Genomic DNA, 56,538 nt, shown 5'->3' on the forward strand with positions numbered 1-56,538 from the left:
CAGCGGAACGTCGGCGCCCAGCAGCTCGCCGAGACGAGCGGCCACGGGAGCGAGCGAGTACTTCGCGTCCGGCTCACCCTTCGGCCTGCCGAGGTGGGCGGTCACGACGACCCTCGCGCCTGCCTCGGCAAGTCTCCTGATCGTCGGAAGCGCGGCACGGACCCTGCCGTCATCGGTGATGGTGGAACCGTCGAGCGGGACGTTGAGGTCGGAGCGCACCAGCACGATGCGCCCCGGCACGCCCTCGCCGAGCAGGTCGTCGAGAGTCTTCGTCGCCATGGATCAGGACAGCTTGGTTCCGACGAGCTTCACCAGGTCGGCGAGGCGGTTGGAGTAACCCCACTCGTTGTCGTACCAGCCGACGACCTTGACCTGGTTGCCGATGACCTTCGTCAGCGGCGCGTCGTAGATGCACGACGCCGGGTCGGTCACGATGTCGGAGGAGACGATCGGCTCGTCGCTGTAGCGCAGGACGCCCTTCAGCGGTCCGTCGGCGGCGGCGCGGTAGGCGGTGTTGATCTCCTCGAGCGAGGCGCTCTTGGCCAGCTGCACGGTCAGGTCCGTGGTCGAACCGGTCGGCACCGGCACCCGCAGCGCGTAGCCGTCCAGCTTGCCGTTGAGCTCGGGCAGCACGAGGCCGATGGCCTTGGCGGCACCGGTGCCGGTGGGCACGATGTTCAGCGCGGCGGCACGGGCACGGCGCAGGTCCTTGTGTGGTCCGTCCTGCAGGTTCTGGTCCGCGGTGTAGGCGTGGATCGTGGTCATCAGACCCTGCTCGATGCCGAAGCTGTCGTTCAGCACCTTGGCGAGCGGGCCGAGGCAGTTGGTGGTGCAGGACGCGTTGGAGATGATCGTCTGCGAACCGTCGTAGGCGTTGTCGTTCACACCCAGCACGACGGTGAGGTCCTCGCCCTTGGCCGGCGCGGACACGACGACCTTCTTCGCTCCGGCCTCGACGTGCTTGCGGGCGTCGTCGGCGTTGGTGAAGAAGCCGGTGGACTCCACGACGACGTCCACCCCGAGGTCGCCCCAGGGCAGCTTCGCCGGGTCGCGCTCGGCGAACGCCTTGATGGTCTTGCCGCCGACGACGATGCCCTCGTCGTTGGTGCCGACCTCCTCAGGGAGACGGCCGAGCACGCTGTCGTACTTGAGCAGGTGCGCGAGGGCGGAGTTGTCGGTCAGGTCGTTCACCGCCACGATCTCGATGTCGTGACCGCTGGCCTTTACGGCGCGGAAGAAGTTTCGACCGATCCGGCCGAAGCCGTTGACGCCTACGCGAACCGTCACTGCTCTTCTCTCCTCGGGGCTCGACCCGGCTGCACCGGGTAACACGTCTGCGGGACGCTTTCACCTGTCAGGTAGTGCACGTTGTTCACCTGTCGGGTAACGCACGTTCAGCCGTAACCCTAGCGTGCTCACCTGCGGCTACCTGAACGCCCCAGCGGAGACGTGGGCCACTTCGCCCTCACCAGGAGAATCGATCAAGAAACCAGCTCCCGCTCGAACGCTAAGCTCGACCGATGGTGTCCTTCAGCCAGCTCGCCGCCTTCGCCGCGCTGACGTTCGTGATGATCGTGATTCCCGGCCCGAGCGTGCTGTTCGCGATCAGCCGTGCGCTGACGGTCGGCAGGCGCGACGCGCTGATCACCGTGGCCGGCAACGCGGCCGGCGTCTACGTCCAGGTGGTGGCGGTGGCGTTCGGCCTCGGCGCGCTGGTCGAGCGTTCCGCGACCGTCTTCACCGTGATCAAACTGCTCGGCGCGGGCTACCTCGTCTACCTCGGCGTACAGGCGATCCGGCACCGGCGGTCGTTGCACGGTGCCCTGCACGCGGGCGGCGAGGTCCGCAGGACGCGGGCACTCCGGGTGCTGTGGGACGGGTTCGTCGTCGGGTTCGCGAACCCGAAGTCGATCGTGTTCCTCGCCGCGGTACTGCCGCAGTTCGTCGATCCGGCCGCGGGCGCCGTGCCGCCACAGATCCTGATTCTCGGCATCGCGCTGCCCGTCATCGCCCTGCTGTCGGACAGCGCGTGGGCGCTCGTCGCGGGAACCGCCCGCACGTGGTTCGCCCACTCCCCCCGGCGGCTCGAACTGGTCGGCGGCTCCGGTGGCCTGATGATGATCGGCCTCGGCGCGGGCCTCGCCGTCAGCCGTCCACAGTAGACGACTCGGTTCGGCCACCCGGGTTCGTGAACACGCGGGTCGCGGAGATCCGCGCGGTTCCGTCGGGCTCGGCCAGGTCGTCCAGCTGTCCGCGGATGGTGGCGTCCACCGAGAGGTACTTGCGTCCCGCCCGCAGATCGGCGTCGTTGCGCAGTCGGATGATCAGCGGGAACTCGCTCAGCGCGCCCGCGTCGAACAGGCCGGTGGTGTAGATCAGCTGCACGCCGAGCGCGCTCGCCACCACCCGCTGCAGTTCCAGCAGGTAGCCCGCCGAGGCGCGGCCGATGGGGTTGTCCAGGAACAACACCCCCGAGTGCCGGTTGCGCATCTTGCCGCGGTTGTTCGCCCGGAGCGCGGCCAGCGTGCAGTACAGGATGATGGCGGCCGTGAGCTGCTGCCCGCCGGAGAACACGTCCCGGATCTCCGAGACACGCTGCCGCTCGGTGCGCAGTACCGAGTCCGGCTTGAGCATGTCCACCCGGAACCCCTTCGGCACCGCCGCCTGGACCCCGCGCAGTACCAGCGACATCCCGTCCCGCTTCACCTCGCGGCCGTCGCTCGTCCGGCCGACCGCGGCCTCGTCGACCACCTCGCCGAGCGCCTCCGCGAGCACGTTCTCCTCGGGGTCGGCGAAGCGGATCCGCAGGAACTCCTGCCCGGACCAGTCACCGAGCCCCTCCGGCAGGCGCGACAGCCGCTGGGCCGAGCGCAGCATGCGCAGCGCACCCTCGACCATTCCCTGCAGCCTGGCCACGATCCCGGAGCGGTGCCGGTCGATCTGGGCGAGGTCGTCGGTCAGTGTGCGCAGCCGCGGCCGCAGTGCCGTAGTCCACTCTCCGGCGCTGCCCGGCAGGCTGTCCCGCTTCACCGAGATGATCTGCTGGCGCACCGGGCTGGTTAGCTGCTCGAACCGCTTCTCGGTGGCGTACTGCGCCAGCGCGTCGGCGGCGGCCCGGACACGTGCCTGCGCCTGGTCCACCGCGGCCTCGGCGGTCTTCAGCGCCTCGTTCAGCGAGCTGTGGCGCGATCGCGCGGTGTCGAGGTCGCCGTCGAAGACGTCGCTCTGCTCGCTGCCACCGGCCAGGTGAGAGACAGCCTCGGCGAGCATCGCGAAGCCCGCGGCGGAGGACGTGGCGACCTCCAGCACGTACTCCGCTTCGCTGCGCTGGGTCTGCGCACGTTCCAGTGCCCTCGCCGCGGCGGTGACGTCCTCGGTTGCCGCCTCGATGAGCTCCAAACCGTGCTCGACGTCCCGCGGCCGGGGGTGCCCTTCCAGCGAGGCGGGCTGTTTCGGCAGCTGCTCCAGCTCGGCCCTCCTGGTCGCGACCACGCCGATCGCCTCACTGTGCTCGGCCTCCAGCGCGGCCACCGCGCGGCCCGCCCTGGCCTGGGCCGCCGCTCTGGTCGCCGCATCCGAACCGTCCGGCGTGTCCAGCATCCTGGTCGCCTGTTCGCGAACCTCCGCGTCGAGCGCCTCCAGCGCCGCACGCGCGGCGGACTCGGCGCTCTCCGCCTGCTCCAGCTCCGCCCGGAGGTCGCTGCCGACCTCCACCTTGGCGTAGGCGTCCCCGGCGGCGTGGAACGCGCGCCGCAGAGCGTCCACCGGTTCGGCCGGTACCGGATCGCCGACGGACACACCGCCGCCACCGGGCACCTCGGCGAGTTCGGCGTTGGCGCTGCTGACCGTGCGCCGGTGCCCGTCGGCGGTGCGCTGCTCCTCGGCGGCCTCCGCACGCAGCCGGTCCGCGTGCGCGGCGGCCGCCTCCGCCTCCGCCTCGGCGCGGGCGAGCACCTCACGCGCCCGTTCCGCCGCGTCGGTCCACTCCGGAACGCGGGCCACCTTGGCGGCCAGTTCGTCCAGGGAACGGGCCCGGTCCTCGGCGCCGCGCAACATCGCGCGCCGCTCCGGCACGCCCTCGCGCAGCCGCAGGCGCCGGGCGGAGAGCTCGTCCACCCTGGTTTCCACCGCGGTCAGCGCGGACCTGGCCTCGGCCAGGTCACTCGCGGCGTTCTCCGCGTCCTCCGCGAGGCCCGCGACGGCACCGGCCGGGTAATCCTCCCGCCAGGCGGCGAGCTTCCACTCCAGGCCCGCGTCGACCTCCACCGCCGCGGCGAGGGCCTCGAGCTGCTTCTGCCGCCGCGAGTGCCGGGCGGCGATCGCCTCCCGCTCTGCGTCGGCGGCGTCCTCGTCGTACATGGCGGGATTCGGCGGAACCAGGAAGTCGATTCCGGCCGGCCCCTCCTCCGGCCCCGCGCCGAGGACGGCCGAGGTGGTCCCGACCGCGAGCAGCACGCCAGGCAGCAGTTTGGCCGCGCGCAGCGCCGACTCCGCGCGGGGCACCTGCGCCGCGTCGTTGAGCAGGACCCCGCCGACGAGATACGGATACCGGCGCAGCGCCCGTTCCCGCGCCTTGGAGTCCAGGGTGGACAAATAGCGCCAGCCGGACCAGGCCGTGACACCCGCGTCCTCCAGCACGTCGAGCGCGGCCTGCACCTCCGCGGGCGCGGGCAGCAGCCCGCCACTGCCGAGCGCGGCGAGTGCCCGCTCGTCCACCTGCTCCTCCATGCGCAGGGTCGTCTGCTCCCGCTCTGCCTCGCCACGGGCCTGCCGCAGCCGCTTCAGCAACGCCGGCGCGTCGGTCTCCAGGCGCACGCCGTCCCCGCCGAGCAGTTCGGCGAGGCGGGGGTGGGCGGCGAGGGCATCGGTCCGCCGGTACGCCCTGTCCAGTTCGGCTGCGGCCTGACGCTCCGTACCGTCGGCCGCGCTGACCCGCTGCCGCGCGGCATAGAGCTCCGACTGGACCTCGGTCAGCTCGTCCTCGACGGTCTCCAGTGCCGCCTCCGCGGCGGCCAGCTCCGAGGCCGCGGTCGACACCTCGGTGCGGGCGCGCTGGGCGGCCTCGGCGACCCCGCTGACCTCCGTCCCACTCGAAGGGGCAGGCAGCAGGTCCGCGCGGACGGACCTACGCACCTCGGCGGTCACCTCGTCGATCCGCTCGGCGAACTGGGCGGCCTCGGCGCGATGGCGTGCCGCGGTGCCGGTGGCCTGGTCGCGGTCCGCCTGCCGGGCAGCGGCCTCGGCGTGCAGGGCCTGCGCGCGCCGGTCGGCGGCGTCGGCCTGCTCCCGCGCCTGCTCCGCGAGCGCGAGCAGTCCCCTGGCCAGCGCCGCCGCCGCGGCGTTCTTGGCCTCCAGCGCGGGCTTCGCGGTCTGTTCCCGCTCGCCGACGAGTCGGCGGATGCCCTCGGCCTTGCGCACGGCGTTGACGTGGGCGAGCACGGTGCCGGTCTCCCGCCACGCCTGTGCCGTGGTCCTGGCCCGCGCGAGTTCGGTGTCGCACGCCTCCTTCGCGGTGACGGCGTCGGCGAGGCGCAGATCGGCGACGATCCTACGGAGTTCGGTCACCACGGCGGTGAGCCTGCGGTGATCACCCTCGGCCAGTTTCTCGGCGTCCCGGGTCTCCTCGACGTGTGCGCGCAGGCCGTCCAGTCGCTCCGACTCGATGCGGTGCCGTGCGGTCACCGCGTCGGCGAAGGAAGTCGCCTGCGCGCGGGCGTCGTCGGCCAGCGATCTCGATGCGGCGGCCATCGACTCCTCGTCGGACAACGGCGCCAGCAGTTCCAGCGCGCCCTCGACGAAGTCGCGCTCGGCGACCAGTTCGCCGCGCTGCCCGAGATTGTGCGCGTAGGTGCGGACGACCTCGGCCAGGTCTCGCGGATCGTCCTCGGAGATCACGGCCTTCAGCAGGAACTCGACGAACGCCCCGTCGGTGTTGAAGTTGAAGGCGTCGGCGGCCTCCCCCTCGCCCGCGTTCATCGCGCGCTGGTACCGGAACAGTTCGGTGTCCAGCCCAAGCTGGTCGAGCCGTTCGGTCCACTCGTGATGCCTGCGGGTCCAGAACAGTTCCAGCTCGGGTTCCGCGCGGTGGCTGTGGTCCAGCTTCTCCGCGAAGCCCGACATAGTGAGCAGCCTGCCGTCCTCGGTCAGTGGCAGCGAGTCGAGACCGAGGGTCGAACTGGGCCGGAAGCAGAACCACGAGTCGACGAGGTTCGCCGGGTCGGCGGACGTGACGTGCCCGCGCCACTCGGAGACCTTGCCGGTGATGAGCCTGCGGCCGGTGTCGGTGTGCTGCCACTCCAGCACCACGTGCGAGACGTCCTTGGCGCCGACGAACTTCTCCAGCACCCGCGTGCTGGTCGTGCCGACCACCTGCCTCCTGCCGGGCAGCATGACCGAGAAGATCAGCTTGATCAGCACGGACTTGCCGCCGCCGTTCTCCAGGAACAGCACGCTGGCGGGTGCGGGTCGGCGGGGCAGCCCCTGGTCCACCGAGTGGATCCCCGCGGAGAACAGCGCGTCCTGCGTGGGCGCCTGCACGACCGGGCCGACACCGCTGAGGTCGAGGACGACGTCCTGATAGCGGGCGCCCGCGGGCCCGACCGAGTGCAGCCGTACCCGTGCCAACTCGTACATCTACCGGTCCCCCTGGCTCGTGCTCATCACAGCGTGTCCGAGAACGCGCGACACGATCGACTCGGCGGGGTTCGGGCTCGGGCCGCGAACATCACCACAACAGGCCATGCGCACCGCCTCCCCGCTCGTGGGCTTCCGCCGAACGCGCGTGCTTGCACTCACCGTCACAGGTGAGCCCAATCCTCAGATGGTTCATCACAGCGTGTCCGAGATCGTCGGCCGCAGCGACCCGGCGCTGTCGGACACGGCGACGACGTTCAGTTCCAGCAGTTCCGCGAACGCGCTGTCGGCGGCCAGCTCACGCACCTGCACCTGATAGCGCGGAGTGGTCCGGTACGTCCCGCCCTGCTCGCCGCTGACCTGCACGAGGAACCCCTGCTCGGCGAGGAAGCGCAACGCCCGCGACACCATGCCCCGCGTGGTGTCCGACGACATCCGCCCGTCCTTGGTCGCCGCGGCGGCCGGTCGCCGCGCGTAGGCGCGCCACGCCTGCTCCAGCTCGGGGGCGTCGGACAGCGGATCGTTGTTCTGCTCGGCCTTCGCGGCGCGCTCGTCGAGAATCCGGCACGCCTCACGCACGACGCTGTCCACCTGCTCGACGCTGACCCTGCCCACATAGGTGTCGTTGGCCAGGTCGTCCGGCCGCGGGTAGCCGAGCGCGGCGGTGGCGAGGTGCACGAGACCGTGCAGCACCTTCTCGGTCTCCCTGCGCTCGCGGATCTTGCTCTGCCGCGCGTAGCTGTCCATCTTGATCTCGAACACCGACTCGTCGGTGGCCGCCAGCACGGCACCCGCCTGGAAGCTGACGTCCAGCACCATCAGACCGAGGCCTGCGGCGACGGAGTTCGTCAGCTGCTTGAAGGCGCTGTCCTCGCCGTAGCGGCGGACCAGATCGGCGTACACCACGTCGCGGGCGGGCAACTGCTTCGGCCGCATGCCGAAGGAGATCAGCCGCGCGGCCGATTCCACGTCGACGTTCTTCACGCCGGTTCTCCCTCCTCGTCCGCCCTGGTGGACGGATCGCCACCCCGGTCGATCAGTGCCGAGGTGAGCAGCAGGTCGGCCCCGCCGAACTGCTCATCCTGCAGGACCGTGCCGTCGTCCACCGCGAGCAGGGCACGCTCGTCCCCCTGCCGGATGGCGGCCCCCACCTCCGGGCTGTAGGAGTGCACCGCCCGCAGCGCCACCAGCTGGGCGACGTCGGGGGCGATCTCCCGGGCCTCGGCGAGCAGGCCGGACAGCCGCCGCGGCACATCCGGCAGGTGCAGCAGCTCGTCGGCGCGCCGCCAGTGCTCGTCGCTGAAGCGGTCGAGCGACTCGGCCGGCATCAGCTCCGGTTCGGGGATCTCGCCGACGAGCTTGTCCCGCTCCGGGGCCGGGCGCAGCAGCAGCGACACCAGCGCGGGCAACGCGGGCACGGTGGGCACCGCCAGGCCCGTCGCACCGTGGAAGAACGCCTCCACCGGGCGCACGGCATCGGCGATGGGCAGTTCCAGGCTGGGCACCAGCAGCTGGCCGAACAGGTCGACCGTCGCGCGCCGGGGCGGACCGGAGAACTGCTGGCGGTCCTGCTCGGCGCGGAAGGTGGCACCCGCGGCCTGCACGCGGGACTGCAGCTGGGTGTGCCTGCTGATGCAGTCGGCGACGATGTCGACCAGTTCGGCCGCCCTGCGCTTGCGATCGGGATCCTCGGCCTCGTCGCGCGCGGTGGTGATGTTGCGCAGGATCGCGTTCTCCGCCCTGAAGCGGGCCTCGATGTGTGAGAGCGCCGAGTCGAGCAGAGCGGGCATCTCCTCGTCCCAGTCCACGGCCCGCACGTCGCGCCGGGTCGCGTCCAGCTTCGCGCGCAGGGTCTCGCCGTACTGCACCGTGCGGTAGCGGGCCTGCTCGGCGGCGAGCTTGGCGTCGGCCAGCCTGCCGCGGACGATCAGGTTCTCGAGTTTCACCTCGGCGGCGATCTGCGCGGATTCGACATCGGTGTCCAGCGCGCCGACGAGCACGTTGATGGCCTCGTCACTGGCGCGCAGGTAGACCTCGCCGTCGGGGGCGGCCAGCTCGATCAGGAGCTTGAAGTCGAATGCGCGCCGCTGATAGGCGCCCGACGCGTCGACACTGCCGTACACCCGGCGAAAGCCACGGTCGGCGGTGCCGACGTTGATCAGGTTGTCCAGCACCCACCTGGCGACCCGCTCGTGCTCGTCGGGGTGTCTGCCGGGCGCCTGCGCGGCGATGAACGGCTTCAGCCGGTTGACCACCTGCTGGTGGTCGGCCCCGGTGTCGAAGTCCATCGCGATGGTGACCTGGTCGATCGTGTGCAGGGCGATCTCCGCCATCTGGTAGACGGTGGCGTCGGCCCAGTCGAGCTTGGACTTGCGCGCGTCCAGGTCGTGCAGAGGCGCCGTGCAGGCCAGTGCCTTCAGCCTGCGGGCCAGCGCCTCGTCCGCCAGCCCCGCCCCGTTCAGCTCGTCGTCGCGCACAGCGGGCAAGGTTAGTCGCCGTGGCGGCCTACCCGCACGGGTGACCGGTCTCCGGCGCTCGTCCCGGCCGCCGGTGATCTCGGTACGGTCGGGTCATGTATGAGATGAGCAGGGACGAGTGGTGGCCATTCGCGACCGAGGGCACTCGTACGGGCAAGCTCGCCGTGACCGGCGCGGACGGCGCGCCGCACGTCACCCCGGTCTGGTTCGTGTTGAACGAGGGCCCCGACGGCGACGAGCTGATCTTCAACACGGGCGCGACCTCGTTGAAGGGCAGGGCACTGCGGCGTGACCCGCGGTTCTCGCTCGTCGTCGACGACCAGGCTCCCCCGTACTCCTTCGTCCAGTTCCGGGGCACCGTGTCGCTGTCGGAGGACCTGACCGAGATGTTGCGGTGGGCCACTGCCATCGGCGGCCGCTACATGGGCGCGGACCGGGCCGAGGACTTCGGCAGGCGCAACGCCGTGCATGGCGAGTACCTGGCGCGGGCAAGGATCACCAAGGTCATCGCCTACGCCGACATGGCCGGCTGAGCCCAGCCCCGACACTTTCCCGGGAAAGTGCGGCCCAGGGATGGGGTGCCTGCAAGTACCACCGAGCAAGATCGACAACGCCGTCAACTACCCCCAACTCCACTTCCCAGGCAAAGGCAGTTGGGGTGCACGACTCGGCCGCCATCAATCCCGGCAGGCGGAAAGCCGGGCGCCCAGGGCGGCGATCGTGTCCCTGTCGCCCGCGACCTCCGGCGTCCAGGGCAACGTCAGCCGGTCCTTGGCCTTATCGGCGTACCGGGGTATCACGTGCAGATGAAAGTGGAACACCGACTGCCACGCGGCTGAACCACAGCAGTTGAGCAAGTTCACCCCGTCGGCACCCAACTCCCCGACCACGGTCTTGGCGAGGCGCTGTGCGGACAGGGTGACGGCGGTCAGGTCGTCGGCCGGAATCTCGAGCAGGTCCTTGCTGTGCCGCTTCGGAACGACGAGCAGGTGCCCGTCCGTCGCCGGATTGATGTCCATGAAGGCGCACGTCGTGTCGTCCTCGGCCACCTTCACACTCGGAACGCTGCCGGCCACGATGCCGCAGAACAGGCACTGATCACTCATGCCTCAGAGGGTAGCCACTTGCGATGGTGGTAGTTGACGCCGTTGTTGATCTTGCATGGTGGTACTTGCAGACGCACCATCCCTGGACCGGCACTTTCGCGGGAAAGTGCCGGGCCGGAGAGTGCGGGGGCGGGAGAGTTCGGGGCTAGACCTCTTCTTCCAGCATCTCGGCGGTGACGGCCGATTCGGTGTCCGGGATGCCTTGCTCCTTGGCCCTCTTGTCGGCCATCGCGAGCAGCCTGCGTATCCGGCCCGCCACCGCGTCCTTGGTCATCTGCGGCTCGGAGAGCTGCCCCAGTTCCTCCAGGGAGGCCTGGCGGTTGGACAGACGAAGCCTGCCCGCGGCCAGCAGATGGTCGGGGGCCGACTCACCGAGAATGTTCAGTGCGCGCTCGACCCTGGCCGCCGCGGCGACCGCCGCGCGCGCGGAGCGGCGGAGGTTGGCGTCGTCGAAGTTCGCCAGCCGGTTCGCCGTGGCCCTGACCTCGCGGCGCATCCGGCGTTCCTCCCACGCCAGCACGCTCGAATGCGCGCCGAGCCTGGTCAGCAGCGCCCCGATGGCGTCTCCGTCGCGCACCACGACCCGGTCGGCGCCGCGTACCTCACGTGACTTCGCCTGAATGCCGAGCCTGCGCGCGGCTCCCACCAGCGCCAGCGCGGCCTCGGGGCCCGGGCAGGTGACCTCCAGTGACGAGGACCTCCCCGGCTCGGTCAGCGACCCGTGCGCGAGAAACGCGCCGCGCCAGGCCGCCTCGGCGTCGGCGACCCCGCCCGCGACCACGGCCGCGGGCAGCCCACGCACCGGCCTGCCCCGCTGGTCGATCAACCCGGTCTGCCGCGCGAGTCCCTCGCCGTCCTTCACCACGCGCACCACATAGCGAGTGCCCTTGCGCAGCCCGCTCGAGGTGATCACGTGGACGTCGGAGTGATGCCCGTACAACTCGTGGATCTCCTTGCGGAGCCTGCGAGCCACCGAACCGGTGTCCAGTTCGGCCTCGACCACCACCCGCCCCGCGACGATGTGCAGGCCCCCCGCGAACCGCAGCATCGAGGCGACCTCGGAACGGCGCGGGCCGATCTTGGTGAGTTCGAGACGGCTCAGCTCGTCCTTGACGGCCGCGGTCATCGCCATGACGGAACCTCCTCGTGCGCGTGTCCTGCGGCGCGCTCGCCTGGCAGCAACCAGTTCCGGGACATGCCCGACTCCCCTCTACTCACGTCCGCACCACACCATCTCGGGCCAACCACCAGCCCGCGGGCGTGCCCCTCGTCCGTACTTCCTACCCAATGCCACTCCCGGCGAGACCGAGAGCCTCTCGCACACAGCGCGCCAGCGCATCCGGATCATGTCGTTCCGGCACGCCGACGGCGGCAACGTCCGCCAGGTGCGCCCGCCCCCCGAGTCCGGCTGCAGCACGGTGCAACCGCGCCGGCGTCGGCACGGAGCCACGATCGGCGATCACCGCGTCGACCCGGAGTCTGGGGGCGTGCTCGAAGAGTACGTCCAGGTGTCGTTCGGGTGAGAAGCCAGCCGTCTCCCCCGGTTGCGGCACGAGGTTGAGCACCACGACCTTGGTGGCCGTCGTGCGCACCAGAGCGTCGTGCAGCTCGGGAACCAGCAGATGCGGCAGGACACTGGTGAACCAGGAACCGGGACCGAGCAGCACCACGTCGGCCGAGAGCACGGCGTCGACCGCTTCCTGGCACGCGACCGGCGGCTCGTCGGGCCTGCCGGGGTTGCGCAGGGTGATCCGGCGAACCTGCCCCGGAGTGCTCGCCACGGCGACTTGGCCCCTGATCCGGCTCACCTCGCCGTTCTCCAGCCCGGTGACCTCGGCCTCGATCTCCAGTGGCTCGGCGGACATCGGCAGCACCCTGCCGGAGGCACCGATCAGCCTGCGCGCCTCGTCCAGTGCCGCCACCGGATCACCGAGCACCTCGAACAACCCCGCCAGCAGGAGATTCCCCACGGCGTGACCGGCGAGCGCGCCGTTGCCGCCGAACCGGTGCTGGAAGACCTCGGCCCAGAAGGTGCCGCCGTCCTCCGCGCCGGCCAGCGCGGCGAGCGCCTGCCGCAGGTCGCCTGGCGGAAGCAGGCCGAGCTCGCGGCGCAGTCTGCCGGAGGACCCGCCGTCGTCGGCCACCGTGACGACGGCGGTGACGTCCGGGGTGACACGGCGCAGTGCGGTCAGGGTCGTGTGCAGGCCGTGCCCGCCGCCGAGGGCGACGGCACGCAGCCCTTGAGCTGACGTGGTCACGTTTTCCGCCGCCTGCTCACTCGCGTCCCAGGTCCCGGTGCACCACCTTCACCGCCATACCGTCCTCATTGGACAGACGGCGGGAGAGCTCCTCGGAAAGGGCGACACTACGGTGCTTCCCGCCGGTGCAGCCGACCGCGAGGGTCAGATACCGCTTGCCCTCACGCCGGTAGCCCGCACCGATCAGCCGGAGCAGTTCGTGGTAGCGCTCGAGGAACTCCTCGGCACCCTCCTGGGTGAGCACGTAGTTGCGGACGTCCCCGTCCAGGCCGGTGTGGTCCCGAAGTTCCGGAATCCAGAAGGGGTTCGGCAGGAAGCGCACATCCATCACGAGGTCGGCGTCCATCGGCAGACCGTACTTGTACCCGAACGACAGCACCGTCACCCGCGTCTGGGTACTGGCCTCCGACCCGAACGCGTCCTCGATCTTCGCTCGCAGCTGGTGCACCGACAGCGCCGAGGTGTCCAGGATCAGGTCCGCTTCGTCACGCAGCGGGGCGAGCAGGGCGCGCTCGGCCGTGATGCCGTCGGCGAGCCTGCCGTCGCCCTGCATCGGGTGGCCCCGCTTCACCTGCTCGAAACGCCGGACCAGTACGGCATCGGTCGCCTCGAGGAACAGCACCCTCGGCTTGTACCCGTTCGCGTCCAGGTCCTTGATCACCGAGGCCAGATCGTCGGTGAAGGCACGTGAGCGCACGTCCATCACGACGGCCACCTTGGTGATGGCGCCGCGAGCCTGCGCACCGAGCTCGACCATCGTCGAGATCAGTTCCGGCGGGAGGTTGTCGACGACGAACCAGCCGAGGTCCTCGAGGCACTTCGCCGCGGTGCTGCGCCCCGCCCCGGACAGGCCGCTGACCACCGCGACCTCCATGCCGGAACCCCTGCCGGAGCCTCCCTCGGAGTCCGCCTCCACCGTGCGCTCCCTCGTACCTCCGCTGTCACTCGTCACGTGCCTGTTTCCCTTTCCTTGCCGGACTCGGCGGCCAGCGCGCCGTACACGGCTTCCGCCGTGCGCCGCCCTACTCCCGGCACCGCCGAGATCTCGTCCACGCTGGCCTGCCTGAGCTTCTTCACCGATCCGAAATGTTTGATCAACGCCGTGCGGCGCGACTGGCCCAGCCCGGGCACGCCGTCCAAAGCAGACACCTGCAGCCGTTTGGACCGCTTCTCCCGGTGATACCGGATGGCGAAGCGGTGCGCCTCGTCCCGCACTCGCTGCAAAAGGTACAGCGCGTCCGAGGTCCTAGGCAGGATGACCGGGTCGGGATCGGCGGGCAGCCAGACCTCCTCGAGGCGTTTGGCGAGGCCGACGACCGCGACATCGGTGATCCCGAGCTCGGCGAGCACGTCCGCCGCCGCCGTCGCCTGCGGCCCCGCACCGTCCACGACCAGCAGGTTCGGTGGATACGCGAACTTGCGCGGCCGCCCCGTCTCCGGGTCGATTCCCGGCCGCGACTCGGGCACCTCTTCGGCCGGATCGCTCGCGGTCTCCTTGAGGTAGCGGGCGAACCGGCGGCGGACGACCTCCGCGATCGAGGCGACATCACCCTCCTCCGCCGCCTCCCGCAGGGCGAACCGGCGGTACTCCTGCTTGCGGGGGATCCCGTCCTCGAACACCACCAGTGAGGCCACGACATCGGTGCCCGCGATATGGCTGATGTCCACGCACTCGATTCGCAGCGGAGCGCTGTCGAGGCTGAGGTGCTCCTGCAGTTCGGCCAGCGCGGCCGAACGGGCCGTGAGGTCACCGGCCCTGCGCAGCTTGTGCTGGGCGAACGCCTCGGCGGCGTTGCGCTCCACGGTCTCGGCCAGCGCGCGCTTGTCCCCGCGCTGGGGTACCCGCACCCGGACGCGCGAGCCACGCAGCTCCGACAGCCATTCGGTCACCGCGTCGACGTCCGCGGGCAGCTGCGGGACGAGAACCTCCCGCGGCACCGGCGATCCGCCGTCCGCCACGGTCTCCGCCAGCTCAACCTGCTCCGCGTAGAACTGGGCGAGGAACTGCTCCACCAGAGCGGGGACATCCATCTCCTCGACCTTGTCGATCACCCAGCCGCGCTGCCCTCGGACCCGCCCACCACGGACGTGGAACACCTGCACCGCGGCCTCGAGCTCGTCGTGGGCGAAGGCGACCACGTCGGCGTCCGTGCCGTCACCGAGCACCACCGCCTGCTTCTCCATGGCCCTGCGCAGCGCGCCGAGGTCGTCGCGCAGCCGGGCGGCCCGCTCGAAGTCCAGTGTCTCGGCGGCCTCGGCCATCTCCCGCTCCAGCCTGCGCACCATCGTGTCGGTGCGGCCCGCCAGGAAGTCGCAGAAGTCCTCCACGATGTCCCTGTGCTGCTCGGCGGAAACGGTGCCGACACAGGGCGCGGAACATTTGTCGATGTAGCCGAGCAGGCAGGGCCTGCCGATCTGCGCGTGCCTGCGGAATACCCCGGTGGAGCAGGTCCTGGCCGGAAAGACGCGCAGGAGCAGGTCGAGGGTCTCCCGGATGGCCCACGCGTGCGCGTAGGGGCCGAAGTAGCGGACCCCCTTCTTGCGCGGACCCCGGTACACATGCAGCCGCGGGTACTCCTCATGCAGCGTCACGGCCAGGACCGGATAGGTCTTGTCGTCCCGGTAGCGGACGTTGAACCGGGGATCGAACTCCTTGATCCAGTTGTACTCCAGCTGCAACGCCTCGACCTCGGTCGAGACCACGGTCCACTCGACACTCGCCGCGGTGGTGACCATCTGCCGGGTTCGGGGGTGCAGGCCACTGAGGTCGGCGAAGTACGAGCTGAGCCTGCTGCGCAGGCTCTTCGCCTTGCCGACGTAGATGACACGGCGGGTGTTGTCCCGGAACTTGTAGACCCCGGGCGCGTCCGGGATGCTGCCCGGTGCGGGACGGTAGGTGGTCGGATCAGCCACACACCCAGCCTATGGCTCGTGCCCGACAGTCCCGCACCCCCTCACCCAGGCAGCGCCAGCAGCCCCGCCACGACCTCGTCCACGCGCTCCCCCGTCACGTGCGGCCGCTCCCCGGTCGGGGGAACTCCGCCTTCGAGGCGGGTGGCGAGACCGGTGAGCAGTCCCGCACGCGCGGCGCCGTTGGTATCCCAGGAGTGCACCGCCACCAGCGCGGTCCTGTCCGGCCGCGACCCCGCCTGCGCGCACGCCCAGTGGTACACGGCGGGCGGTGGTTTGAACGAGTGGATCTCCTCCGCCGAGAGCACACCGGCGAACGACGCGCGCAGCCCGGCCCGCTCGAGAGCCTTCGCCGCATTGGTGGCCGAGCCGTGGGTGAAGGCGAAACAGGGCACTCCCGCACGCGACAGCAACGTGACGGCCGGCGCGGCGTCCGGCTGCGCGGGCAGTTCGGCGAAGCCCGCGAGGACGTGCTCAATCTGCTCGGGAGCCAGCGTGTAGCCCGAGGTGATCGCCAGTTGCGCGGCCGCGACATCGCGGAACGGGGGCGCGTTGCCCGCGAGGGTGTAGGCCATCCCGTCGCGCAGTGTGCGAGCGAAGAACAGTTCCAGTTCGTGCCCCGGTCTGCCCACCTCCGCGAGCCGTTCGCGCAGCGGTTCCAGCCGGATCAGGGTCTCGAACACGTCGAAGAGCACGACCTCGGGACGTCGTGCCGGCGCTCTCTCGTCCATGCGTCTGAGCATCGCAGGCTCGCGCGCGGATCGCGCGGTACCGGCACGTCGCTAGAGCCGCGCCGTATAGGTCATTATACACATGGCGGTGTGTGGGATTCTCGGCCCATGCGGATCGCCACCTGGAACGTCAACTCCATCGGTGCCCGGCTCGACCGGCTGAAGGGCTGGCTCGCCGCGGCGCAGCCGGATGTGCTGTGCCTGCAGGAGCTCAAGTGCGCCACCGAGGCGTTCCCCGCCGATCAGGTGGCCGAACTCGGTTACGAGACCGCCGCCTACGGGCTCGGCCGGTGGAACGGTGTCGCGGTGCTCTCCAGGGTCGGGATCACCGACGTGCGGCGCGGGATCGACGGCGATCCCGGCTACGAGGACGCGGAAGAGGCACGGGCGATCGGCGCGACCTGCGGCGGGGTGCGCGTGTGGTCGGTCTACGTGCCCAACGGCCGGGAGCCGGGACACGCGCATTACCAGTACAAGCTGCACTGGCTCGAGGCACTGCACGGCACGGTCCTCGTCGAGACCGGTGGCGCCCCGCAGCGGCCGTTCGCGGTGCTCGGCGATTTCAACATCGCGCCTACCGACGACGACGTTTGGGACATCTCGCGGTTCGCGGAGTCCACCCACGTGACCGAACCAGAGCGCAAGGCGCTCGCCGTGCTGCGCGACAGCGGCCTCACCGACGTGGTACCCCGGCCGCTCAAGTACGACCACCCGTACACCTACTGGGACTACCGCGCCCTGGCGTTCCCGAAGAACCGCGGAATGCGGATCGACCTGGTGTACGGCAACCAGCCGTTCGCTGGCGCCGTCTCGGACGCCTACGTCGACCGGGAGGAACGCAAGGGCAAGGGCGCCTCCGACCACGCCCCGGTCGTGGTCGATCTCGACCTCTAGCGGAAATCCGCGCTACTCACCTGCGGCGGCACGGTGCAGGCGCCGCAGGGCGCGGACCGCCTCGACCGCGCGCTCCCGGTCGACCGCCTGCACGGCCAGCACCGAGTAGTACTCGTCCTCCGGCAACTCGAGACGGGCGAAGGACGCGCCGTCGGGGAAACTCACCGACAGCACCTCGGCCCACTCGAACCGCCTGCTGACGATCACGTTGCGCACCTCGATGCCATCGGCGTCGGCATACGCCCTCGGCATCGCGAACAACATCGTGCCCGCACCGAGCAACAGACCGATACCGACCATCGCCACCTGGTCGCTGACCTGGAAGATCACTCCGGTGTCGCTGCGGCGCAACAGCAGCGCCACCGTGACGAACACACCGACCAGCAGCACGGCCAGCGCGCCCGACATCCAGGCGGCACGGCGCGGGCGAATGACGACCCGGTCCTCGGCCTTCTCGCTCATCACGGTCACACGAAACCTCGCTCGGTCCACGGCTGCCGCAGTCCGCGCAGCACATGCGCGGTGTCCAGTGCGGCCACCGTCGCTTCCCTGCCCTTGTCCTCGGCCGAATCCGGCAGACCGGCCCTGTCCAGTGCCTGCTGCTCGGTGTCACAGGTGAGCACCCCGTTGCCGACCGGTGTGCTCTCGTCCAACGCCACCCTGGTCAGGCCCGCCGTGACCGCGTCGCACACGTAGTCGAAGTGCGGGGTTCCGCCCCGGATCACCACACCCAGCGCCACCACGGCGTCGTGCGTCCGGGCCAGTGACTGCGCGACCACCGGCAGCTCCACCGCACCCGCGACGCGGACCACCGTCGGGTCCTCCTCGAGACCAGCCTCGCCCGCGGCGCGCAACGCGCAGTCCAGCAGGCTGTCGGTGATCCGCGGATGCCAGCGGGTCACGGCGATGGCCAGGCGCAGGTTCGCGCAGTCGCCGAGATCCGGCTCGACCTCCGGCCTGCCCTCGCCACTCATGCCTCTTGCCTCACTCGCCGGCGGGCTGCACATCGCTCAGTGCCATACCCGACTCGTACACGGCGCCAGTCGCTCATACCCGGCCGCCCGCCTGCCCGGTGCCGTTGCCGTTCTCCGCGGCCTCCGCGCTGAGCAGCACCTCAGCGGCGCCCACCTCGTCGAAGTGCTCCAGCTGCGCCAGTTCGTGCCCCATGCGGTCCCGCTTGGTCTGCAGGTACCGCAGGTTCTCGGGGTTGGGCGAGATCGGCAGCGGGACGCGGCCGGTCACCGTGAGCCCGTAGCCCTCCAGCCCCACCCGCTTCGCCGGGTTGTTCGTCAGCAGGCGCATCGACCGCACCCCGAGGTCACACAGGATCTGCGCGCCCGTGCCGTAGTCCCTGGCGTCCGCGGGGACGCCGAGCGCGAGATTGGCGTCCACCGTGTCCGCGCCGGCGTCCTGCAGCTGATAGGCCTGCAGTTTGTGCAGCAGGCCGATGCCGCGGCCCTCGTGACCCCGGATGTAGAGCACGACACCGCGCCCCTCGTCGGCCACCGCGCCCAGCGCGGCCTCCAGTTGCGGACCGCAGTCGCAGCGCAGGGAACCGAACACGTCGCCGGTGAGGCACTCCGAGTGCACGCGCACGAGGATGTCCTCACCGTCGCCGATCTCACCGTAGACGAACGCGATGTGCTCGATACCGTCGAGCAGGCTGTCGTAGCCGACCGCGCGGAACGTGCCGGCCGCGAGCGGGATCCGTGCCTCGGCGACCCGCTCCACCTGCTTCTCGGTGCGCCTGCGGTAGGCGATCAGATCGGCGATGGTGATGAGTCGCAGGTCGTGGTCCGCGGCGAAGACCTCGAGCTCGTCGCGGCGGGCCATGTCGCCCTCGTCCTTCTGCGAGACGATCTCACAGAGCACGCCCGCCGGAGCCAGTCCGGCCATCCTGGCGAGGTCCACGGCCGCCTCGGTGTGCCCGGGCCTGCGCAGGACGCCGCCCTCCTTGGCCCGCAGCGGCACCACATGCCCGGGCCTGCGGAAGTCCGCGGGCCCGGAGCCGGTATCGGCCAGCAGGCGGATCGTGTGGCAGCGGTCGGCGGCGGAGATGCCGGTGGTGATGCCCTCGGCCGCGTCCACCGTGACCGTGTACGCGGTGCCGCGCTGGTCCTGGTTGGTGTGGTACATCGGCGGGAGGTCGAGCCGCTGGCAGTCCTGCTCGGTGAGTGAGACGCACACGTACCCGGACGTGTAGCGGACCATGAAGGCCAGCATCTCCGGCGTGGCCTTCTCGGCGGCGAAGATCAGGTCGCCCTCGTTCTCGCGGTCCTCGTCGTCCACGACGACGACGGGCCTGCCTGCCTTGATGTCCTCGATCGCCAGCTCGATCCGGGCAGCCGCGCTCATCGTCGCGGTCGCGCCCGCCGCGCCCTCGCCGGTCACACTCTCGGTCATGAGCTCTCCTCCGTACCGCTGCCGATGCCGCCATTGTCCCCCGCCACGCTTGGGGCACCGTCGAGGTGTGGCGTAGCCAGCTTCTCGACGTACTTCGCCAGCACGTCGACCTCGAGGTTCACCGGGTCCCCCGGCTCGCGGCGGCCCAGGGTGGTCAGCTCGAGCGTCGTCGGGATGAGCGCGATGCTGAACTCCTCCGCGGACACTCCCGCCACGGTCAGCGAGACGCCGTCCACCGCGATCGAGCCCTTCTCCACCACGTACCGGGCCAGGTTCGGCGGCAGTGCGAACCTGGTCAGTCCCTGCGGGTCGCGCGAGAGGTACGTGCCGGTGCCGTCCACGTGTCCCTGCATGATGTGCCCGCCGAGCCGCGCGCCGAGCGCGGTGGCCCGCTCCAGGTTCACCTCGTCGCCGACGGCGATCTTCGCCAGGCTGGAGCGTTCCAGGGTTTCGTGCACCACGTCGACGCTGAAGTCCCCGCCGGAGACGTCGACCACGGTCAGGCAGACGCCGTTCACCGCGATCGAATCGCCGTGCGCGGCATCGGAGGTCACCAGCGGGCCCCTGATCGTCACGCGTGCGGCGTTCGGGACCTGCTCGACCGCGACGATCTCGCCGAGCTCCTCGACAATGCCGGTGAACACTAGCTACCTCCTGTAACCCGCGCCGGTACGGCAGAGATCCGCACGTCGCCTCCACTCATGGTGACCCCTTCCACCGTCCAGCGGTGTGCCTCGGTGATGGTCGACACTCCCGCGTTCCCCAGCGCCGCCGGGCCGGAACCCAGCAGCGTCGGCGCGACATAGGCCAGGATCCGGTCGATCCGGCCCGCCTCCGCGAACGCACCGGCCAGCCGCGGTCCGCCCTCCAGCAGGACGTCCACGACACCACGGGCGGCCAACTGGACCAGCACGGTGTCCGGATCATGGGACCGTATCCGCACGGTCTCCGCGACGCCATCCAGCACCCGGGACGTGGCCGGAATCTCACTCGCCCCGACGACCACGCGCAACGGCTGTCGGTCCGCCAGCCCACCGTCCGGTGTCCGGGCGGTGAGCTGGGGGTCGTCGACACGTACGGTGCCGGTGCCCGCGGCGATGGCGTCGACAACGGCCCGCAGTTCGTGCACCTCCGCGCGGGACTCCGCACCGGAGATCCACCGGCTGCTGCCGTCGGCCGCCGCGACCCTGCCGTCGAGAGTGGCCGCGTACTTCCAGGTGACATGGGGCCGCCCGGTCCTGGCGTAGTGCAGCCACGCGCGCAACGGGCCGCGCGCGACCTGCCCGGCCAGCAACCCGGCCTCGACCCGCACACCCGCGGCGCGCAGCACGGCGGCGCCACCCGCGGCGACCGCGTTCGGGTCGGCGACGGCGAAGTGCACCTCGCTGACACCGGCACGCAGGAGGGCGTCGGTGCACGGCGGGGTGCGCCCCTCGTGCGCGCAGGGTTCGAGGGTCACCAGCGCGGTGCCACCGCGGGCGCGGTCTCCGGCCTCGCGCAGTGCCATCACCTCCGCGTGCGGCCCGCCGGGCGGCTGGGTGGCACCCACACCGGCGACGGCGCCCGCGGCGTCGAGGACGACGGCACCGACGGGCGGGTTCGGACTGGTACTGCCCCGCACCCGCGCACTTGCCGAGATCGCGGCGAGCATCGCCTGCTCCAGCCGCGGATCGTTGTTCACGTGCTCAGTCTGCCGCGCCTGCCCCGGCGGCACTGGCGCGCAACGCCGCGACTGCCCGCCCGGGATCGTCGGCGCCGTACACGGCGGAACCGGCGACGAAGCAGTCCACGCCGGCCTCCGCCGCCTGCTCGATGGTGTCGGCATTGATGCCGCCGTCGATCTCGACGAGCACGTTCAGGTGACCGGTCCGCACCATGCGCTTGGCTGCCCTCACCTTGTCCAGCACCTCGGGCATGAACGACTGTCCGCCGAAGCCCGGTTCGACGGACATGATCAGCAGTGTGTCGTAGTGCTTCAGCGAGTCGAGGTGGTCGTCGAGGCGGGTGCCCGGCTTGAGCGAAAGGCCTGCCTTCGCTCCCGCGGCCCGCAGGTCCTTGGCGATCTTCACCGGATCCGTTGCCGCCTCCGCGTGCACGGTGACGTTGTACGCCCCGGCCTCGGCGTATCCGGGGGCCCAGCGGTCCGGGTTCTCGATCATCAGGTGGCAGTCGATCGGGACGTCGGTGGAGTCGAGCAGCGACTGCACGACGGGGAGGCCGAGGGTCAGGTTCGGCACGAAATGGGCGTCCATGACGTCGACGTGCACCCAGTCGGCCCGCGTCTCGGGGTCACCGGACGTGCCGGCGACCGCCTCGATCTCCGCCCCGAGACGGGCGAAGTCGGCGGACAGGATGCTGGGGGCGATCAGGGGTCGAGGAGCCACAGGTCCGCAGTGTAGGAGCACCCCGCAGTGTGCGCTCCGACACCCGCCGCTCCGCCCCACTCCAGGGCCTGGGTCGTCCGCAAGTACCACCAAGCAACATCAACAACGTCACCAACTACCGCCAAGCTCTGCCGGGACTCGCGGTCCGCGCCGTCTGCCGGGTCGGCGGCGCCAGGAGGGTGAGCAGGGCCAGCGCCGCGGTGAGCAGGAACGTCACCCGCAGGCCGTACTGGGTGGCGATCATCCCCATGGTCACGGGTCCGGCCACCGACCCCACACCGAGAAAGAGCACCGCCGCACTGAAGCCCGTGGCCGGGTACTCGGGAAACACCTGGTAGCTCCACACCGCGAGCAGACCGGACGTGGCCATGAACGCGCAGCCGTACAGCAGCGCGGAGGCCACCACTGCGACCACGGAACCCGGAGCGACACCGAGCAGCGCCACCGCGACCGCGAGAGCCGTCAGGAGCAGCCGGTGCGCGCCGGGCAGCCCCATCCGGGCGAGCACCCGGCCGGTGAACACTCCCGCGGTGCCCGAAAGCCCCATCAGGGTCCAGAACAGCGGGCCCGTCTCGGGGTCGTCGGCACCCGAGATCGCCTCGACCGCGTAGGTCCAGTACACCGAACCGAGCAGGCCGTAGGACAGCGCGGTGAGGTACAGCGGGAGAGCGCTGCGCCGGGCGAACCAGCGCATGGCCGGGGTCCTGCGCGCGGCATCCGCGGTGGATCCACCCGGCAACAGCACGGCGTTGTACACCGTGGCGGCCAGCGCGATCGCGGCGAAGACGAACCAGGCGAACCGCCAACCGGTCGAGCGCGCCAGCAGGGCCAGTGGTCCCGCGATGACGACCGCGAAGGCGGTCCCGCTGGGAATGATCGCCAGCACCCGCTCCCGCCTGCCGTCCGGCAGCAGACGTCCGATCGCGTCGGAGTAGGGAGCCCAGATCCAGCCGGAACTCGTGCCGGCCAGCACAAGACCGATCACCAGTAGCGCCGGAGTGCTCGCGAACGCGACCAGGGCCATGCCGAGGGTCGCCGACAGTCCGCCCAGCACGACCATCGGCCGCGGGCCGAACCGGGTGACCAGCACGCCGACCAGGATCAGCGCCAGTAGGTACCCGAAATACGTCGCACTGCCGATCGCACCGAGCACGGACACCGAAAGGCCGAACTCCGCCCGGATCTGCGGCAGAAAGAGCCCGTAGCCGTAACGAGCGAAGCCGTATCCGACCCCGATCGCCGAGATGGCGGCGAGCGCGATGTGCCGATCGATGACCCGCCGCGGGTCGCGAGCCCCACCTGTTACCGTCTGCATGTCATTGACGGTAACAGGATCGGTTACCTACTTACAGCCATCGCCAGTAACATTGAACTCATGGCCTATTCGCGTCCGCCCGCACCGGACGACCTGCTTCCGCTCGAGGTGTTCGGCAACTCCGCGCGCTTTCTCTACGACGAGGAGGCGCTCACCGGACCTGCCGAAGCCGCGCGCTGGCTTCGGGAACGCGATCTCCTGCCCCAGGGCAGCGTGCTCGGGGACGGCGAGGTGGAGCGACTGGTGCGCTTCCGGGAGACCCTGCGCGATCACCTCGACGACCGCGCCGACGCGGCGACGGTCGCCGCCCTCAACGCCTACTGCGAGGAGACATTGACCGGTGCGGGCTGGGCCGCCGACGGGACACCCACGCTGTTCCCGGCCACCGACCGCGGCGCGGACGGTCTCATCGCCCGGCTGCTCGCCCTCACCCACCGCGCGGACGCCACCGGCGAACTGCGGCGGCTCAAGCCGTGCCGGGCCCCGGAATGCCGCTGGCTCTTCTACGATCGCTCGCCGGGCGGGAACAGTGTCTGGTGCAGCATGGACATCTGCGGCGCACGGCACAAGATGCGCACCCACCGGTCCCGCCGGCACGAGGGTTGACGACGGGCACCGCTCACGTGGGCAACTGGTCCAGCACCTCGGTCCAGGGCACGCCCGGTCGCAGCCGATGCGGGCGGACACCGGCCGATGTCAGCGCGTCCAGATGGCCCTGCCACGCGGGGTGCCCGGTCCGGGTGTCGCGCACCTGGTAACCCACGACGATCGACACCCCCGGCACCCCTAGCGATTCCCCGAGCACCGTCATCGCCTGGTTGTCGGCGACACCCAGCGCCAGCTTGGCCACCGATCCGGCCGAGGCGGGGGCGAACAGGAACACCTCGGGATCAGGATGCGGCCTCGGCTGCCCCGGCAGGCGGGACTCGCTGCGCACCTCGAGATCGGTCAGTGCCCGCAGCCGGTCGAGCTCCCCGGTGTGGGTGAGCCAGGCCGCCGCGGTCGGGGTGAGCGTGACCGCGAGCCGCCAGCCGCGCCGGACCGCCGGTGCCGCGAGCTCACCGCACAGCCTGCTCTCCACCCCGCCGCACGAGCTCACCACGAGCCCGAGCACACGCTGGTCCATCAGGCGGCGGTCTCCCCCGGCTTGCGCAGCACGGCGCAGAACATCGCGTCCGTACCGTGGCGATGCGGCCACAACTGCACGTACGGTCCGGCCCCGAGCAGTGGCACACCGGGGAAGAACTCCCTGGCGTCCAGCGTCTCCGCTCCGGCGCGGCGCGCGGTCTCCGAGACCACTCCCTCGGTCTCCCCGAGGTGCGGTGAGCACACGACGTAGGTCACGACACCGCCGGGACGGGTCAGGTCCAACGCGGCCGCGAGCAGCTGGCCCTGCAGCTTGGTCAGGTCGGCCACATCGGAGGGCTGCCGCCGCCAGCGGGCCTCCGGGCGCCGCCGCAGGGCGCCCAGCCCGCTGCACGGCGCGTCCAGCAGCACCCTGTCGTAGCCACCGTCGAGGCCGGACTCACGCCCGTCGGCGACGTGCACGGTGACCGGCAACCCCTCGGTCACCCGCTCGATCAGCCTGGCCCGGTGCGGGGCCAGCTCGACCGCGTCGACGGTCGCGCCGGACAGGCCGGCCAGCGCCCCCAGCAACGCCGCCTTGCCGCCGGGACCGGCGCAGAGATCGAGCCAACGCTCGTCACTGCCCTGCACCGGCGCCTTCGTCGCGGCGATCGCGCACAGCTGGCTGCCCTCGTCCTGCACCGCGGCCAGGTGCTGGCGGATCGGTTCGGACTCGGCGAGGTCTCCGCTGCCGGTGGGCAGGTGCACGCCGTACGGCGAGTACGGGGCGACGTCGCCGCCGGTGATCGCGGCCAGCTCGTCCGCGGTGATCTCCCCGGGACGGGCGATGAGGTGCACCGAAGGACGGGCGTCGTCGGCCTCGAGGGCCGCCTGTAGCTCGGGGCCCTTGTCGCCCAGCGCTTCCGCGAAGGAGCGGGCCACCCAGCGCGGGTGCGACGTGCGCATCGCGGCGTTCCCGATCGGGTCCTTCTCCGCATCCGGCGCGAGGTGGTCCAGCCAGGCTTCCTCGTCCTTCTCCGAGACCGTGCGCAGCACGGCGTTGACGAATCCCGCGACATGCGAGCCCGCGTCCGCGCGCACGAGGTCCACTGTGGAGGTGACCGCGGCGTGCTGCGGGATCCTGGTGCGCAGCAGTTGGTATGCGCCGAGGCGCAGTCCGTCGAGGACCAGCGCGTCGACCTTCGCCAGCGGGCGGTCGAGGCACGCCGCGATGATCTCGTCGAGCAGTCCCTGCGCCCGCGCGGTGCCGTAGGTCAGTTCGGTGGCCAGTGCGGCGTCGCGGCCGGTGATACGCCGGTTGCGCAGCATCTCCGGCAGCGCCAGGTTGGCGTAGGCGTCGCGCTCCCGCACGGCGCGCAGCACATCGAGCGCGACGCGGCGGGCCGGGTCCTCCGGCGAGGGCTTACGCGGCCCTTCCTTGCGCGGACCGGGCCTGCCGTGCCCCGGCCGGGACGGCCTGCGTTCCCTGTTGCCTTCTCGCTGGTTCATGACAGGCGCTCTCCCTGATCGATCCTCGTACCGCGCGCCCAGTCGGTGGCCGCCATCCGTTTCTTTCCCTGTGCCTGTACGTCGCCGAGGCGGACCGGGTTGGTCGCCGTGCCGACGAGCACTCGCTTGCGCTGCACCAGCAACTCCCCCGGCTCCAGCTCCACGGAGTCCAGTTCGGACTCCGATGGCACGGAGACCGGCCCGAGTTTCAGCCGCTCCCCCCGGAACTCGGCCCAGGCACCGGGCTCCGGCGACATCGCCCTGATCAACCGGTCCAGCGCGGTCGCGGGAGCGGCGAATGACACCCGCGCGTCCTCGACCGTGACCTTGGGGGCATAGCTCACACCGTCGGCCGGCTGCTCCGCCGGCTGCAGCACCCCGTCCTCGATACCGTCCATAGTAGACAACATCAGGTCCGCTCCCGACGTCGCCAGCCGGTCGAGCAGCGAGCCCGCCGTGTCGTCGTCCGCGACGCGTTCGGTGACCACTCCGAAAACGGGACCCGCGTCCAGCTCCCGGACGATGCGGAACGTCGAGGCGCCGGTGAACTCGTCCCCGGCGCGCAGTGCCGCCTGCACCGGCGCGGCACCGCGCCATGCGGGCAGCAGGGAGAAGTGCAGGTTCACCCAGCCGAACCGCGGGATGTCCAGTGCGGCCTGCGGCAGCAGCGCGCCATAGGCGACAACGGGACAGGCATCCGGGGCGAGCTCGGCCAGCCGCGCCAGGAACGCCGGGTCACCCGCCTTCGCCGGCGTGAGCACCTCGATTCCGTGTTCGTCGGCGAGCGCGCCGACGGGAGAGCGGAGCACTTGTCTCCCCCGGCCCGCAGGGGCGTCGGGCCGGGTGACGACCGCGACCACCTCGTGACGGCCGGAGGCGAGCAACGCCCGCAGCGAGGGCACAGCCGGTTCGGGCGTGCCGGCGAAGACCAGCCGCATCAGCACTCTCCCGATGAGAGGACAGCACCGTGCAGGACGGACGGAAAGAAATCGGGGAAGGAGATCATCCCGTCCAGTCTAGAACCCGCGGTCAGCGGTCCCAGGGCAGGCGCACCGGCAGGACGACGGAGGCCGAACCACCGCCCCTGCGCTCCGGCTCGGCCGCGGCGAGCCACCGCCCGTCGCGCAGCCGTTCGACCGCGGTCACGGCGCCGATCTCGCTCGGGGTGTCCGCGAAGCGCTGCCCTCGCTCGATCAGTCCGGCCGTCGCGGGCTGCTCCAAAAAGGCCCGCTCGACCTGGGCCGTCGGCGAGTTTCGCTGGGACGCTCGCGGCGCGGCAACGGCCTCCGGCAAGGTCAGGTCCCGGTCGAGGCGGCCGAGCAGGACCTGCAGCACGGTGGTGATGATCGACGCGCCGCCCGGCGAGCCCACGGCCAGTACCGGCTTTCCGTGCCGGAGCACGATCGTCGGGGCCATCGACGACCGGGGGCGCTTGCCCGCCGCGGGCAGGTTGGGATCGGGTACACCGGAGGCGGACGGGGCGAAGGAGAAGTCGGTGAGCTCGTTGTTGAGCAGGAACCCACGGCCCGGCACGACGATGCCGCTGCCACCCTCCTGCTCGATGGTGAGGGTGTAGGCGACGACGTTGCCCCACTTGTCGGCGGTGGTCACGTGCGTGGTGTGCTCACCCTCGTACGGCGTGGGGGCGCCCGGGGCGGCCTGCGCGCACGGCTGCGGCGACCGGGGGTCGCCGGGCGCGACCGGACTGGTCAGCGCCGAATCCGGGTCGATGAGGCAGGCCCTGCTGTCGGCGAACTCCTGGCTGAGCAGTTCGGCGCTGGGCACGTCGGAGTAGGCCGGGTCCCCGATCCAGCGGTTGCGGTCGGCGAACGCGATCCTCGTGGACTCCAGGAAGTGGTGCAGGTAGGCGCTCTCGTCCATGCCCGCGAGGTCCTTCGTCTCCAGCATGTTCAGCGCCTGGCCGACGGTGAGACCACCGGAGGAGGGGGCGGGCATGCCGTACACGTCGAGCCCGCGGTAGCGCACGTGCGTCGGTTCGCGCTCGGCCGTGCGGTACCCGGCCAGATCCTCGACGGTCAGCTTTCCCGGCCGGACCGTGAGCCCGGCGTCGGGATCAACCGGCGGGTCCTGCACGGTGTCCGCGATGTCGGCGGCCACCTCGCCGTTGTACAGGTCCGCCGTGCCGGTCGCCGCCAGCCGGGCATAGGTGTCGGCCAGTTCGGGGTTGGTGAACGTGGAGCCGACCTCGGGCGGCGCTCCGCCGGGGAGGAACAGGTCCCGGCTGGCCGGGAAGGCGGAGAACCGCTCGGCGTTGCTCGCGACCTGCCGGTGGAACGTCTCGTCCACCGTGAAGCCGGACCGGGCCAGCCGTTCCGCCGGACGCATCAGCGCGGCGAGCGGTCGGCTGCCCCATGCCTTCAACGCGTCCCGCCAGGTCGCGGGCGTACCGGGAACTCCGACGGAGAGTCCGCTGGTGACAGCCTCCCAGAAGGGCAGTGGACTGCCGTTCTCGAGGAACAGCGACTCGTCGGCGGCAGCCGGTGCGGTCTCCCTGCCGTCGAGGGTGCGCACGGTGCGGGATTTGGCGTCGTAGTACACGAAGAAGCCCCCGCCCCCGATCCCGGCGGAGAACGGGTCCGTGACGCCCAGCGCGGCGGCCGTCGCCACGGCGGCGTCCACCGCGTTGCCGCCCTTACGCAGGACCGCGGTGCCGATCGCCGTCGCGTCGGCGTCGATGCTGGAGACGGCCCCCAGGTAGCCGCGCGCCACCGGCTGCGGGCCGTGTGCGGTCGTGGATGTGTCCGCGCCGGCGGCCGGGGCCGCGGGCACGAGCAGGGCCACCGGCAACACGGCGGCCAGGGCACGGGTCAGGAGTCGCGCGCGTGGGACTGGCATTCGGGCAGTGTGCCGTATTTGCGCCCTAGGCACACGTGTTTGCGTTCTGTGCACACTTGATTTCGTTCTGTGCGCACGTGTTTGCGTTCCAGGGTCCGCAGTCGATCAGCAGAGACGCGGGGAAGTGCAACTCGTGTACGGGAATGTCGAACACGTGTACACGGAACGCAAACACATGTGCATGGAATGCAAACTCGGCTAGATGAGGTTTTGGGGGTCCAGTTGGGTGCGGATGGGGGCTGGGTCCTTGCGGGTGCTGCGCAGGGCGCTGACCGTGTGCGCGGCTGCGGCGAGTGCGCGGCCGTCGGCGCGGGGCACCCGGATCAGGGCGCGCTCCTTCTCGGTGCGGCCGTCGGAGTCCGGTTCGCCGAGCGGGACCGGGCCGAGCACCTCTGCCGACTCGGGCAGTGGGATCTCCTCCAGCAGCGTGGCGACCGCCTCGGGGGTGCCCTCGAAACTGGCCATCCGCACGGCGGGCGGGAAACCCAGTTCCGTGCGCTCGGCGAGTTCGAGTCCGGCGTGCCAGGCCGGGTCCCAGCGGATCAGCGCTTGCACCGGGGCCAGCGAGACATCGGCGCCGACGACGACCCTGCCGCCCTCCGGGCCGGGGCGGACCAGGGCCGCCGCACCCATCCAGCGGCGCAGTGCCTCTTCCGCCGCCCGCAGGTCCTGCCTGCCGAGCAGCGCCCAGCCGTCGAGCAGCAGCGCGGCGCCATACCCCGATTCGGCCACCGGCTCCGCGCCCGGCGTGCACACGACGAGCGCGGGCTCGGCCGCGACGCTGGCCAGCACCTCCTGCGCCCCGGAGGTGCGCACCGGGACCCCGGGAAACGCCCGTCCCAACTCCTCCGCGGTGCGGCGGGCGCCGATCACGACGGCACGCAGGCGACGGGAGCCGCAGGCCGCGCAGCGGTAGGCGGTGTCCGGCACACCGCACCACCGGCAGCTCGGCGGCCTGGCCACCCCGCCCTCGGTGCCGCCGCCGAGCAGCAGCGGACCCGCGCAGTGCCTGCACCGGGCCGGGCTCCGGCAGTGGTCACACGCCAGACCGGGGACGTACCCCCTGCGGGGAACCTGGACCAGCACCGGTGCTCCGGCCTTCAGGCCAGCCCGCGCCGCCTCGAACGCGACCGCGGGTAGCCGGGCAGCCCTGGCCGCCTCGTCCCTGGCCAGGTCGAAATCCTCGCCGAACGGGGTCACCCTCGGCGCGCTCGCGCGCAGTTCCTCCCTGGAGGCGACGACGGGATGCGCCCAGCCGGAATCCACCAGCAACTGCGCCTCGGCGGTGCGGGTGAAGCCGGCGACCACCAGCGACGCCGCGTCCGCGTGCGCGCGCAACATCAGCACATCGCGCACCTGTGGATACGGCATGTGCGGGTCGACGTGCAGATCGTCGCCGTCGTCCCACACCACGAATAGCCCGGGGTCGGCCACCGGGGCGAACATCGCCGCCCGAGTTCCGACGACCACCCGCGCCGATCCGCGCGACACCGCGAGCCAGCGCCGGTACCGTTCGGCGGGGCCGAGTCCGGCGGACAGTGAGACCGTCGCGTCCGCGCCGACCCGCGCCACGCAGGCATCGTGCAGCCGGGTGAGGTCGCGGTGGTCGGGCACGACCAGCACCGCTCCCCTGCCCGTCGCGGCGACGGTCGCGGCGAGTTCGGCGAGCCGGGCGGGCCAATCCTCCCCCGGCAGCGCCTGCCAGACGGCGTGTGCGGGCCGCCCCGCGCTCAGCGCGTCGGCCAGTACCGGTCCGCGCGGATAGCGCTGCCAGCCCGAGACGTCGGGCTGCTCCGGTCGCGGCGCGGCCTCGCGCGGTGGCTCGGCCTCCGCCTTCGCGTGCCGCGGCGGGATCGCCAGCCGGAGCACGTCGATGAGGGTGCCGCCGTACCGGTCGGCGACGGCCCTGGCCAGCCCGGCCAGCGCCGGAGTCAGCACGGGTTCGCTGGAGGTGACCCGCTCCAGAAACGCGAGGGTGCCCTTGTGCTCGGTGGTGTCGGCCCGCTCCAGCAGGAACCCGTCGACCAGCTGTCCCGCGAACCGCACCCGGACCCGGCAGCCGGGAACCGCGGCGGCGTCAAGGTCAGCGGGTACCTGGTAGTCGAACGTACGGTCCAGATGCGCCAGCGGGACGTCGACGACGATCCTGGCCACCGGCGCGGTCTCGGCGGGCGCGCGCTGCCCCTTGCCCCTGGCCGCACGCTTCGCGGGTTTGGCCGGCTTGGGCGCGGACGCCTTCCGTATGGGTTTCGCCGCGGGGGCCTGCCGCTGGGGCAGGTCCCACAGCGGCGGCGTCCCGCCCTCAGGCACCCGCCGCCGACCGGAGCGCGTCGGCCCGGTCGGTGCGCTCCCAGGGCAGGTCGAGGTCGGGCCTGCCGAAGTGGCCGTAGGCCGAGGTGGGCGCGTAGATCGGCCGCAACAGGTCGAGATCCCGGATGATCGCGGCGGGACGAAGGTCGAAGACCTCGCTGATGGCCGCCTGGATCTTCGCCGGGTCCACGGTCTCGGTGCCGAAGGTCTCCACGAACAACCCCACCGGAGACGCCTTGCCGATCGCGTAGGCGACCTGCACCTCCACCCTGGAGGCGAGCCCCGCGGCCACGACGTTCTTCGCGACCCAGCGCATCGCGTAGGTGGCGGAGCGGTCGACCTTGGACGGATCCTTGCCGGAGAAGGCGCCGCCACCGTGGCGGGCCATGCCGCCGTAGGTGTCGACGATGATCTTGCGGCCGGTGAGTCCCGCGTCGCCCATGGGACCGCCGATGACGAACCGGCCGGTCGGGTTGACCAGCAGGCGGACGTCGCCGCTGTCCAGGTCGAGACCGTCGATCACCGGCGCGACCACCTGCTCGCGGATGTCGACCCCGAGCATGGCTTCCAGGTCGATGCCGTCGGCGTGCTGACTGGACACCACCACGGTGTCCAGGCGGACGGCCTGCTCCCCGGCGTACTCGATGGTGACCTGCGTCTTGCCGTCCGGGCGCAGGTAGGGCAGCACACCCTCCTTGCGCACGGCGGTCAGGCGCTGGGACAGCCGGTGGGCCAGTGCGATCGGCAACGGCATGAGTTCGGGCGTGTCGCTGCAGGCATAGCCGAACATCAGGCCCTGGTCACCCGCGCCCTGCCGGTCGATCTCGTCGGCGACCTCCTCGGTGGCGCTTTCCAGCCTGGTCTCGTAGGCGGTGTCCACACCCTGGGCGATGTCCGGGGACTGCGAGCCGATGGCGACGTTCACGCCGCAGGAGTTGCCGTCGAACCCCTTCGCGGACGAGTCGTAGCCGATCCGCAGGATCACGTCCCGGACGATGGTGGGGATGTCGGCGTAGGCCTCGGTGGTCACCTCGCCCGCGACGTGGACCTGGCCGGTGGTGATCAGGGTCTCGACGGCGACGCGGCTGCGGGGGTCCTTGGCCAGCAGCGCGTCCAGGACGGAGTCGCTGATCGCGTCACAGATCTTGTCCGGATGACCTTCGGTCACCGACTCCGACGTGAACAGCCTGCGATTCGACGCGGTCAACGCTTGTCACTTCCCTCTTCCGACAGTGTGTCGTACGGCGCGCGGCCGTGCGGTGTGCTGCGTCGGCAGCCTAACGAAGCCTACTGACTCCGGCACCGGACAATCCTCAAGGCGCGATCAGTTCAGTCACCGCGTCCCACACAGCGGACGCCAGTTGCGACTTCGAGCCGAGCGGGATCTGCCGCTCCGCACCGCCCCGCTCGGGTGCGGCGAGCAGCCAACCCGCGTTGTCCTCGACCTCGAAGGCCCTGCCCTCGCCGACGGCGTTGACGACCAGCAGGTCGCAGCCCTTGCGCTTCAGTTTGGCTCTGGCGTGCTCGAGCACGCCACCGGACTCGTCCCCGGTCTCCGCGGCGAAACCCACGATGACCTGCCCGTCCCGCCGGGCGGTCACCAGCTCGGCGAGGATGTCGGGGTTGCGGACCAGTTCGACGGCAGGGTCCGGCTGGTCGTCCGATTTCTTGATCTTGTGGTCGGCGCGTCGCGCGGGCCGGAAGTCCGCCACCGCGGCGGCCATCACCACGACATCCGCGGCGGAGGCGGCAGCATGAACGGCCGCGCTGAGTTCTGACGCACTGGAGACGTGCTGGACATCGACGCCCGCCGGCTGCGGTAGCGCGACGGTGTGCGCCGCGACCAGGGTGACCTCGGCCCCCCGCTGCGCGGCGACTCTGGCCATCGCGTAGCCCTGCTTTCCCGAGGACCGGTTGCCGAGATAGCGCACTGGGTCGAGCGCCTCCCTGGTGCCGCCCGCGGAGATCACCACGCGGACGCCCGTCAGATCGCGCGGCAGCGCGGCCGGCGCGGCCAGCAGCAGCCGGGCCAGGTCGACGATCTCCCTCGGGTCGGCCAGCCTGCCCTTGCCCGTGTCGACGCCGGTCAACCTGCCGGAGTCCGGTTCGGCCACGACCACGCCCCGCGAGCGCAACAGGGCCACGTTGTCCCGGGTGGCCGGGTGTTCCCACATCTCGGTGTGCATGGCCGGAAAGAACGCGACCGGGCAGCGTGCCGTCAGCAGGGTGTTGGTGAGCAGGTCGTCGGCGAGGCCGTGCGCGGCCCTGGCGAGCAGGTCCGCGGTGGCGGGCACGACGATCACCAGGTCGGCGTCCTTGCCGACCCGGACGTGCTGGACATCGGGCACCTCGGTGAAGACGCCCGTGTGCACGGGGTGGCCGGACAGCGCCTCGAAGGTGGCGGCGCCGACGAAGTTCAATGCGGCGTCCGTTGGGACCACGCGAACGTCGTGACCGGACTCGGTCAGCCCGCGCAGCACCTCGCACGCCTTGTAGGCGGCGATCCCGCCGCCCACGCCGAGGACCACCTGCGGCTTGCTCGGTGCGCTTTGAGAAACGCGCGGCACGGTCGACTCGGCCAGCATCGCGGTGCGGAGCGCCTCCGTCTGCGTGGTGGTGGGAGACGGGCGGGCGGGGCTCGGACCGGGCATCCCATCGTCACCGTCACACGTCATACGCCCCGCCTCCCCGCTCGTGGGCTACCGCCGCGCGCGTTCATCCACTCACCAGATGCAGATCAGCCAGGTTTCACAACGCTTGCTCATGGCTGTCAACCGACCGTCTTCAGCGTCGTCCGTCTCCGGGTGCTACTCGCCCTCGGTGTGCTCGAGCAGGCCGGCGTGGATCTCGCGCAGCGCGATCGACAGCGGCTTCTCCCGCGGGCCCGGCTCGACCAGCGGCCCCACGTACTCCAGCAGGCCCTCGCCGAGCTGTGCGTAGTAGTCGTTGATCTGACGGGCACGCTTGGCCGAGTAGATCACCAGCGCGTACTTCGAACTGACCTTCTCGAGCAGGTCGTCGATCGGCGGGTTGGTAATGCCTTCCAACGCCTCGCCCTGGGCACCCAGCGTAATCGCGGTCACTCGTCGTGCTCCGAATCGTCGGTGTGATCGTCCTGAACTGTGGACGTGTCCGTCATCAAGGTTAGCAACTCCCTCGCGGCGGTCCGCACGTCGGCATTGACAATGCGTTCGTCGAACTCTCCCGAGGCCTCCAGTTCCCGCTCCGCCTCGGCGAGACGAGCCCGCACGGCGGTGTCCTCCTCGGTGCCACGGCCGGTCAGTCTGCCGACCAGTTCCCCCCAGGATGGCGGCAGCAGCATCACCAGCCGAGCGTCCGGCATCGCCCGGCGAACCTGGCGCGCTCCCTGTAGCTCGATCTCCAGCACGGCGGGCCGCCCGGATCGCAGCGCGGCCTCGACCGGGGCCCGCGGGGTGCCATAGCAGTTGCCCGCGAACTCGGCGTACTCCAGCAGCTCACCACCCGCGATCATCGCGTCGAAGGCGGATCTGTCGACGAAGTGGTAGTGCACGCCGTCCACCTCGCCGGGGCGGGGCCGGCGTGTGGTGACCGAGACGCTGAAGTAGATCCGCGGATCGAGGCGCCGCAGCTCCCCGACCACGCTCGACTTTCCGACGCCCGACGGTCCCGAAACGACGGTGAGCCGGTGCCGGGAGACGTTCCCCGGCACCGGCTCATCGTGGGACTTACCGCCGGCGACTCGGCCGGCTTCGGTTGGGGCGTCGTAAACCCCGTCGCTCACTGACCGCTGAACTCGGCCAGCAGCGCCTTGCGCTGCCGGTCACCGAGACCGCGCAGCCTACGGCTGGGGGCGATCTCGAGACGCTCCATCGTCTGCTGCGCACGCACCTTGCCGACGCCGGGAAGGGCTTCCAGCAGAGCAGACACCTTCATCTTGCCGAGGACCTCGTCCTCATCGGCCTGCTTCAGCACCTCGGCCAAGGTGGTGCCGCCCCGCTTGAGCCGCTCCTTGAGCTCCGCGCGGGCGCGACGGGCGGCAGCGGCCTTCTCCAGCGCCGCAGCACGCTGTTCCTCGGTGAGCTGGGGAAGTGCCACGTTTTCCTCCGGTAGTACTCAAATTCTGGGTGGGTGTCGCGACCGTACCGACACGCCAGTAGCGACCACAATGCGGGGTGGCCCGATCACAGCCGTTTCCGGGCCTGGTAGTGCAGTTCAGCGCCAGAAGGCGGCCGAAAGTCCGCCATTCGGCCCAGCAATCCGCTTTTCACTTCCTGTATAACCCGGCCGGCTAAGCCCTTCAACCACGCGGCCCTTCAACCACGGCGGCCCTTCAACGGCTCAGCCCCGCAGCGAGTCCTGCACGGCGCGTACCGCGGAACGCAGGGCCGCCTGCCCCGGACCGTGCCGCAGGATGTCCCGTGAGGATGCGGGCAGCACACCGGGCAACTCCTCGCCGAACACCCTGCGCAGATCGGCCACCGTGGCGCCCTGTGCACCGAAACCGGGGGCCAGCACCGGGCCGTTCAGCGCACGCAGATCGAGCTCGCCCGCGCCGATCGTCGCCCCGGCCACGACCCCCACGTCCCCACCGCGTTCCGCCGTCGCGTTGCGCAGGGCCGCGGCGTCGACGATCGACTGCGCCAGCGTCCTGCCGTCCTCGACCCGCGCGTGCTGGCCCTGCCCGCTCTCCGGGTTCGACGTACGGGCCAGCACGAAGATCCCGCTACCCTGCGCCCTGGCCAGTTCCATGGTCGGCAGCAGGGAGTCGAATCCGAGGTAGGGCGACACCGTGATGGCGTCGGCGGCCAGCGGCGCGCCGTCGGCCAGGTACGCCGCCGCGTAGGCGGCCATAGTGGAGCCGATGTCGCCGCGTTTGACGTCCAGCAGCACCAGGGTGCCCGCGTCGCGTGCCAGCGCGATCACGCGCTCGAGTACGGCGATCCCCGCCGAACCGTAGGCCTCGAAGAACGCCGACTGCGGCTTGAGTACCGACACCTCCCCCGCGAGCGCCTCCGTGGCCGTGAGGGCGAAGCGCTCCAGCCCCGCGGCGTCGGCGGACAGGCCCCATTCCCGCAGCAGTCCCGGATGCGGATCCACACCGGCACACAGCGGGCCCCGTTCGGCGACGGCGGCGGCCAGCCGGGCGCCGAACGGGACCTGTCCCGCTGTCACGGCTGGGCCCGCAGCGCCGCCTGCAGGTCCTGCAGGGACCGCACCCCGATGTCCCCGCGGATCAGTGCCTCGATGCCGTGCACGGCGGCCGCGGCGCCCTGGATCGTGGTGATGCACGGGATGTCCCTCGACACCGCGGCCGTGCGGATCTCGTAGCCGTCCACCCTGGGCCCGCTGTTGCCGTACGGGGTGTTTATGACCATGACCACCTCGCCCGCCAGGATCACCTCCACGACATCCCGGTCCGATTCGGACAGTGCCCCCGCGGCGGCGCTCTCGTAGTGCTTGCGCACCACGGAGCAGTCGATTCCGTTGCGGCGCAACACTTCCGCCGTGCCCGACGTCGCGAGGATCTCGAATCCGAGATCGGCGAGCCGCTTGACCGGGAACACCAGCGAGCGCTTGTCCCGATTGGCCACCGAGACGAAGACCTTGCCCGAGGTCGGCAGGGAGCCGTAGGCGCCGGCCTGCGACTTGGCGAACGCCTTGCCGAAGGAGACGTCCACGCCCATCACCTCGCCGGTGGACTTCATCTCCGGCCCGAGCAGCGAGTCGACACCGTGCCCCTCCGGTGTCCGGAAACGGTGGAACGGCAGCACCGCCTCCTTCACCGACACCGGCGAGTGCGCGGGCAGATCACCACCGTCGCCGGTGGCCGGAAGCACACCGTCGGCGCGCAGCCCCGCGATCGTGGCTCCGGTCATCACCAGCGACGCCGCCTTGGCCAGCGGGACCGCGGTCGCCTTGGACACGAACGGCACCGTCCGCGACGCCCTCGGATTGGCCTCGAGGACGTACAGGACGTCGTCCTTGAGCGCGTACTGCACGTTCAGCAGGCCGCGCACGCCGACGCCCTTGGCGATCGCCTCGGTCGAGCGCCGCACGGCCTCCAGGTCGGTCCGGCCGAGGGTGATCGGCGGCAGCGCGCACGAGGAGTCCCCGGAGTGGATCCCGGCCTCCTCGATGTGCTCCATCACGCCACCGAGGTAGAGCTCCTCGCCGTCGTAGATGGCGTCCACGTCGATCTCGATGGCGTCGTCGAGGAACCGGTCCACCAGTACCGGGTGCTCCGGGGTCACCTCGGTGGCCCGCTCGATGTAGCCGGCGAGGTGGGCCTCGTCGTAGACGATCTCCATTCCGCGCCCGCCCAGTACGTAGGAGGGCCGCACCAGGACCGGGTAACCGATCTCGTCGGCGATCCGCTTCGCGCCCTCGAAGGAGGTCGCGGTGCCGTAGCGCGGCGCGGGCAGACCCGCGTTGACCAGCACGGTCCCGAACGAGCCCCGGTCCTCCGCGAGGTGGATCGCCTCGGGCGGGGTCCCCACGATGGGCACGCCCGCGTCGGCCAGCCGCTGCGCCAGCCCCAGCGGGGTCTGCCCGCCCAGCTGCACGATGACCCCGGCGACGGTGCCCGACTCCTGCTCGGCGTGCACCACCTCCAGCACGTCCTCGAAGGTGAGTGGCTCGAAGTACAGGCGGTCCGACGTGTCGTAGTCGGTGGATACGGTCTCCGGGTTGCAGTTGACCATCACGGCCTCGAACCCGGCCTCACGCAACGCGATCGCCGCGTGCACGCAGGAGTAGTCGAACTCGATGCCCTGCCCGATCCGGTTGGGCCCGGACCCGAGGATCAGCACCTTTTCCCGCTCGGTCTGCGCGGACACCTCGGACTCGGCGCCGGGGTCGAGCTCGTAGGCCGAGTAGTGGTAGGGGGTCTTCGCCGCGAACTCCGCGGCGCAGGTGTCCACCGTCTTGAACACCGGCCGCACGCCGAGTCGGTGCCGCAACGCGCGAACGCCGTCCTCACCGGCCAGTTCCGGCCGCAGTGCCGCGATCTGCTGATCGGACAGCCCGGTGCGCTTGGCTCGCAGCAGCAGCGCGCCGTCCAGCACGGGAGCCTCCCGCACCTGCGCGCCGATCTCGCCGATCAGGGCGATCTGGTCGACGAACCACGGGTCGATGCCGCTGGCCTCGTGCACCTGCTCGACGGTCGCGCCGAGCCGCAGTGCCCGCTCGACGACGTAGAGCCTGCCGTCGTGCGGGGTGCGCAGCTGCTCCAGCACCGATTCGACGGTCGCGTCCTCGGGGTCCGGCTGGGTCCAGAAGCCGCCCGCCTTGGTGTCGATGGAGCGCAGTGCCTTGCCCAGTGCCTCGGGGAAACTGCGGCCCATGGCCATGGCCTCGCCGACGCTCTTCATCGTGGTCGTCAGCGTCGGGTCCGCACCGGGGAACTTCTCGAAGGCGAACCGCGGCACCTTCACCACGACGTAGTCGAGGGTCGGCTCGAACGAGGCCGGGGTCTCACCGGTGATGTCGTTGCGGATCTCGTCGAGGGTGTAGCCGACGGCGAGCCGCGCGGCGATCTTGGCGATCGGGAAGCCCGTCGCCTTCGAGGCCAGCGCCGAGGACCGCGACACGCGCGGGTTCATCTCGATGACGACCATCCGGCCGTCGCGGGGGTTGATCGCGAACTGGATGTTGCAGCCGCCGGTCTCCACTCCCACCGCGCGCAGGACGTCGATGCCGACGTCGCGCATGTGCTGGTACTCGCGGTCGGTCAGCGTCATCGCGGGCGCCACGGTCACCGAGTCGCCGGTGTGCACGCCCATGGCGTCGATGTTCTCGATCGAGCAGATGACCACGACGTTGTCGTTCCTGTCGCGCATCAGCTCGAGCTCGTACTCCTTCCAGCCGAGCACGCTCTCCTCGATGAGCACCTCGGTGACGGGGCTCTCCTCCAGCCCGAACGAGGCCATCCGCTCCAGCTCGTCCTCGGTGTGCACCATGCCGGAGCCGAGGCCGCCCATCGTGTACGAGGGACGGATGACCACGGGGAGGCCGAGATCGGCAACGGTCTCCCGCACCTCGTCCATGGAGTGGCAGACCGCGCTGCGCGGGACGTCGCCGCCGATCGAGCGGACGATGTCCTTGAACTTCTGCCGGTCCTCGCCGCGCTGGATGGCGTCGATGTCGGCGCCAATCAGCTCGACGCCGTACTTCTCCAGCACGCCGCGCTCGTGCAGGGCGACGGCGGCGTTGAGTGCGGTCTGGCCGCCGAGGGTGGCCAGGAGCGCGTCGATCGGGCGCCCCTGCTCCTTCTCGTTGGCGATGACCTTCTCCACGAAGTCCGGGGTCACCGGCTCGATGTAGGTCGAGTCGGCGAACTCCGGGTCGGTCATGATCGTGGCGGGGTTGGAGTTCACCAGGCTGACCCGGATGCCCTCCTCACGCAGCACGCGGCACGCCTGCGTGCCCGAGTAGTCGAACTCGGCGGCCTGCCCGATCACGATCGGCCCTGAGCCGATTACCAGGACGTGCTCGATGTCTGTACGTTTCGGCATCAGCGGCCGCCCTTCCCTTCGGCCCGCTGCATCAGGCCAACGAACTCGTCGAACAGTGGCGCGGCGTCATGTGGCCCCGCGGCGGCCTCGGGGTGGTACTGCACCGAGAACGCCGGGACGTCGGAGCAGCGGACTCCCTCTACCGTGTCGTCGTTCGGGCAGTAGTGGCTGATCTGCGCCGCTCCGAATTCGGACTCGAACCACTGTCCGGGTTCACCCTCGAGGGCGAAGCCGTGGTTCTGCGCGGTGATCGCCACCGTCCCGGTCGCCACGTCGATCACCGGGATGTTGATGCCCCGGTGGCCGTAGCGCATCTTGTAGGTGCCGAGGCCGAGCGCACGGCCGAGGATCTGGTTGCCGAAGCAGATCCCGAACAACGGGAGTTCCCTGCCCAGCACCTCACGTGTGAGCGCGGTGGCGTGCTCGGTGGTGGCCGGGTCGCCCGGCCCGTTGGAGAGGAAGACGCCGTCCGGCTCCACGGCGAGCAGGTCCCGCAGGCTGCTGCTGGCCGGCAGCACGTGCACCTCTATCCCGCGTTTGCTCAGCTGGCGCGGAGTGTTGGACTTGATCCCGAGGTCCAGCGCGGCGACCCGGAAGCGGGTCTCACCCTGTGCGGCGACCACGTAGGGCGAGCGGGTCGTGACCTCACCCGCGAGGTCGGCGCCCTGCATGCTGGGACTGGCCAGCACCTCGGTGAGCAGGTCGGCGTCGGGACGGACGGATCCGCCCGCCAGCAGCGCGTCGCCGGAGAAGACCCCGGCGCGCATGGCGCCGTGCTCGCGGATGTGCCGGGTGAGGGTCCGGGTGTCGACCTCGGAGATGCCGACCACCCCCTGCTCGGCCAGCTCGTGGTCGAGCGATCGAAGCGACCGCCAGTTGGACGGGGTCCTGGCCGGGTCCCGCACGACGTATCCCGCCACCCAGATCCGCGCCGACTCGTCGTCCTCGTCGTTCCATCCGGTGTTGCCGATCTGCGGTGCGGTCTGCACCACGATCTGGCGGTGGTAGGACGGGTCGGTGAGCGTCTCCTGATAGCCGGTCATGCCCGTGCTGAACACGACCTCGCCGAGACTCGTGCCCCGCGCGCCGTAGGCGCTGCCGCGGAACACGCGTCCGTCCTCCAGCACCAGTGCCGCCGGTGTCTGTGTACTGCCCGTCATCGCTGGGCCCCTCCCTTTGTCTGCGGGCCGGTCACGTTGCCGTGCAGCGCCTCGATCCACTTCGGATAGACATCGATGTCGTCGCCACGGAAGCCCGTGTCCACGGCCTCCTCGCCGAGACGCCAGGTGATCACCAGCAGGCTGTCGGTGCCCATCACCTTGCCCGCCATACCCTTCCCGATAACGGTGTCCACAACGGACTCTCGCGGGATCCAGAAGCCGGGGGCTCCGACGCGCTCCACCTCGATCCCGCCGGGATAGCAGCGCAGGGTCGCGGTCGTGCGCAGGCCCGCACCTCTGGTGACGATCCGCTCCTGCCAGCGCCCGGCCCTCGTCGTGCACACGTACAGTCCGTGTGCCTCGAGCACCGGCTCGCCCGGCTGTGCGGGGACTTCCGGGAACGGCGGGAACTCGACGCTCTGCGCCCGTGCCTGGCGTCGCCAGCCCCGCCACATCCCGTACACGCACAGGCCGAAGAAGGCGGCGACCAGCAGCGAGAGCAACAACCTGTCCATCACTGTGTCCTATTCAATCCTCGGGCTATTCAGGTCCGTAGCGTGCGTCACCGATGCCCGCGGTCGCTAGGTCGTTCTGATTAACCCTCACGGTGTCCTATTCAGCATGTTCACGATTTTCCCCTCGCGAGCGGTGACTCGCCCGCGCAACAGGGTGGCGCTCACCACGCCGGGCAGCCGCATTCCCTCGTAGGGGGTGTTCTGCGCGATGCTGGCGAGTTCGGTGCCGCGGACCGTCCACTCGCCGTCCGGGTCGACCAGCGTCAGGTTGGCCGGCTCGCCGACGGCGATCGGGCGGCCCTGGTCGGGCAGCCCGGCGACCTCCGCGGGCCGCTCGCTCATGACCCTGGCGACACCGCGCCAGTCCAGCAGGCCGGGACGGACCATGGTCTCGGTCACGATCGACAGCGCCGTCTGCAGGCCGAGCATGCCCGGCTTCGCCGCGGCCCACTCGCAGTCCTTGTCCTGGGCGGCATGCGGGGCGTGATCGGTCGCGACGCAGTCGATGATCCCCTCGGCCAGTGCCGCGCGCAGACGCTCGGCGTCGCCGCCGGTGCGCAGTGGCGGGTTGACCTTGTTCACCGGGTCGTAACTGGCCAGCCGCTCGTCGGTGAGCAGCAGGTGGTGCGGCGTCACCTCGGCCGACACCCGGGTGCCCCTGGCCTTCGCCCAGCTCAGCACGTCCGCGGTTCCCGCGGTGGAGACGTGGCAGACGTGCAGCCGGGCCTCGGCGTGCAGCGCGAGCAGGCAGTCCCGCGCGACGATCGACTCCTCCGCCGACGCGGGCCAACCGGGGTAGCCCAGACGCGCGGCCCGCTCGCCCTCGTGTGCCTGCGCGCCGACGGTGAGTCTCGGCTCCTCCGCGTGCTGGGCGACGACCACGTCGAGTGCGGTGGAGTACTCCAGCGCCCTGCGCATGATCAACGGGTCCGCGACGCAGTGCCCGTCGTCGGAGAAGATCCGCACCCCTGCCGCCGACGTCGCCATGGTGCCCAGTTCGGCCAGCCGTTTCCCGGCGAGGCCGACGGTGACGGCCCCGACCGGGTGCACGTCGACGAGTCCGGCCGCCTGCCCGAGCCGCCACACGTGTTCGACGATGACGGCGTTGTCGGCCACCGGATCGGTGTTGGCCATGGCGAACACAGCGGTGAAGCCGCCGAGCGCGGCGGCTGCCGATCCGGTGGCGATCGTCTCAGTGTCCTCCCTGCCCGGCTCACGCAGGTGCGTGTGCAGGTCCACGAAACCGGGCAGCAGCACCTGACCACCCGCGTCGATCACGGTGGTGTCAGTGGTGTCGGTCTCGCCGCCGGGCGTCTCGGCGGTGCCGCTGGCGGCGGGGTCGGCGGGGTCGATCCGGACGATGACGCCGTCGGCGATCACCAGGTCGACCGGTTGTCCCTCGCCGTAGGGCCGTGCGCCCCTGATCACGACGTCACTCACGTTGTCGGCTCTTCCTCTCCGGCCAGCAGGTGATAAAGGACTGCCATGCGCACGTGCACGCCGTTGCGGACCTGTTCGGTGATCGCCGAGCGCGGTGAGTCCGCGACGGCGGAGCCGATCTCCATGCCGCGCAGCATGGGGCCCGGATGCAGCACGACCGCGTGCTCCGGCAGCAGGCTCATCCTGCGCTCGTTCAACCCATAGGAGATCGAGTACTCGCGGGCGGAGGGAAAGAAGTTGCCCCCCGGCGCGTCTCCGCCGTTCATCCGCTCCGCCTGGACGCGCAGCATCATCACCGCGTCGAGGGCGGGCAGCTCGGAGTCCAGATCGTGGGACACGGTCACGGGCAGGCTGCGCACGCCGGGCGGCAGCAGCGTCGGTGGCGCGACGAGCACCACCTCGGCGCCGAGCGTGTTCAGCAGGTGCACATTGGAACGGGCCACCCTGCTGTGCAGGACGTCGCCGACGATCGCGATTCGCCTGCCGGCCAGCGAGCCGAGCCGTTCGCGCAGGGTCGCCGCGTCGAGCAACGCCTGCGTGGGGTGCTCGTGCGTCCCATCACCCGCGTTCACCACGGCCGTGCCCGCCTCGGCCAGCCAGCCGGAGAGCCGGTGGGCCGCACCGGAGGCGGGGTGCCGGACGATGACGCAGTCCGCGCCGGCCGCGGCCAGGGTCAGTGCGGTGTCGCGCAGCGACTCGCCCTTGCCCACCGAGGAACTCGCGGCGGAGACGTTGATCACGTCGGCACTCATCCACTTGCCCGCGATCTCGAAGGAGACCCTGGTCCTGGTGGAGTTCTCGTAGAACATCGTGACGACGGTGCGTCCCCGCAACGTCGGCAGCTTCTTCACCTCGCGCCCGAGCAGCGTGCGCTTGAGCTCGTCGGCCGTGTCGAGCACCGCGGTGGCCGTCGCGGCATCGAGGCCGTCGGTGGCGAGCAGATGCTTCACCGGTCCCCCTCCTGACTGCGCAGCAGCACCGCGTCCCGTTCGTCTATTTCGGAAAGCAGCACGGAGACGTCCTCGCTGCGGGAGGTCGGGACGTTCTTGCCGACGTAGTCCGCACGGATCGGCAGTTCCCGGTGGCCCCGGTCGACGAGCACGGCGAGCTGGACGGCGCGCGGGCGACCGTGGTCGCGCAGGGCGTCGAGGGCCGCGCGAATGGTGCGTCCGGAGAAGAGCACGTCGTCGACGAGCAGCACGGTCCTGCCGTCGATCCCACTATCCGGAAGGGCGGTCTCCTCGAGCGGCCGCGGCGGTTTGTGCCGCAGATCATCCCGATAGAGGGTGACGTCAAGGGCTCCCACGGGAACCTCCACGCCGGAGAACTCGGCGATCCGCCCGGCGAGCCTGCGGGCGAGCGGTGTCCCCCTGGTGGGAATCCCGAGCAACACCGGTGGGGCCGCACTGCCTCCGGCTCCAGCACCCAGTGCTGTTTTCTCGATGACCTGATGGGCCATTCGAGCGATGGTGCGCGCGACGTCGCCGGCCGAGAGGAGCTCGCGCTCCATGGCCGGTTCCGTCGCGCCACGTGGACGTGGCGCCACGGTGGACCTCCTTCCCCGCCTCACTGGACGGGTCCTTAAAGGACGTCGATGTGCCTGGTTGGCCTGGAAATCGACCTGAGGTTAGCAGGACAGACCGCTCAGCCTTCCGGGTGGTGTCCTTCGCGGTCACCACTGTCCCACGATGATCTGCTTGACCTGGTGACGACAACGCGTAACCATTACTCTGAGTATTCGACTCAGAGGTCCCCCGGCGGTCATCCCGACCGAACGGGGCGAAGAAACGGAGAACCACCAGATGGGCGATTACGCCAAGGCGCTCGGGGCCAAGCTCCGCGGGATCCGCCAGCAGCAGGGCCTGTCCCTGCACGGAGTCGAGCAGAAGTCCGGAGGGCGCTGGAAGGCGGTCGTGGTCGGTTCCTACGAGCGCGGTGACCGCGCCGTCACCGTCCAGAAGCTGGCCGAGCTGGCCGACTTCTACGGCGTTCCCGTGGTCGAACTGCTGCCGGAGGGTCGAGTTCCGTCCGGCGCGGAGCCCGCCACGAAAATCGTAATCAACCTGGAACGTCTGCAGCAACTGCCCGCTGAGAAGGTCGGTCCACTCGCTCGCTACGCCGCCACCATCCAGAGCCAGCGCGGCGACTACAACGGCAAGGTCCTCTCGATCCGGACCGAAGACCTGCGTTCACTGGCCATCATCTACGACATGACCCCCGGCGAGCTGACCGAGCAGCTCATCGACTGGGGTGTGCTTCCTCCGGAAGCCCGGCCTGCCAAAGAGGAGTGACCGGCCGGAACCGCACCGGCGGTAGTTCGTCGACGAGTTCCCGTACCGAGCGGTATGGGAACTCGTCGACGAACTACCGCCTGCGTCGCGGCGACAGACCTAGAGAATCGCCCGCAGCCGATCGGCGATGTTGCCGATCCGCCCGAGCACCCCGTTGACGAACCGCGGTGAGTCGTCGGTGGACAGTTCCTTCACGATGCCGACGGCCTCGTCGATCGCGACCGGGTCCGGCACGTCGGTGGCCCACAACAGCTCGTAGACGCCGACCCGGAGCACCGCGAGATCCACCACCGGCATCCGCTCCAGCGACCAGCCCTGTGCGTGCTCGGCAAGCAGTTCGTCGATGCGCTCCTGCTGTGCCGTCACCCCCTCTACCAGGGTGATCGTGTAATCGGCGATCACGTCGGCATCGACCGTGCCGACGCGCTCCGACAGCAGCGTCACCGCGTCGGACGACCGCTGGGCGGCCTCGTACAGAATTTCGACGGCCCGTTTGCGGGCGGCGCGACGGCCGATCGGGCCGCCCCGCTGGGGTGTGTTCCGGGTGGTCATCCGCTCGTCAGCTCGAGACACGGCCGAGGTACCGGCCGTCGCGCGTGTCGACCTTGACCTTCTCACCGGTGGTGAGGAACAACGGCACCTGGATCTCCGCGCCCGTCTCCAGTGTCGCCGGCTTGGTGCCGCCGGTGGAGCGGTCACCCTGCAGGCCGGGATCGGTGTGCTGGACGATCAGCTCGACCGAGGTCGGCAGCTCGACGTACAGCGGCGCCTCCTCGTGCACGGCGACCTGGACCTCGGTGTTCTCCAGGAGGAAGTTGGCCGAGTCGCCGACGATCTCCTTCGGCACGGTGATCTGGTCGAACGTGTCCGAGTCCATGAACACGAAGTCCGTGCCGTCGCTGTAGAGATAGGTCATCGTCCGCCGGTCCACCGTCGCGGTGTCGACCTTCGTGCCTGCGTTGAACGTCTTGTCAACGACCTTGCCGGACAGCACGTGCTTCAGCGTGGTGCGGACGAACGCGCCTCCCTTGCCCGGCTTGACGTGCTGAAAGTTCACGACGGACCAGAGCTGACCGTCCAGGTTGAGGACGAGTCCGTTCTTGAGGTCGTTGGTGGTGGCCACGGGTGTGAGATCTCCTGTATGTGTTCCGGGGCGGGCCGTGCTCTAGACGACCACGAGTTCCTTGGTGCTCAGGGTGAGGATTTCGGGCGTGCCGTCCCGCACGACGAGCGTGTCCTCGATGCGCACGCCACCACGACCGGCGAGGTAGACGCCAGGTTCGACGGTGACCGCCATACCGGCGGTCAGTGTACCGACGCCGGTCGCGGCCAGACTCGGTGCCTCATGGACCTGCAGCCCGACACCGTGGCCGAGGCCGTGGGTGAAGTACTTGCCGTGGCCCGCGGCCTCGATCAGCGCACGTGCCGCGCGGTCCACCTCGGCCACTTCCACGCCCACACCGACAGCCGCGCAGCCCGCGGCCTGCGCCCGGTGGACCAGGTCGTAGAGCTCGCGCTGCCAGTGCGCGGGCTCGCCGAGCACCACCGTGCGGGTCATATCCGAGTGATAGCCGTCCACAGTGGCCCCGAAGTCGAGTTTGACCAGGTCACCGGTGGTCAGCACAGCACCGGTGGGCCGGTGGTGCGGGATCGCGGAGTTGGCCCCCGCGGCCACGATCGATTCGAACGACACCCCGGCGGAGCCGTGGTCGAGCATCCGCCCCTCCAGTTCCCGTGCCACCTCCCGCTCGGTGCGGCCCGCCCGCAGCCCGCCGTACTGGATCAGATCGGCGAGCGCGTTGTCGGCCGCGGCACAGGCCGCACGGAGGGCATCGACCTCCTCGTCGTCCTTGACCAGGCGCAGCCGCTCCACGAAACCGGGGGCGCGCACCAGTTCCACTCCGTCGGCGAGGCCGGCGAACGTGGCATGCTGCTCCACCGAGACGTGCTGGCTCTCGAACCCGGTGCGGGCGAACCGGTCGCGGCGCGCGGCGGCACGACCCACGAGAGCGTCCGCGCTCGGACGCTGGATCTCGCGCTCGAGATCGGGGAGTTCGGCCTCGGCCTGCGCGGTGTACCGGCCGTCGGTGCAGAAGACGGTCTCCGTCTCGGATTCGGCGTGCACGAGCAGGGCGGCGTTGGATCCGGTGAAACCGGTCAGGTAGCGGATGTTCAGCAGGTCGGTGACCAGCAGGGCGTCCAGCTCGGACTCCCGCAACAGGTCGCGCAGTGCTGTTCGCCGGATCGCGTGAAGGTGCGGCACCACGTCAGCTTAGAGGTCGCGCGGACAGATGCTCACGTCCATCCGGAGCAGAGACACCAGTACCTACTCGCGGGTCACAAAAACGCGGCGATCCACCGGAAGCCACTCGGGCGCCGGGGCATGCGGTCCTGCCTGCGCCTACAGTGGGGCGATGCCGTCCTGGTTGATCCGCGGCCTCGTCATGGCCGTGCTGCATGCCATCGCCGCCGTCGTTCTCGCCAAGGTCACCGTGTTCCGGCCGACCGAGGTCGATCTCGTCACCGTGGCCGTGGTCGCGGTGCTGGTCGGCACCGCCGCGCTGTGGAGCGCGCTGGACGCCTGGCTCCGGGTTCCCGACCACGCGAGGGCGTGGTTCATCGGCTCCCTCATCGCGGGCCCGGTCGCCGGGGTGCTCACCGTCATCGGCAGGTCGCTGTTCGTCGACCAGACCGGGCTCAGCGCGCTGGGGGGCGCACTGACCGGCGGGGCGGCGTTCACGGCGCTGCTGATCCTGGTGCCTGCCGGGCTCGGCATGCTGGTCGGCGGACGACTGGCCAAGCCGGACGAGGACAGCGACGGCGAGACCGCGACTCAGGAGCCGAGGACGACCCCCGCGGGGTAACGCTCCCACTCCCGCTCGCTGACCTGCTCCACGGCTGAGCCGTTCAGGTCCGGTATCCGGCTGGCCGCGGACCCCACCACCGGCCACAGCCCGCCGTCGTCGAGCAGCAGGCCGAGACCGTGCCCCTTCGCCCGCAGGATGCGCGCCGCAGGCGCGAGACGTGCCGCCACCGGAATTCCCTCGATGGCGGGCACCCGCTGGTCCAGCACCGTGCGGGCCAGTTCCGTCGCCACGGAACGCCGGTCCACCCGCACGATGCGGCCGCCGGTCACCAGGTCCATCGTGCGCACGGGTGAGGGCATGGCGAGTCCGTCGAGCACACCGAGGGTGCGCCCCTGCTCGCCACAACCGTCGACCTTGTGCAGGTCGGCGCCGAAATGCCGCAGCCCGGTCGGTGCCTTCGCCGCGCCGATGACGGTCGCCCTGACGACGTCCAGTGGCACCCGGCTGCACGGTTCCCGCAACGACATCGGCGCATGACCGTCCGGACGCCGGAACAGCCCTGGCCCCTCCTTCCACGGGCCCGCGACCAGCACCTGGTGGTACGGGTTCGCGGTGAACTCGCGGTTCCAGAAGGTCAGCGTCGTGCCGTGCTCGGTCTCGTGCGCGATGGCGAAGGCGTCCAGCGCGTCGACGAACATCAGATCGGCGCTGAAGGCGTCGACCACGGACGCGCGCCGGGGAGCCGATGTGTCCGCCACCGGCTCGAAACCGTCGGGCCCCAGTGCCTCCACCCGCCCGGCGAAGGCGGGATCGGCGGAGCGCAGCAGGAACTGGCCCGCACCGTTCCAGCCCGCGGCCGCACCGCTGGTGTCAGTGAACATGAGGTAGAACCAGCCGTCCAGGTGGACCACCGCGGGCTGACCGGCGCCGTAGTCGTTGTCCCGCGCGACGTCGTGCGCCGGCGTGAGGATCGGCCCTGACCCGACCCGCTTCCAGTTGCGGCCGTCCTTGCTCGTGGCGAGGCCGATGGAGTTGCCGTGGGCGCGGTCCCCCGCGGAGCCGGTGTAGTAGAGGTAGTAGGTGCCCCCGACCCGCAGTACCGAGGGGTCACAGGTGTGCACGCCGTCGAAGCCACCGGGGCGGCCGGAGAAGACCGCGGGCGCCGCGCCACCACCGGGACCGGTGAACTTCAGGTCCTTCTTCGCCCCCGGAGTCCACGTGGCCTCCGCGTACAGGATGTCGTCACCCGCGGGCTTCGCACTGCCGTACTGGCTGCACCACCACATCCGGGTGCGGTCACCGTCGGCCATCACGGTCGGCCCGTAGTTGTAGACCGCGTCGGCTCCCCCCGCGGCGACCGTGCCCGCGCTCTGCCGGACCGAGTCGACGGCGAGCGGCTGGGGTTCGGGGACGTCCGCCGGGGCCTCGATGCCCCGCGCGGCGCCCGGTTCGGCGCCGCCCGCCTGCGGCTGGGCGGTGCTCGGACTACAGGCGGCGAGCGCGGCGGAGGCCAGGGCGACCAGGGCCGCCGCGACCGGTCGTGTTCGTCGGCGAGCAGAGCGCATACTGCCGCACAACCTCCGTTCGCCTCCCCCAGGCCCTGCCAGGTCAGGGCCCCACCTCAGTGTAAAGGGGCCTTCACTCGGTCAGGCGGACACACGGCGTCGAACCGGCGGGGCGACGACCTCGACCTCGAACCCCTGCTCGTCCTCGAGAAAGGCCGCGTAGTGTTCCGGACCGCCGGCGTGCGGGTGTAGCTCCGCGAACATCAGGCTCCAGCCGTGGTCCGGCGCGGCCGAGACGAGCGAATCCACGTCCGCCCTGCTCCTCGCGTGCAGGGCGAGGTGGTTCAGCCCCGGTCTGCGACGTTCGTGCTCACCCGGGATGATCGCGGGCGAGCACTCCGCCACGATGTACACGTCACCGAGACGCCAGCTCACTCCGTCGCGCCACCGGGTGTTCTCTCGCCAGCCGAGCTCGCCGAGGAGCCAGCCGAGGCTGCGCTCGGTCGCGGGGAGGTCGGCCACCCACAGCTCGACGTGGTGCAGTCCGGCGGGCCGGGCCGGGGCCAGTGCGACCCGCACCCGGTGCGTGCCACCGTAGTGCGCGCCGCTTCCGATGTCGGCGAAACCCAGTCTGTCGGCCAGCGCCAGACTGGCCGTGTTGTCCTCGTGGATCAGCGCCCACACCGCAGGCAGTCCCAGTGCGTGCAGGCCGTATTCGAGCAACACCGCGGCTGCCTCGGTAGCGAGTCCGCGTCCGGAGTGCCGCGGTTGAGGAGGGTTATGCACAAGTCGGCAGACGGGGTCGCCCGGAGGGTGGTCGTGGCTGCCGACCGCAGGTGAGATCTGAGGGCAACCGCACGCCATCGGTGAATAACCCGACTTTGAATCAGAACCGAGGTACCAGCCGATCTCGGCGACGCCGCCGGGCAGTTCCTCGGACGGCCGCAGATACGCGATGCCGACCACTGTCCCGTCGAATTCGATCACCCAGTGCCCCGTACCGGCTGGTCCCCGGTAGGCCAGCCCGCGCCCGAGCATGGCGCGGGCCTGCTCGGGATCGGCGAGATCGGCGTCGAAATGCCTGCTGGTCTCCGGGTTCGCGAAAACCCGCAGCACCGCGTCCGTGTCCTCGGCGCGGAGGCCGCGCAGGCGCACCCGCGCGCCGCGCAACTCCGGTACCGACGTCACCTCGGCGTCGTCGCCAGCCAGCGCAGGGCCAGTGCGTAGCCGTCGACACCGAGACCGACGATCACGCCGGTGGCGATGTCGGAGAGAACGCTGTGCTGCCGGAACTCCTCCCGCCGGTGCACGTTCGAGATGTGCAGCTCGATCAGCGGGCCACTCAGCTGCGCGGCGGCGTCGCGCACCGCGATCGAGTAGTGGGTCCACGCTCCCGCGTTGAGCACGACAGCAGCACCTTCGTCGGCCGCGGCGTGCAGCCAGCCGACCATCTCCCCCTCGTGGTCGGTCTGGCGCACGTCCACATCGAGCCCGAGTTCCGCACCGGTGTCCAGGCAGAGCCGTACCAGGTCGTCGTGGGTCGCCGAGCCGTACACCGACGGCTCCCGCGTGCCGAGCCTGCCGAGATTCGGGCCGTTGAGCACCAGTACTCGCCTGGTCCCCCCGCTCGCGCCGCTCACAGGAAGATCCCCCCGTCGTTGCCCTGCGTTTCCGCGGCGACGGCGGAGTACGCGGCCGCCAGCAGTGAGGGGTCAGGACCCTCCAGCCTGCCCGGCTTCGCCAGCCCGTCGAGCACCACGAACCGCAGCACCCCGGATCGGGTCTTCTTGTCGCCGCGCATCCCTTCCAACAACTGTGGAAGCGCGTCCGCGTCGTACGTCGTCGGCAAGCCGAGCGCGCGCAGGACCGTGGCATGCCGGTCGGCCGTCGCATCGTCGAGCCTGCCCGCGAGCCGGGCGAGTTCGGCAGCGAAGACCAGGCCGACACTCACCGCGGCGCCGTGCCGCCAGCGGTAGCGCTCACGGCGCTCGATCGCGTGGCCCAGCGTGTGGCCGTAGTTCAGGATCTCGCGCAGATCGGACTCCCGCAGATCCGCCGCCACCACGTCGGCCTTGACCTGGATCGAACGCCGGACCAGTTCGGCGAGCACGTCACCCTGGGTGTCGAGCGCGGCGGCCGAGTCCTGCTCGATCAGCTCCAGGATCCGGGGATCGGCGATGAACCCGGCCTTGACGACCTCCGCCATTCCCGCGACGAGTTCGTTGGGCGGCAGCGTCTCCAGCGTTGCCAGGTCGACGAAGACCGCCGACGGCTCGTGGAAGACCCCGACCAGGTTCTTACCCGCGTCGGTGTTGATCCCCGTCTTGCCCCCGACCGCCGCGTCCACCATGCCCAGCAGCGTGGTCGGCACGTTGACCAACCGGACCCCGCGCATCCAGGTGGCGGCGACGAACCCGGCCAGGTCGGTGACCGCGCCCCCGCCGAGTCCGACCACGACACCGCGCCGGTCCAGCCCGATCCGCCCGAGGACGTCCCAGCAGAACGCGGCCACCGAGTACGCCTTGCCATCCTCGGCGTCCGGGATCTCCACGCGATGCGCGTCGAGGCCGGCAGCGGCGAGTTCTTCCCTGATGGCCTCGGCCGTCGTGATCAGCGTCGGGGGGTGGATCAGTGCCACTGCGGACGCGTCCCGCAGCGTCTCGGTCAGGTCGCCGAGCAGACCCCTGCCGACCACGACCGGGTATGGCCGGTCGGTCGCGACCTCGATGCGGACCGGGTCGTTCACCGTGTGCTCCGTCCTGTCTCGAGTTTCTCCATGATGGCTGTGGCCACCGCGCGCGGTGTGCGGGCGTCGGTGTCCATCTCGACCGTGGCGACCGCCCGGTAGACCGGGAGCCGGGCGTCGAGCAGTGCCTTGTATGTGGCCCTGGGGTTTACTCCGGTGAGCAACGGCCGGGCGCTGCTCATCCCCGTCCTGCGGACACCCTCGGCCATGCCGACGTTGAGGAACACGACGGTGTGGCCCGCCAGCAGCTCCCTGGTCCGCTCCGCGAGCACCGCTCCGCCGCCCAGCGCCAGAACGCCGTCGTGCTCCGCGAGTGCGACGGCAACGAGTTCCGCCTCCAGCGATCGGAAAGCGGGCTCGCCGTCCTCGGTGAAGATGTCCGAAATGGACCGCCCGGTGTGCCGCACCACGTCCTCGTCGGAATCGCGGAACGGCACGTCCAGCAGGTCGGCCAGCATCCTGCCCACGGTCGACTTGCCCGACCCGGGCGGTCCGACGACCACCGCCCGTGGGCTCACCAGCGCTCCTCCAGCGCACGCAGGTAACCGTCGGCGTTGCGCTTGCTCTCGATGAGCGAGTCCCCGCCGAACTTCTCCAATGCGGCGTCGGCGAGCACGAGCGCCACCACCGACTCGAGCACGACACCGGCACGCGGCACCGCGCACACGTCGGAACGCTGGTGGATGGCCACCGCGGGCTCGCCGGTCGCGACATCCACTGTAGACAGAGCGCGGGGCACCGTCGAGATCGGCTTCATCGCCACCCTGACGCGCACCGGCTCGCCGTTGGTGATGCCGCCCTCAAGACCGCCTGCCCGGTTGGACCTGCGGGTGACGCCGACCGGCCCCGTTCCGGGGTCGATCTCGTCGTGTGCCTTGCTGCCCCATCGGTGTGCGGTGGTGAACCCGTCGCCGACCTCGACGCCCTTCATCGCCTGCACGCCCATCAGGACGCCCGCGAGTCGCGCGTCGAGTCTGCGGTCCCAGTGCACGTGCGAGCCGAGACCCGGCGGCAGCCCGTAGGCGATCACCTCGATCACCCCGCCAACGGTGTCCCCAGCCTTGCGGACCGCGTCGACCTCCGCGACCATCGCGTCGGTCGCGGCCTCGCCGAACGCGCGGACCGGGCTCTCGTCGATCGCCGCCAGGTCACCCGGCCCCGGCAGGGGGCCCTCCGGCGCCTCGGCGGCGCCGATCGAAACGACGTGGCTGATGATCTCCACACCGAGCAGCTGGCGCAGGTAGGCGCGGGCGACGGTGCCGAGCGCGGTGCGCGAGGCGGTCTCCCTGGCGCTGGCCCGCTCCAGCACGGGCCGCGCCTCGTCGAAGCCGTACTTCTGCATGCCCGGCAGGTCGGCGTGCCCCGGCCTCGGCCTGGTGAGCGGCTCGTTGCGCGCGAGCCCGGCCAGCTCCTCCCGCGGGACGGGATCGGCGGCCATGACCTTGTCCCACTTGGGCCACTCGGCGTTCTCGATCTGCACCGCCACCGGCCCGCCCTGGGTGCGGCCGTGCCGCACCCCGCCCACGAACTCGATCCGGTCGGTCTCGAAGCCCATCCGGGGACTGCGGCCGAAACCGAGCCTCCTGCGAGCGAGTTGCTCACTCACGTCGGTGGTGGTGACCTCGACTCCGGCCACCATGCCCTCGAGCACGGCGGCCAGTGCGGGGCCGTGCGATTCACCTGCGGTTATCCAGCGCAACACAGCAACGATCCTGTCACGCGCACACCGTCGGCCGTTCAGCTACCCGTCCGGACCGCCGCCGTACCGGACTCCGGCCACCGCGACCAGGGTGACGGCCAGCAGCAGGCCAGGTCCGTGCGGTATCCCCGACCGCCACCGGCGGTGCCCGGCCAGCGCTGCCACTCCGGCGAACATCGAGGTCACAACGGCGGCGAGGAAGGCGGCGACCAGCGCGGCTGCCCAGCCAGAGGCACCGAGCACGCCACCGAGGCTGCCCGCGAGCTTCACGTCTCCCGCTCCGAGCGCGGTGGGGGCGAGCGCGTGCACCACGGCGTGCGCGCCGCCGAACAGGACGGCCACGACGAGCGCCCGCCAGAGCAGGCCGGGTCGTGTTCCGGTGGCCGCGGCGACGGTCAGCCCGAATGCGAGGATCGGGTAGGCGGACAGCGTGAGCACGTCCGGCAGCCGCCGGTACCGGAGGTCCGCGTACACCAGCGGGATCCCGAGCGCGGTGAGTGCCAGCGGAACCGGCAGCCACCATCCGGGAAGGATGCCCGTCTGCCATAGCCAGGCCAGCAGGAGCCAGCAGAGCGCGGTACCTGCCTCGCACGGACCCGCCCTGAGCGGCGCCGGGCTCGAGGACCGGACCAGCGCCCACCGCGCGAGCCTGCCCGCGCCCCCTCCCGCCGCGGCGAGGCCCAGCACCGCCACCACCGCCGTCAGGTCTGTCACCGCTGTCGTCCAGTTCACCGACACCACATCACACCGCTCGCCGCCGACCGGCAAGCACGCCAGGGAGCGAACGGACCGTTCGCTCCCTAACCGACCCAGAACCACTCGACCGGGCGATGACTCAGGGGGCGACCACCGACCGCAGGACCGGCATGCCCGAACCGGTGCGCACCTCAAGCGCACCGATGTTCGCGCGCCGCAACTCGGTGCCGACCGACATCCGGGCCGTGTCCTGCGGCAGCGCGTGCCACCAAGCAAGCTGATCCCGCACGCGCCCGTCCGGGCCGACCGCGACGAGGACGTAGTCTCCGGCGGCCTCGCCCCCGTAGCTGCAGGACATGTCGATCTTGGTGCCCCAGCCGGTCTCGGTGATGCTGAGACTCGCCTGGACGGGATAGGGGCCCAGCGGGGCCATCGGTGCCGCGGCCACCCCGTCGCCCGCTCCCGTGACCGGCGGGCGCGCCAGCAGGACCACCACGGCGCAGCAGGCCGCCAGCGCCAGTGCGGCGGTTCCCACGAGACCGAGCCGCCGCAGTTTCCGCGACCGCCGTACCCGCGCGGCGAGCGAACTCAGCGGCTCGGGTTGCTCGCCGCCGGGCACCTCGAACGACCGATCCTCCGCCGACACCAGCACAGGAGGGTCGGCCTGGGCCAGCAGTCCCGGCAGACCTGCGAGCTCCCCGACGGAGCGGGAGCACTCAACACAGGAGGTCAGATGCTCCTCGTACGCGGCGCGGTCCTCAGGGGAGAGCGCGCCGAGCAGGTAGGCGGCGTCGAACTCGGCGAAGGGATCGTGCTGGTCGCGCACCGGCTCGCTCATCTGGTCACCCCCTTCTCCTCGAGAATCAGCCGCAGCGCCCGCAGCGCATAGTGCGTCCTGGACTTGACGGTGCCCTCGGCGACGCCAAGGCGGGCCGCCGCGTCGGCGACCGAGAGCCCCTGGAAGAAGCAGAGCCCGAGCACCTCGCGGTGTCGCGCCGACAGTTCGGCCACGGCGTCGGCCACCAGCCAACCCTGGACGGCGCGTTCGGTGCCGTCGGGTTCGGACAGTTCCGGCGGCGCCTCGGTGGGCACCTCCGAGCGGGCCGCCGCGGAACGCCACCCGTCGATCGCGATCCGCCTCGCGACGGTGAACAGCCAGGCCCTGGCCGATCCGTCGCGCTGGTCGAGCACCCTGGGGTGCCGCCATGCCCTGAACAACGTCTCCTGAACGACGTCCTCGGCGCGCGCCCGATCTCCGTTGGTGAGGCGCAGGGCGTAGAACGACAGGGCCGAGGCGTGCTCGTCGTGCAGCGCACGCATCAGCCGGTCCTCGGCCTCGCCCTTCATTCGCGCCGTGCCCGCGGCAGCAACAGCAGCAGGCCACCGACCACACAGACCACCTCGGTCACCACACCCCAGACCTCGGCGGAGGTGCGGAACTGCTCCTGAACGCCGTAGAACCCGACGGTCAGCGAGAGCACGTAGGCGCCGAGCGTGGCGGCGCCGAATCCGGCGGCCGCCAGCGGGGGCAGCCAGTGGTGACGCCAGACCGCGACCGCCACGGCGATCACGACTCCCGCCACGACGTTGACCAGGAACAGCGGGCCGACGACCGCCACGTCGCGGGCCCAGTCCAGCCACACCACCAGGTGTACCCAGGCCGAGCCGAGCAGACCGGCGATCACCAGCAACCGCAGTACCCCGAAGATCATCGCCCGCTCCTGTGTCCTATTCATAAGTCGGGTTCCTCACCGCCGACGTGCGGTCACGCACGCGTCTCACCTGCAGTCGGCAGCCACGACCGCCCCTACTGCGGCCAAACAGCATGCCGCAGCAGAGCCTCTCCGGGGCGGCCCCGTCTACCGACTTGTGAGTAACCCTCCTGTGTCCGAAGTGTTCTCGCGCCTTCCCTCAGTACACGACAGCCACCCCGATCAGGTTCAATTCTCAACGGAATTGAACCGAAGGGGGCACCGCGCCGTGATAACGGGCATGACTGCCAAACCGAACTCCGGACTCCACTCCCGTCGCCGCGCGATCACCGTCGGAGCTGTCGGCGCCGTCACGGCCGGCACCGCCTTCACCGTCACGGCCTGCGCCGCGGGGGACGGGGACGGCGACAGCCAGCAGCCGGGCTCGACGCCCACTCCGACCTCGGGCGCGACACTGGCCGTGCTCGCCGACATCCCGGTGGGCGAGGCCACCGCTGTCACCACCCCGGACGACGAGGAGATCATCGTCTCGCGGCCGACCGAAACCACGGCCGCCGCGTTCAGTGCCATCTGCACCCATCAGAGCTGCAAGGTCCAGCCAGAGGGAGCCGAGTTGCGCTG

At 70.9% G+C, this 56,538-nt stretch carries 55 protein-coding genes (2 of these 55 only partly in view); 7 read left to right on the forward strand and 48 right to left on the reverse strand.

The features are described 5' to 3' along the window. On the reverse strand, positions 1 to 279 hold the 5' portion of the coding sequence (locus BM199_RS12165; protein ID WP_091672972.1) for a phosphoglycerate kinase. It extends 933 nt beyond the left edge of the window; 279 of the gene's 1,212 nt are visible here — the first part of the coding sequence; its start codon is at positions 277 to 279; its stop codon lies beyond the left edge, outside the window. 3 nt (positions 280 to 282) lie between these two features. Then, positions 283 to 1,287: a type I glyceraldehyde-3-phosphate dehydrogenase gene (gap, locus tag BM199_RS12170; protein WP_091672973.1), complete on the reverse strand. Its 1,005-nt coding sequence runs from the start codon at positions 1,285 to 1,287 to the stop codon at positions 283 to 285. A 233-nt stretch (positions 1,288 to 1,520) separates the two neighbouring features. On the opposite strand from gap, the gene BM199_RS12175 reads away from it, so the two are divergent. Then, the gene (locus BM199_RS12175; protein WP_091672975.1) at positions 1,521 to 2,162 is read left to right on the forward strand and encodes a LysE family translocator; all 642 of its coding nucleotides are present in this window, start codon (positions 1,521 to 1,523) and stop codon (positions 2,160 to 2,162) included. On the opposite strand, the gene BM199_RS12180 is transcribed toward BM199_RS12175, so the two are convergent. The 3 genes from BM199_RS12180 to BM199_RS12190 all read right to left on the reverse strand — a co-directional run bounded on the left by BM199_RS12180 (position 2,146) and on the right by BM199_RS12190 (position 9,110). Then, the gene (locus BM199_RS12180; RefSeq protein ID WP_091672976.1) at positions 2,146 to 6,633 is read right to left on the reverse strand and encodes a coiled-coil domain-containing protein; all 4,488 of its coding nucleotides are present in this window, start codon (positions 6,631 to 6,633) and stop codon (positions 2,146 to 2,148) included. The two genes, BM199_RS12175 and BM199_RS12180, sit on opposite strands and share 17 nt — an antisense overlap. A 195-nt stretch (positions 6,634 to 6,828) precedes the next feature. Then, the gene (locus BM199_RS12185) at positions 6,829 to 7,569 is read right to left on the reverse strand and encodes a hypothetical protein (protein ID WP_091673229.1); all 741 of its coding nucleotides are present in this window, start codon (positions 7,567 to 7,569) and stop codon (positions 6,829 to 6,831) included. Positions 7,570 to 7,613: 44 nt separating this feature from the next. Continuing rightward, positions 7,614 to 9,110 carry a hypothetical protein gene (locus tag BM199_RS12190; RefSeq protein WP_091672978.1) on the reverse strand — a complete coding sequence of 499 codons (1,497 nt, stop codon included), beginning with the start codon at positions 9,108 to 9,110 and terminating at the stop codon, positions 7,614 to 7,616. Between the two features lie 95 nt (positions 9,111 to 9,205). Here BM199_RS12190 and BM199_RS12195 point away from each other — a divergent pair, with 95 nt between their 5' ends. Next, a complete protein-coding gene (locus BM199_RS12195; protein ID WP_091672980.1) occupies positions 9,206 to 9,643 on the forward strand; it encodes a PPOX class F420-dependent oxidoreductase in 438 nt (145 codons plus the stop codon). Between the two features lie 144 nt (positions 9,644 to 9,787). Here BM199_RS12195 and BM199_RS12200 read toward each other — a convergent pair whose 3' ends face one another. From BM199_RS12200 to BM199_RS12225, 6 genes are all read right to left on the reverse strand, one after another. After that, the gene (locus BM199_RS12200) at positions 9,788 to 10,216 is read right to left on the reverse strand and encodes an HIT family protein (RefSeq protein ID WP_091672982.1); all 429 of its coding nucleotides are present in this window, start codon (positions 10,214 to 10,216) and stop codon (positions 9,788 to 9,790) included. Positions 10,217 to 10,361: 145 nt separating this feature from the next. Beyond that, a complete protein-coding gene (gene whiA / locus BM199_RS12205; protein ID WP_091672983.1) occupies positions 10,362 to 11,348 on the reverse strand; it encodes a DNA-binding protein WhiA in 987 nt (328 codons plus the stop codon). Between the two features lie 148 nt (positions 11,349 to 11,496). After that, positions 11,497 to 12,453 carry a gluconeogenesis factor YvcK family protein gene (locus tag BM199_RS12210; RefSeq protein WP_091673230.1) on the reverse strand — a complete coding sequence of 319 codons (957 nt, stop codon included), beginning with the start codon at positions 12,451 to 12,453 and terminating at the stop codon, positions 11,497 to 11,499. A gap of 37 nt (positions 12,454 to 12,490) precedes the next feature. Then, positions 12,491 to 13,348, reverse strand: coding sequence for an RNase adapter RapZ (gene rapZ, locus BM199_RS12215; RefSeq protein WP_091673232.1), 858 nt, complete (start codon positions 13,346 to 13,348; stop codon positions 12,491 to 12,493). Positions 13,349 to 13,422: 74 nt separating this feature from the next. Then, positions 13,423 to 15,387 carry an excinuclease ABC subunit UvrC gene (gene uvrC, locus BM199_RS12220; protein ID WP_091672985.1) on the reverse strand — a complete coding sequence of 655 codons (1,965 nt, stop codon included), beginning with the start codon at positions 15,385 to 15,387 and terminating at the stop codon, positions 13,423 to 13,425. A gap of 41 nt (positions 15,388 to 15,428) precedes the next feature. Then, positions 15,429 to 16,115, reverse strand: coding sequence for an HAD family hydrolase (locus BM199_RS12225; RefSeq protein WP_091673234.1), 687 nt, complete (start codon positions 16,113 to 16,115; stop codon positions 15,429 to 15,431). 108 nt (positions 16,116 to 16,223) lie between these two features. Here BM199_RS12225 and BM199_RS12230 point away from each other — a divergent pair, with 108 nt between their 5' ends. Then, positions 16,224 to 17,009, forward strand: a complete 786-nt coding sequence (locus tag BM199_RS12230; RefSeq protein ID WP_091672986.1) for an exodeoxyribonuclease III — start codon at positions 16,224 to 16,226, stop codon at positions 17,007 to 17,009. A 12-nt stretch (positions 17,010 to 17,021) separates the two neighbouring features. Here BM199_RS12230 and BM199_RS12235 read toward each other — a convergent pair whose 3' ends face one another. The 7 genes from BM199_RS12235 to BM199_RS12265 all read right to left on the reverse strand — a co-directional run bounded on the left by BM199_RS12235 (position 17,022) and on the right by BM199_RS12265 (position 23,111). Beyond that, a complete protein-coding gene (locus BM199_RS12235; protein ID WP_091673236.1) occupies positions 17,022 to 17,471 on the reverse strand; it encodes a PH domain-containing protein in 450 nt (149 codons plus the stop codon). Between the two features lie 5 nt (positions 17,472 to 17,476). Beyond that, complete coding sequence (gene ribH, locus BM199_RS12240) at positions 17,477 to 17,983, reverse strand: 6,7-dimethyl-8-ribityllumazine synthase (protein ID WP_091672988.1); 507 nt, start codon at positions 17,981 to 17,983, stop codon at positions 17,477 to 17,479. A gap of 73 nt (positions 17,984 to 18,056) precedes the next feature. Then, complete coding sequence (locus tag BM199_RS12245) at positions 18,057 to 19,364, reverse strand: bifunctional 3,4-dihydroxy-2-butanone-4-phosphate synthase/GTP cyclohydrolase II (RefSeq protein WP_245788324.1); 1,308 nt, start codon at positions 19,362 to 19,364, stop codon at positions 18,057 to 18,059. A gap of 44 nt (positions 19,365 to 19,408) precedes the next feature. Beyond that, complete coding sequence (locus tag BM199_RS12250) at positions 19,409 to 20,056, reverse strand: riboflavin synthase (RefSeq protein WP_091672989.1); 648 nt, start codon at positions 20,054 to 20,056, stop codon at positions 19,409 to 19,411. Then, positions 20,056 to 21,063 carry a bifunctional diaminohydroxyphosphoribosylaminopyrimidine deaminase/5-amino-6-(5-phosphoribosylamino)uracil reductase RibD gene (gene ribD / locus BM199_RS12255; RefSeq protein WP_091673239.1) on the reverse strand — a complete coding sequence of 336 codons (1,008 nt, stop codon included), beginning with the start codon at positions 21,061 to 21,063 and terminating at the stop codon, positions 20,056 to 20,058. Before ribD ends, BM199_RS12250 begins: the two co-directional genes overlap by 1 nt. A gap of 34 nt (positions 21,064 to 21,097) precedes the next feature. Further along, a complete protein-coding gene (gene rpe / locus BM199_RS12260; protein ID WP_091673237.1) occupies positions 21,098 to 21,781 on the reverse strand; it encodes a ribulose-phosphate 3-epimerase in 684 nt (227 codons plus the stop codon). Positions 21,782 to 21,911: 130 nt separating this feature from the next. Beyond that, a complete protein-coding gene (locus BM199_RS12265; RefSeq protein WP_177242584.1) occupies positions 21,912 to 23,111 on the reverse strand; it encodes an MFS transporter in 1,200 nt (399 codons plus the stop codon). Between the two features lie 60 nt (positions 23,112 to 23,171). Here BM199_RS12265 and BM199_RS12270 point away from each other — a divergent pair, with 60 nt between their 5' ends. After that, on the forward strand, positions 23,172 to 23,717 hold the full coding sequence (locus tag BM199_RS12270; protein ID WP_091672991.1) for a CGNR zinc finger domain-containing protein: 546 nt from the start codon (positions 23,172 to 23,174) through the stop codon (positions 23,715 to 23,717). Between the two features lie 13 nt (positions 23,718 to 23,730). Here BM199_RS12270 and BM199_RS12275 read toward each other — a convergent pair whose 3' ends face one another. From BM199_RS12275 to pyrR, 17 genes are all read right to left on the reverse strand, one after another. Beyond that, on the reverse strand, positions 23,731 to 24,237 hold the full coding sequence (locus tag BM199_RS12275; protein ID WP_091672992.1) for a flavoprotein: 507 nt from the start codon (positions 24,235 to 24,237) through the stop codon (positions 23,731 to 23,733). Continuing rightward, positions 24,237 to 25,685 carry an RsmB/NOP family class I SAM-dependent RNA methyltransferase gene (locus BM199_RS12280; RefSeq protein ID WP_091672994.1) on the reverse strand — a complete coding sequence of 483 codons (1,449 nt, stop codon included), beginning with the start codon at positions 25,683 to 25,685 and terminating at the stop codon, positions 24,237 to 24,239. The genes BM199_RS12275 and BM199_RS12280 overlap by 1 nt, the downstream gene beginning before the upstream one ends. Continuing rightward, on the reverse strand, positions 25,682 to 26,623 hold the full coding sequence (gene fmt, locus BM199_RS12285; RefSeq protein ID WP_091672996.1) for a methionyl-tRNA formyltransferase: 942 nt from the start codon (positions 26,621 to 26,623) through the stop codon (positions 25,682 to 25,684). Before fmt ends, BM199_RS12280 begins: the two co-directional genes overlap by 4 nt. Before the next feature lie 91 nt (positions 26,624 to 26,714). Next, entirely contained in the window at positions 26,715 to 28,541 is a 1,827-nt protein-coding gene (ggt, locus tag BM199_RS12290) for a gamma-glutamyltransferase (RefSeq protein WP_091672998.1), read from the reverse strand. A 198-nt stretch (positions 28,542 to 28,739) separates the two neighbouring features. Further along, entirely contained in the window at positions 28,740 to 30,851 is a 2,112-nt protein-coding gene (locus tag BM199_RS12295) for a primosomal protein N' (protein WP_177242585.1), read from the reverse strand. Next, positions 30,844 to 32,058, reverse strand: coding sequence for a methionine adenosyltransferase (metK, locus tag BM199_RS12300; RefSeq protein ID WP_177242586.1), 1,215 nt, complete (start codon positions 32,056 to 32,058; stop codon positions 30,844 to 30,846). The genes BM199_RS12295 and metK overlap by 8 nt, the downstream gene beginning before the upstream one ends. 106 nt (positions 32,059 to 32,164) lie before the next feature. Then, positions 32,165 to 33,436, reverse strand: a complete 1,272-nt coding sequence (coaBC, locus tag BM199_RS12305) for a bifunctional phosphopantothenoylcysteine decarboxylase/phosphopantothenate--cysteine ligase CoaBC (RefSeq protein ID WP_177242598.1) — start codon at positions 33,434 to 33,436, stop codon at positions 32,165 to 32,167. A gap of 222 nt (positions 33,437 to 33,658) precedes the next feature. After that, positions 33,659 to 33,934, reverse strand: coding sequence for a DNA-directed RNA polymerase subunit omega (rpoZ, locus tag BM199_RS12310; RefSeq protein ID WP_091673000.1), 276 nt, complete (start codon positions 33,932 to 33,934; stop codon positions 33,659 to 33,661). Continuing rightward, on the reverse strand, positions 33,931 to 34,542 hold the full coding sequence (gene gmk / locus BM199_RS12315) for a guanylate kinase (protein ID WP_177242587.1): 612 nt from the start codon (positions 34,540 to 34,542) through the stop codon (positions 33,931 to 33,933). Before gmk ends, rpoZ begins: the two co-directional genes overlap by 4 nt. Positions 34,543 to 34,610: 68 nt before the next feature. After that, positions 34,611 to 34,928 carry an integration host factor, actinobacterial type gene (gene mihF, locus BM199_RS12320; RefSeq protein WP_091673003.1) on the reverse strand — a complete coding sequence of 106 codons (318 nt, stop codon included), beginning with the start codon at positions 34,926 to 34,928 and terminating at the stop codon, positions 34,611 to 34,613. 243 nt (positions 34,929 to 35,171) lie between these two features. Further along, positions 35,172 to 36,005 carry an orotidine-5'-phosphate decarboxylase gene (gene pyrF, locus BM199_RS12325; RefSeq protein WP_091673005.1) on the reverse strand — a complete coding sequence of 278 codons (834 nt, stop codon included), beginning with the start codon at positions 36,003 to 36,005 and terminating at the stop codon, positions 35,172 to 35,174. Then, positions 36,002 to 39,346, reverse strand: coding sequence for a carbamoyl-phosphate synthase large subunit (gene carB / locus BM199_RS12330; RefSeq protein ID WP_091673006.1), 3,345 nt, complete (start codon positions 39,344 to 39,346; stop codon positions 36,002 to 36,004). Before carB ends, pyrF begins: the two co-directional genes overlap by 4 nt. Beyond that, a complete protein-coding gene (gene carA / locus BM199_RS12335) occupies positions 39,346 to 40,506 on the reverse strand; it encodes a glutamine-hydrolyzing carbamoyl-phosphate synthase small subunit (protein WP_091673008.1) in 1,161 nt (386 codons plus the stop codon). Before carA ends, carB begins: the two co-directional genes overlap by 1 nt. Then, positions 40,503 to 41,021, reverse strand: a complete 519-nt coding sequence (locus BM199_RS12340; protein ID WP_091673009.1) for a PH-like domain-containing protein — start codon at positions 41,019 to 41,021, stop codon at positions 40,503 to 40,505. The genes carA and BM199_RS12340 overlap by 4 nt, the downstream gene beginning before the upstream one ends. Before the next feature lie 87 nt (positions 41,022 to 41,108). Next, the gene (locus BM199_RS12345) at positions 41,109 to 42,461 is read right to left on the reverse strand and encodes a dihydroorotase (RefSeq protein ID WP_091673011.1); all 1,353 of its coding nucleotides are present in this window, start codon (positions 42,459 to 42,461) and stop codon (positions 41,109 to 41,111) included. Then, the gene (locus BM199_RS12350; protein ID WP_091673012.1) at positions 42,458 to 43,411 is read right to left on the reverse strand and encodes an aspartate carbamoyltransferase catalytic subunit; all 954 of its coding nucleotides are present in this window, start codon (positions 43,409 to 43,411) and stop codon (positions 42,458 to 42,460) included. Before BM199_RS12350 ends, BM199_RS12345 begins: the two co-directional genes overlap by 4 nt. Then, positions 43,408 to 44,007 (reverse strand): bifunctional pyr operon transcriptional regulator/uracil phosphoribosyltransferase PyrR, encoded by a 600-nt coding sequence (gene pyrR, locus BM199_RS12355; RefSeq protein ID WP_091673014.1) that lies wholly within the window; start codon positions 44,005 to 44,007, stop codon positions 43,408 to 43,410. Before pyrR ends, BM199_RS12350 begins: the two co-directional genes overlap by 4 nt. A gap of 256 nt (positions 44,008 to 44,263) precedes the next feature. Between pyrR and bldD the strand changes: the two genes are divergently transcribed. Continuing rightward, positions 44,264 to 44,752, forward strand: a complete 489-nt coding sequence (bldD, locus tag BM199_RS12360; RefSeq protein WP_091673015.1) for a transcriptional regulator BldD — start codon at positions 44,264 to 44,266, stop codon at positions 44,750 to 44,752. Positions 44,753 to 44,851: 99 nt separating this feature from the next. Here bldD and nusB read toward each other — a convergent pair whose 3' ends face one another. From nusB to BM199_RS12375, 3 genes are read right to left on the reverse strand one after another with little or no spacing between them, the layout of a single operon-like run. Next, a complete protein-coding gene (nusB, locus tag BM199_RS12365; protein ID WP_091673016.1) occupies positions 44,852 to 45,304 on the reverse strand; it encodes a transcription antitermination factor NusB in 453 nt (150 codons plus the stop codon). Positions 45,305 to 45,311: 7 nt separating this feature from the next. Further along, positions 45,312 to 45,875 (reverse strand): elongation factor P, encoded by a 564-nt coding sequence (gene efp, locus BM199_RS12370; RefSeq protein ID WP_091673018.1) that lies wholly within the window; start codon positions 45,873 to 45,875, stop codon positions 45,312 to 45,314. Between the two features lie 42 nt (positions 45,876 to 45,917). Then, positions 45,918 to 47,015, reverse strand: a complete 1,098-nt coding sequence (locus BM199_RS12375; protein ID WP_091673247.1) for a M24 family metallopeptidase — start codon at positions 47,013 to 47,015, stop codon at positions 45,918 to 45,920. 151 nt (positions 47,016 to 47,166) lie between these two features. Here BM199_RS12375 and BM199_RS12380 point away from each other — a divergent pair, with 151 nt between their 5' ends. Continuing rightward, entirely contained in the window at positions 47,167 to 47,616 is a 450-nt protein-coding gene (locus tag BM199_RS12380; RefSeq protein ID WP_177242588.1) for a B-4DMT family transporter, read from the forward strand. Here BM199_RS12380 and BM199_RS12385 read toward each other — a convergent pair. The 10 genes from BM199_RS12385 to BM199_RS12430 form a co-directional block, all read right to left on the reverse strand. Further along, positions 47,586 to 49,124, reverse strand: a complete 1,539-nt coding sequence (locus BM199_RS12385; protein ID WP_091673020.1) for a family 43 glycosylhydrolase — start codon at positions 49,122 to 49,124, stop codon at positions 47,586 to 47,588. The two genes, BM199_RS12380 and BM199_RS12385, sit on opposite strands and share 31 nt — an antisense overlap. An 81-nt stretch (positions 49,125 to 49,205) precedes the next feature. Further along, on the reverse strand, positions 49,206 to 50,252 hold the full coding sequence (locus BM199_RS12390; RefSeq protein ID WP_091673022.1) for a GNAT family N-acetyltransferase: 1,047 nt from the start codon (positions 50,250 to 50,252) through the stop codon (positions 49,206 to 49,208). Then, complete coding sequence (gene aroQ / locus BM199_RS12395; RefSeq protein ID WP_245788311.1) at positions 50,249 to 50,704, reverse strand: type II 3-dehydroquinate dehydratase; 456 nt, start codon at positions 50,702 to 50,704, stop codon at positions 50,249 to 50,251. Before aroQ ends, BM199_RS12390 begins: the two co-directional genes overlap by 4 nt. Then, positions 50,701 to 51,810, reverse strand: a complete 1,110-nt coding sequence (gene aroB / locus BM199_RS12400) for a 3-dehydroquinate synthase (protein WP_091673023.1) — start codon at positions 51,808 to 51,810, stop codon at positions 50,701 to 50,703. The genes aroQ and aroB overlap by 4 nt, the downstream gene beginning before the upstream one ends. Continuing rightward, a complete protein-coding gene (locus tag BM199_RS12405) occupies positions 51,807 to 52,328 on the reverse strand; it encodes a shikimate kinase (RefSeq protein WP_177242589.1) in 522 nt (173 codons plus the stop codon). Before BM199_RS12405 ends, aroB begins: the two co-directional genes overlap by 4 nt. Next, on the reverse strand, positions 52,325 to 53,512 hold the full coding sequence (aroC, locus tag BM199_RS12410) for a chorismate synthase (protein ID WP_091673025.1): 1,188 nt from the start codon (positions 53,510 to 53,512) through the stop codon (positions 52,325 to 52,327). Before aroC ends, BM199_RS12405 begins: the two co-directional genes overlap by 4 nt. 39 nt (positions 53,513 to 53,551) lie before the next feature. Then, the gene (locus BM199_RS12415; protein WP_245788312.1) at positions 53,552 to 54,241 is read right to left on the reverse strand and encodes a prepilin peptidase; all 690 of its coding nucleotides are present in this window, start codon (positions 54,239 to 54,241) and stop codon (positions 53,552 to 53,554) included. 103 nt (positions 54,242 to 54,344) lie between these two features. Beyond that, positions 54,345 to 55,043, reverse strand: coding sequence for an anti-sigma factor family protein (locus BM199_RS12420; RefSeq protein ID WP_091673027.1), 699 nt, complete (start codon positions 55,041 to 55,043; stop codon positions 54,345 to 54,347). Beyond that, positions 55,040 to 55,552, reverse strand: a complete 513-nt coding sequence (locus tag BM199_RS12425; protein WP_091673028.1) for a sigma-70 family RNA polymerase sigma factor — start codon at positions 55,550 to 55,552, stop codon at positions 55,040 to 55,042. The genes BM199_RS12420 and BM199_RS12425 overlap by 4 nt, the downstream gene beginning before the upstream one ends. Continuing rightward, the gene (locus BM199_RS12430; protein WP_091673030.1) at positions 55,549 to 55,917 is read right to left on the reverse strand and encodes a hypothetical protein; all 369 of its coding nucleotides are present in this window, start codon (positions 55,915 to 55,917) and stop codon (positions 55,549 to 55,551) included. The genes BM199_RS12425 and BM199_RS12430 overlap by 4 nt, the downstream gene beginning before the upstream one ends. A gap of 280 nt (positions 55,918 to 56,197) precedes the next feature. Between BM199_RS12430 and BM199_RS12435 the strand changes: the two genes are divergently transcribed. Beyond that, on the forward strand, positions 56,198 to 56,538 hold the 5' portion of the coding sequence (locus BM199_RS12435; protein ID WP_091673032.1) for a QcrA and Rieske domain-containing protein. The gene runs 118 nt beyond the window's last position; only the first 341 of its 459 coding nucleotides appear in the window; the start codon lies at positions 56,198 to 56,200; the stop codon falls past the right edge of the window.

This window comes from Amycolatopsis marina (assembly GCF_900111885.1).
Taxonomy (GTDB): Bacteria; Actinomycetota; Actinomycetes; order Mycobacteriales; family Pseudonocardiaceae; genus Amycolatopsis; species Amycolatopsis marina.

Bases quoted from the DNA above. Each gene is read 5' to 3' on its own strand.
- BM199_RS12175 (WP_091672975.1), top strand. From the start codon at position 1,521: ATGGTGTCCTTCAGCCAGCTCGCCGCCTTCGCCGCGCTGACGTTCGTG.
- BM199_RS12180 (WP_091672976.1), bottom strand. From the start codon at position 6,633: ATGTACGAGTTGGCACGGGTACGGCTGCACTCGGTCGGGCCCGCGGGC.
- BM199_RS12185 (WP_091673229.1), bottom strand. From the start codon at position 7,569: ATGCGGCCGAAGCAGTTGCCCGCCCGCGACGTGGTGTACGCCGATCTG.
- BM199_RS12195 (WP_091672980.1), top strand. From the start codon at position 9,206: ATGTATGAGATGAGCAGGGACGAGTGGTGGCCATTCGCGACCGAGGGC.
- BM199_RS12200 (WP_091672982.1), bottom strand. From the start codon at position 10,216: ATGAGTGATCAGTGCCTGTTCTGCGGCATCGTGGCCGGCAGCGTTCCG.
- whiA (WP_091672983.1), bottom strand. From the start codon at position 11,348: ATGGCGATGACCGCGGCCGTCAAGGACGAGCTGAGCCGTCTCGAACTC.
- rapZ (WP_091673232.1), bottom strand. From the start codon at position 13,348: ATGGAGGTCGCGGTGGTCAGCGGCCTGTCCGGGGCGGGGCGCAGCACC.
- BM199_RS12225 (WP_091673234.1), bottom strand. From the start codon at position 16,115: ATGGACGAGAGAGCGCCGGCACGACGTCCCGAGGTCGTGCTCTTCGAC.
- BM199_RS12230 (WP_091672986.1), top strand. From the start codon at position 16,224: ATGCGGATCGCCACCTGGAACGTCAACTCCATCGGTGCCCGGCTCGAC.
- BM199_RS12235 (WP_091673236.1), bottom strand. From the start codon at position 17,471: ATGAGCGAGAAGGCCGAGGACCGGGTCGTCATTCGCCCGCGCCGTGCC.
- ribH (WP_091672988.1), bottom strand. From the start codon at position 17,983: ATGAGTGGCGAGGGCAGGCCGGAGGTCGAGCCGGATCTCGGCGACTGC.
- BM199_RS12245 (WP_245788324.1), bottom strand. From the start codon at position 19,364: ATGAGCGCGGCTGCCCGGATCGAGCTGGCGATCGAGGACATCAAGGCA.
- ribD (WP_091673239.1), bottom strand. From the start codon at position 21,063: ATGCTCGCCGCGATCTCGGCAAGTGCGCGGGTGCGGGGCAGTACCAGT.
- BM199_RS12265 (WP_177242584.1), bottom strand. From the start codon at position 23,111: ATGCAGACGGTAACAGGTGGGGCTCGCGACCCGCGGCGGGTCATCGAT.
- BM199_RS12270 (WP_091672991.1), top strand. From the start codon at position 23,172: ATGGCCTATTCGCGTCCGCCCGCACCGGACGACCTGCTTCCGCTCGAG.
- BM199_RS12275 (WP_091672992.1), bottom strand. From the start codon at position 24,237: ATGGACCAGCGTGTGCTCGGGCTCGTGGTGAGCTCGTGCGGCGGGGTG.
- BM199_RS12280 (WP_091672994.1), bottom strand. From the start codon at position 25,685: ATGAACCAGCGAGAAGGCAACAGGGAACGCAGGCCGTCCCGGCCGGGG.
- fmt (WP_091672996.1), bottom strand. From the start codon at position 26,623: ATGCGGCTGGTCTTCGCCGGCACGCCCGAACCGGCTGTGCCCTCGCTG.
- ggt (WP_091672998.1), bottom strand. From the start codon at position 28,541: ATGCCAGTCCCACGCGCGCGACTCCTGACCCGTGCCCTGGCCGCCGTG.
- coaBC (WP_177242598.1), bottom strand. From the start codon at position 33,436: ATGCTGGCCGAGTCGACCGTGCCGCGCGTTTCTCAAAGCGCACCGAGC.
- carB (WP_091673006.1), bottom strand. From the start codon at position 39,346: ATGCCGAAACGTACAGACATCGAGCACGTCCTGGTAATCGGCTCAGGG.
- carA (WP_091673008.1), bottom strand. From the start codon at position 40,506: ATGACGGGCAGTACACAGACACCGGCGGCACTGGTGCTGGAGGACGGA.
- BM199_RS12340 (WP_091673009.1), bottom strand. From the start codon at position 41,021: ATGGACAGGTTGTTGCTCTCGCTGCTGGTCGCCGCCTTCTTCGGCCTG.
- bldD (WP_091673015.1), top strand. From the start codon at position 44,264: ATGGGCGATTACGCCAAGGCGCTCGGGGCCAAGCTCCGCGGGATCCGC.
- nusB (WP_091673016.1), bottom strand. From the start codon at position 45,304: ATGACCACCCGGAACACACCCCAGCGGGGCGGCCCGATCGGCCGTCGC.
- BM199_RS12380 (WP_177242588.1), top strand. From the start codon at position 47,167: ATGCCGTCCTGGTTGATCCGCGGCCTCGTCATGGCCGTGCTGCATGCC.
- BM199_RS12385 (WP_091673020.1), bottom strand. From the start codon at position 49,124: ATGCGCTCTGCTCGCCGACGAACACGACCGGTCGCGGCGGCCCTGGTC.
- BM199_RS12420 (WP_091673027.1), bottom strand. From the start codon at position 55,043: ATGAGCGAGCCGGTGCGCGACCAGCACGATCCCTTCGCCGAGTTCGAC.
- BM199_RS12425 (WP_091673028.1), bottom strand. From the start codon at position 55,552: ATGAAGGGCGAGGCCGAGGACCGGCTGATGCGTGCGCTGCACGACGAG.
- BM199_RS12430 (WP_091673030.1), bottom strand. From the start codon at position 55,917: ATGATCTTCGGGGTACTGCGGTTGCTGGTGATCGCCGGTCTGCTCGGC.